General features: G+C 73.0%; 24 protein-coding genes (1 of these 24 running past the window's edge). 13 read left to right on the forward strand and 11 right to left on the reverse strand.

Annotated features, from left to right (window positions below):
• The 5 genes from ADL29_RS42915 to fabD form a co-directional block, all read right to left on the reverse strand.
• Positions 1-21,999, reverse strand: a 21,999-nt coding sequence (locus ADL29_RS42915; protein ID WP_169795266.1) for an SDR family NAD(P)-dependent oxidoreductase, incomplete at its 3' end; no start/stop codon positions are given.
• Positions 22,000-22,119: 120 nt separating this feature from the next.
• Positions 22,120-31,776: an SDR family NAD(P)-dependent oxidoreductase gene (locus ADL29_RS42920; RefSeq protein ID WP_053926262.1), complete on the reverse strand. Its 9,657-nt coding sequence runs from the start codon at positions 31,774-31,776 to the stop codon at positions 22,120-22,122.
• Between the two features lie 15 nt (positions 31,777-31,791).
• Positions 31,792-33,762, reverse strand: coding sequence for an asparagine synthase (glutamine-hydrolyzing) (gene asnB, locus ADL29_RS27410; RefSeq protein ID WP_053926263.1), 1,971 nt, complete (start codon positions 33,760-33,762; stop codon positions 31,792-31,794).
• Positions 33,763-33,766: 4 nt separating this feature from the next.
• Positions 33,767-34,018, reverse strand: coding sequence for an acyl carrier protein (locus tag ADL29_RS27415; protein WP_053926264.1), 252 nt, complete (start codon positions 34,016-34,018; stop codon positions 33,767-33,769).
• A gap of 9 nt (positions 34,019-34,027) precedes the next feature.
• Entirely contained in the window at positions 34,028-35,959 is a 1,932-nt protein-coding gene (gene fabD / locus ADL29_RS40250; RefSeq protein ID WP_078971328.1) for an ACP S-malonyltransferase, read from the reverse strand.
• A 45-nt stretch (positions 35,960-36,004) separates the two neighbouring features.
• Here fabD and ADL29_RS46115 point away from each other — a divergent pair, with 45 nt between their 5' ends.
• Positions 36,005-39,646: an ATP-binding protein gene (locus ADL29_RS46115; RefSeq protein ID WP_053926265.1), complete on the forward strand. Its 3,642-nt coding sequence runs from the start codon at positions 36,005-36,007 to the stop codon at positions 39,644-39,646.
• A gap of 44 nt (positions 39,647-39,690) precedes the next feature.
• Here the strand turns inward: ADL29_RS46115 and ADL29_RS27430 are convergent, their stop codons facing one another.
• Complete coding sequence (locus tag ADL29_RS27430) at positions 39,691-40,878, reverse strand: AAA family ATPase (RefSeq protein ID WP_053926290.1); 1,188 nt, start codon at positions 40,876-40,878, stop codon at positions 39,691-39,693.
• Between the two features lie 335 nt (positions 40,879-41,213).
• On the opposite strand from ADL29_RS27430, the gene ADL29_RS27435 reads away from it, so the two are divergent.
• Positions 41,214-42,557, forward strand: coding sequence for a cytochrome P450 (locus tag ADL29_RS27435; RefSeq protein WP_053926266.1), 1,344 nt, complete (start codon positions 41,214-41,216; stop codon positions 42,555-42,557).
• A gap of 63 nt (positions 42,558-42,620) precedes the next feature.
• Here the strand turns inward: ADL29_RS27435 and ADL29_RS27440 are convergent, their stop codons facing one another.
• The gene (locus ADL29_RS27440; protein ID WP_245689652.1) at positions 42,621-43,250 is read right to left on the reverse strand and encodes an AAA family ATPase; all 630 of its coding nucleotides are present in this window, start codon (positions 43,248-43,250) and stop codon (positions 42,621-42,623) included.
• A gap of 280 nt (positions 43,251-43,530) precedes the next feature.
• Entirely contained in the window at positions 43,531-44,328 is a 798-nt protein-coding gene (locus tag ADL29_RS27445; protein ID WP_053926268.1) for an NAD(P)H-dependent oxidoreductase, read from the reverse strand.
• A gap of 98 nt (positions 44,329-44,426) precedes the next feature.
• Here ADL29_RS27445 and ADL29_RS27450 point away from each other — a divergent pair, with 98 nt between their 5' ends.
• Positions 44,427-45,368 (forward strand): helix-turn-helix domain-containing protein, encoded by a 942-nt coding sequence (locus ADL29_RS27450; protein WP_245689653.1) that lies wholly within the window; start codon positions 44,427-44,429, stop codon positions 45,366-45,368.
• On the opposite strand, the gene ADL29_RS27455 is transcribed toward ADL29_RS27450, so the two are convergent.
• A complete protein-coding gene (locus ADL29_RS27455) occupies positions 45,365-45,697 on the reverse strand; it encodes an ArsR/SmtB family transcription factor (RefSeq protein WP_053926269.1) in 333 nt (110 codons plus the stop codon). The genes ADL29_RS27450 and ADL29_RS27455 overlap by 4 nt on opposite strands.
• Positions 45,698-45,850: 153 nt before the next feature.
• Here ADL29_RS27455 and ADL29_RS27460 point away from each other — a divergent pair, with 153 nt between their 5' ends.
• The 4 genes from ADL29_RS27460 (at position 45,851) to ADL29_RS27480 (ending at position 52,490) form a co-directional block, all read left to right on the forward strand.
• Positions 45,851-46,825 (forward strand): quinone oxidoreductase family protein, encoded by a 975-nt coding sequence (locus tag ADL29_RS27460; protein ID WP_053926270.1) that lies wholly within the window; start codon positions 45,851-45,853, stop codon positions 46,823-46,825.
• Positions 46,826-47,315: 490 nt separating this feature from the next.
• Positions 47,316-49,532 carry an RNA polymerase recycling motor ATPase HelR gene (gene helR / locus ADL29_RS27470; protein WP_053926292.1) on the forward strand — a complete coding sequence of 739 codons (2,217 nt, stop codon included), beginning with the start codon at positions 47,316-47,318 and terminating at the stop codon, positions 49,530-49,532.
• Between the two features lie 685 nt (positions 49,533-50,217).
• A complete protein-coding gene (locus ADL29_RS27475; RefSeq protein ID WP_046924137.1) occupies positions 50,218-50,931 on the forward strand; it encodes a response regulator transcription factor in 714 nt (237 codons plus the stop codon).
• A complete protein-coding gene (locus tag ADL29_RS27480; protein ID WP_053926272.1) occupies positions 50,928-52,490 on the forward strand; it encodes a sensor histidine kinase in 1,563 nt (520 codons plus the stop codon). The genes ADL29_RS27475 and ADL29_RS27480 overlap by 4 nt, the downstream gene beginning before the upstream one ends.
• Positions 52,491-52,495: 5 nt before the next feature.
• On the opposite strand, the gene ADL29_RS27485 is transcribed toward ADL29_RS27480, so the two are convergent.
• Positions 52,496-52,987: a hypothetical protein gene (locus ADL29_RS27485; RefSeq protein WP_053926273.1), complete on the reverse strand. Its 492-nt coding sequence runs from the start codon at positions 52,985-52,987 to the stop codon at positions 52,496-52,498.
• A gap of 260 nt (positions 52,988-53,247) precedes the next feature.
• Here ADL29_RS27485 and ADL29_RS27490 point away from each other — a divergent pair, with 260 nt between their 5' ends.
• From ADL29_RS27490 to ADL29_RS43700, 3 genes are read left to right on the forward strand one after another with little or no spacing between them, the layout of a single operon-like run.
• Entirely contained in the window at positions 53,248-53,691 is a 444-nt protein-coding gene (locus ADL29_RS27490) for a hypothetical protein (RefSeq protein ID WP_107095101.1), read from the forward strand.
• On the forward strand, positions 53,688-53,981 hold the full coding sequence (locus ADL29_RS27495) for a hypothetical protein (RefSeq protein ID WP_053926275.1): 294 nt from the start codon (positions 53,688-53,690) through the stop codon (positions 53,979-53,981). The genes ADL29_RS27490 and ADL29_RS27495 overlap by 4 nt, the downstream gene beginning before the upstream one ends.
• A gap of 10 nt (positions 53,982-53,991) precedes the next feature.
• Positions 53,992-55,518: a protein kinase domain-containing protein gene (locus tag ADL29_RS43700; RefSeq protein ID WP_169795267.1), complete on the forward strand. Its 1,527-nt coding sequence runs from the start codon at positions 53,992-53,994 to the stop codon at positions 55,516-55,518.
• A gap of 78 nt (positions 55,519-55,596) precedes the next feature.
• On the opposite strand, the gene ADL29_RS27505 is transcribed toward ADL29_RS43700, so the two are convergent.
• Positions 55,597-56,223, reverse strand: coding sequence for a hypothetical protein (locus ADL29_RS27505; RefSeq protein WP_157878586.1), 627 nt, complete (start codon positions 56,221-56,223; stop codon positions 55,597-55,599).
• Between the two features lie 335 nt (positions 56,224-56,558).
• Here ADL29_RS27505 and ADL29_RS27510 point away from each other — a divergent pair, with 335 nt between their 5' ends.
• From ADL29_RS27510 to ADL29_RS27520, 3 genes are all read left to right on the forward strand, one after another.
• The gene (locus ADL29_RS27510; RefSeq protein WP_053926278.1) at positions 56,559-56,885 is read left to right on the forward strand and encodes a plasmid stabilization protein; all 327 of its coding nucleotides are present in this window, start codon (positions 56,559-56,561) and stop codon (positions 56,883-56,885) included.
• 271 nt (positions 56,886-57,156) lie between these two features.
• Entirely contained in the window at positions 57,157-57,549 is a 393-nt protein-coding gene (locus tag ADL29_RS27515) for a gas vesicle protein GvpO (protein WP_046924144.1), read from the forward strand.
• A gap of 85 nt (positions 57,550-57,634) precedes the next feature.
• A protein-coding gene (locus tag ADL29_RS27520; RefSeq protein WP_053926279.1) for a gas vesicle structural protein GvpA crosses the window boundary here: on the forward strand, positions 57,635-57,671 show its 5' end (the start). 434 nt of this gene lie beyond the right edge of the window; only the first 37 of its 471 coding nucleotides appear in the window; the start codon lies at positions 57,635-57,637; its stop codon lies off the right edge, out of view.

A 57,671-nucleotide genomic window follows, 5' to 3' on the forward strand; every position in this document is an offset into this window, starting at 1 on the left:
GCCGTGCTCCTCGTACAGCTCCCGGAAGGCGGCCTTGAGCCCGTTGATCTCGACCGGGTCGCCGAGCTCGGTGCCGGTGCCGTGCGCCTCGATGTAGCCGACCGTCCGCGGGTCGATCCCGGCCTTCCCGTAGGCCTCCTTCAGGAGGGCGGCCTGGGCCTTGGGGTTGGGCGCGGTCAGGGAGCTGCCGCGGCCGCCGTGGTTCTCGGCCGTCGAGCGGATCAGGCCGTAGATGTGGTCGCCGTCGCGCTCCGCCGCCGACAGGCGCTTGAGCACCAGCATGCCCACGCCCTCACCCCGGGCATAGCCGTCGGCACGGTCGGAGAAGGTCTTGCAGCGGCCTTCGGGGCTCAGCATCCCCGCCTTGGAGATGCTGATGTGCCCGTCGACGCTGACCATGGTGTTGACGCCGCCGGCGATGGCCAGGTCCGACTGGCCGTCGCGGAGTGCCTGGACGGCCCGGTGCAGCGCGACGAGCGCGCTCGAACAGGCGGTGTCGACGGGCTCGCTCGGACCGCGCAGGTCAAGGAAGTAGCTCATCCGGTTCGGGCCCATCGAGGGGGCCGCGCCGGTGATGTCGTATCCCTCGATCACCGGGGAGTACCGGGTGACGAGGGTGCTGTAGCCGGTGCTGGTGGTGCCGGCGATGAGGGCCGTGTTGGTGCCCGCGAGGGCGCCCGCCGCGTACCCGGCGTCCTCCAGCGCCTTCCACACGTACAGCATCAGAAGCCGCTGCTGCGGGTCCATCAGCTCGGCTTCCTTGGGGGAGATGTCGAAGAACAGCGGGTCGAAGTCGCCGACGCCGTCCATGAAGCCGCCGGACGTCACATGGGAGGTGTTGGGATCCCTGACGGGGTCGCCGTAGTGGGCGCGCCAGTCCCAGCGGTCCGCGGGGACCTCGCGGGTACAGTCGCGGCCTTCGCTGAGGTTCTCCCAGAACGCGTCGAGGTCATCGGCCATCGGGAAGCGGCCGCTGATGCCGATGACGGCGATCGGCTCGTTCCCGGGCGCATCCGTGCGGGACGCGGTGGTGACGGCCGGGGCGGACTCCGGGGCGGCGGGTGGCGCCGAGCGCGGTTCCTGCTGCTCGGCCGCGGTGGTGGCGACGCGGTCGGCGTGGTGGTCGAGGAGGTGGTCGACGACCCCGTCCAGGGTGGGGTTCTCGAAGAACAGGGTCGGTGCCAGCGAGAGCCCGAACTCGGCGTTGAGCACGTTGGCGAAGCCGATGAACGAGAGGGAGTCGAAGCCGTAGCGGGTCATCTCGGCCGCGCCGGTGATCCGCTCGGCGGGCACGTCCAGCAGCGCGGACACGCGGGCGATCAGCTGTTTCAGCAGTGCCTTGTGCCGCTGCTCCCGGTCGCCCGTCGCGATGGTCGCGGCGGCGCTTCCGGGCTCGGCGGTGCTTTTGAGCTCCGCTGTGCGCTCGGGCGCGGAAGCAGGCGGGACCGTCGCGAAGCGATCGGGGTGGTTGTCGAGCAGATGGTCCACGACCTCTCCCAGGGTCAGGTGTTCGGGGAAGGGCTTGGGCACGGGCGGGAGCCCGAACTCGGCGGTGAGGCGGGCGGCGAACCCGGTGAGCGAGACCGGGTCGAACCCGTACTCGCCGAGCTCCACCGCGCCGTCGAGCTCCTCGGCCGGCACGCCCAGCACGGCGGCGGCGTGGCCGAGGGCGCGGCCGAGGACCTCGGCGTGCAGGGCGGCGCGGTCGGGTGCGGTCACCGCCGGTGCGGCGCCCGGGTCCTGCGGGGCGGCCAGGAGGGTGGCGTCGATGCGGGCGCGGTCGCCGAAGACGGCCAGGATGTGCGGGTCGCCGGTGCCGTAGGCGCGTTCCAGTGCCGCCACGCCGTGCGGGGCGCGCATCGGCACCATGCCGACGCTGTCGTGCAGGCGGCGTGCGGTGGCGGCGTCGACGGTCATGCCGCCGTCGGCCCACAGGGGCCAGCCGACGACCAGGGTGCGGCCGCGGCGCTCGCCCCTGGCCACCCGTTCGTGGCGGAGGCCGGCGTAGGCGTCCATGAAGGCGTTGGCCGCGGCGTAGTCGCCCTGGCCCTGGTTGCCGTAGGCCGACAGCGAGGAGAACCCGATGAAGCAGTCCAGGTCGAGCGCGGCGGTGGCTTCGTCGAGGTGGACGAAGCCGGCGACCTTGGCGGCCAGGACCTCCCGCAGCTCTTCGGCGCTCTTGCGGGCCAGGTAGCCGTCGCGCACCACACCGGCGGTGTGGACGACGCCGTCGAGGCGGCCGTGCTCGGCGACGACGGCGCGCACGCAGTCGGTCACGGCGTCGCGCCGGGCGACATCCAGCACCCGGTAAACGGCGGATGCTCCCAACTCCTCCAGTTCACATACGAGTTCACGATGGGCGGGGCCTTGCGGCGAGCGCCCGCAGAGTACGAGGGCGGCGCCGGGCGCCCGCCGGGCGATCTCGCGGGCGAAGAGTGCGCCGAGCCCGCCGGCTCCCCCGGTGAGGAGGTAGACGCCGCCGGCCTTCCACGGGCGGGTCGGCGCGGCGTCCTCGACGGCGGTCCACTGCGGCACTCGGCGCTGTCCGCCGGAGTACCGCACGGCCACGTCGTCGGGGCTCGCCGCGTCCCGGCGCAGACGCTCGCACAGCGTCGCGGGGTCGAGCGGCGCTTCCACCTCGACGAGCTGGGTCAGCAGCCTGGGGTGCTCCATGCGGGCCGTGCGCAGCAGACCGCCCAGGCCCGCGAGGACCCGGTGCTCGCCGTCGGCGGGCACGACCACCTGCAGCAGGACCCGGCCGTCGCGGGTGGCCGGGACGAGGTGCTGGAGGCGGGCCAGCAGCGTCTCGGCCTGGCGGGTGAAGCGCCGGGCCAGGTCGGCGTCGGCGGGCAGTGCGGTGCAGGGCACGCCGAGCCCGTCCCGGATCGCCGCGGGGTCGGTCCCTACGGGTCCGGCGAGCAGCACCTCGTGCCGCACCGGCGGAGGCGATGCGTGGGTGGGCTCGGCCGGGCGCCAGCCGGCGCGCATCAGGGTGAGCGTCGCGTCCCCGGCGTTGTCCCCGGCGTTGTCTTCGGTGTTGTCCGCGTCTGCTGGGGCGTCATCGGCGGACAGCAGGCGTGCGGTGAATCCGAGCAGGCGGATGCACACCTCGCCGTCGTCGTCGCACAGTTCGATGTCGATACGGCGCACCGCTCCGCCGCGGTCGTCGGCCGCGGGCCGCGCCACCGCCCACCCGGCGGCCGGGCTGGGCCTGAGCAGCTGCACCTCCTCCAGGACGAAGGGCAGTGCCGCCGCCACCGTGTCGGTATCGGTGTCCTCGGCCAGTGACAGGCCCAGGGTTGTCTGTACGGCGGCGTCGAGCATCGACGGGTGCAGGTCCCAGGCGGCGCCGTCCCGGGCGGCCTGCGGCAGACTCAGGCGGGCGACGGTGAGCCCGGCGCCGATGTGGATCCGCCGGATGCCCCGCATGGCCGGGCCGTAGCCGATCCCCATGCGGTCGAAGAGCCGGTAGCAGTCGTCGTGTTCCAGGGTGCGCAGGTCGCACTGGGCGCGCAGCGCGGCGATGTCCAGGCGCGCGGGTGACGGCGGCGCGCAGCGTTCGATGCGTCCCTGCCCGTGGACCACGGGCTGTCCGCCGTCGGCCACCGTGGTGATCTCGTAGGTGAAGGCGTCGTCCGCGCCGGACCGCAGCGCGATCCGGAGCGTGGTCGGCCCGGTGATCCGCGCGGGGCGCGACCAGACGACGTTGCGCAGGCGGGCGCGGGCGGGGTCGACGCCCTCGGCGCGGGCCGCCGCGTATGCCAGCTCCAGATAGGCCACGCCGGGGAGCACCGGCACGTTGCGCACCCGGTGGTCGTCGAGGAAGAACTCGCGGCCGGTCAGCTCGACGGTGAAGGACTCAGAGCCGGGATCACCGGGCAGCCGACGGCCTTCCAGCGGCGACGGGGCCGCAACGGTGACCGGGGCCGGGACCGCCGGACGTGATCCGACCCAGTAGCGCTCGCCCGCGAACGGGTAGGCCGGGAGGGACACGATACGGAAGCCGCCGTCGGCGAAGAGCGGGGCGAAGCGCAGGTCTTGCCCCTGGGCGAAGAGCGCGGCCAGCTCGGTGAGGCCGTCGTGACGGTCGGGTTCGGCCATCAGGCGGTCGGCTCGGGCGTGCACGGCGGGGTCCTGGCGGCGGTGCCCGTCGGGCGCCTCACCGGTGACCACGTCGTCGGCCCGGCCGTCGCGCAGCCAGGTCCGCAGGGCGGCGACGAACTGCTCGCGGTCGGTGGCCACGCACGCCCAGCGGTGGCTGCAGTGGCGGCGCCCGGTCGCCAGGGTGTAGGCCATGTCGCCCAGGTCCAGGTCCTCGTGGGCGACGGCATGGTCCAGCAGGCGCTCGGCCTGGGCGCGGCGGCCGGCGTCGTCCTGTGCGGACAGGACGATCAGCCAGGTCTGCCGGGGGCCGTGCCCGGCGGTGCGCACGGCGGGGGCCTGTTCGATCAGCGCGTGCGCGTTGGTGCCCGCGGCGCCGAACGAGCTGACGCCGGCGCGGCGCGGCCCGTCGGCGGGTGCGGGCCATGGGCGCAGTTCGGTGTTGACGTAGAAGGGGCTGCCCGCCAGCGTGATCGCCGGGTTGGCGCGGCGGAAGTGCAGCGACGGGGGCAGTTGCTCGTTCCTGAGTGCCAGCAGCACCTTGATGACGCCGGCCACGCCCGCGGCGAACTGGGTGTGCCCCAGGTTGGTCTTGACGGACCCCAGGGCGCAGCCGCCGTCGGGCGCGTCGCCGAACGCGGCGCGCAGGGCCTCGAACTCGATGGGGTCGCCCAGCGGGGTGCCGGTCCCGTGCGCCTCGATCAGCTGGATACCGGCGGGGTCGATGCCGGCGCGCTCGTGGACGCCGCGCAGGAGACGCTCCTGCGATCCGGCGCTGGGTGCGGTGAGCCCGTTGGTGGTGCCGTCCTGGTTCATTCCGGAGCCGCGGATCACGCCGTAGATCTGGTCGCCGTCGCGCAGCGCGTCGGCGAGCCGCTTGAGTACGACCACGCCGGCGCCCTCCCCCGGCACGAAGCCGTCGGCGCGGTCGTCGAAGGTGTGGCAGCGGCCGCGGGCGGACAGCATGTTCGCCCGCACGGCGGACCGGTAGAAGATCGGCGTGGACTGGACGAAGACTCCGCCCGCCAGTGCCATGGACGTGTTGCCCAGGCGGAGGTCCTGGCAGGCCTGGTGGATGGCCACCAGTGAACTGGAGCAGGCGGTGTCGACCGACAGTGCGGCGCCTTGCAGGTCGAGGAAGTAGGAGATCCGCGAGGCGATGACCGAGGAGATGTTGCCCCACAGGGTCTGCGGTGGCGCGTCGTCGCCGATCAGCTGCTGGTAGTCGCTGGGCGAGCCGCCGACGTAGACGCCGCACCCGCGGCCGTCGAGCCGTTCACCGGCGTAGCCCGCGTCCTCCAGGGCGTGCCAGCACTCCTCCAGGAAGATGCGCTGCTGCGGATCGGTGTAGGTGGCCTCCTTACCGGACATGCGGAAGAACCAGGCGTCGAAGCGCTCGATGTCGTCGACGAAGCTCCCGTACTGGCGCTCGGCGCCCGCGCCCAGTTCTTTGGCCATGTCCCAGCGGGTGACCTCGCCGACCAGGTCGTCGCCCGCGGCGAGGTGTGCCCACAGGGCGGCGGCGTCGGGCGACTGCGCGAAGCGGGCGGCGATGCCCACCACGGCGATGCCGTCGTCGGCCCGGTCGTCGGCCGGGTCGTCCCCAGGGGCCGCGGGGGCTTCGGCGGGGAGGGCGGGCGCTTTGGCCTTGCCTTCCGGCTCGCGCGGCACAAGCGCGCCGGAGGGCCTCAATCGGGCCCCGTAGCCGCTGACCAGATGGTCCGTCAGCCGGTCGAGCGAGCTGTGCTCGAACAGTGCGGTGCTCGGCAGATCGACGGCGAGGGCGTTGTTCACCGCTGTGACGAGCTTGACGGTGAGGATCGAGTCCACGCCGTAGTCGGAGAACGACGCCTGGGGGTCGATCTCGTCGGGTTCCATCATGAGCACGCGGGAGAGCTCGGCCAGCAGGAGTGCGCCGACTTGGTACCGCACGGTCGCCTCGTCGGTGTCGGGCGTCGGCTGGACGGGCGCGGCCTCCGGGGCCGGGTGGCGCCGGCTCGGGGCGGCGGCCGTCGGCCAGTAGCTCTTGCGCTGGAACGGGTAGGTGGGCAGCGGTGTGCGGCGTACGTCGAGACCGGAGAACAGCGGCGCGAAGTCGACCTGTTCGCCGTTCAGGTACCGGGTACGGGCGTGCTCCGGCGCGGTGTCGCCGCGCCGGTCCGCGGTGTCGTTCCGCCCGTCGGCCAGCCAGGTCTCCAGCTGGTGGACGAGCGCGTCGCGGTCGGCGGCGACGAAGGCCGCGCGATGGGTGAAGTGGTCCCGGCCGGCCGCCAGCGTGTAGCTGACGTCGCCCAGCGCGGCGTCGGGTGTGCGGCGCAGGTACGCCAGGAGGTCCTCGGCGCGGTGGCGCAGCGCCTCGGGCTGCCGGCCGGACAGGACGAACAGCAGCTCGCCCGGTGCGTGTTGACGCTCGTCACGGTCCGGGGCGTTCTCCACGACCAGGTGGCCGTTGGTGCCGCTGAAGCCGAACGCGCTCAGGGCCGCGACGCGCTTTCCCTGGACGTTGGGCTGCCACGGCCGCAGCGTGGTGTTCACGTGGAAGGGGCTTTCGGTGAGTCGGATCGCGGGGTTGGTCTCGTAGTGGTGGAGGGACGGCGGGATCTGGCGGTGACGCAGCGAGAGCACGACCTTGAGCAGGCTCGCCACGCCCGCGGCGGAGGTGGTGTGGCCGAGGTTCGTCTTGATCGAGCCGAGTGCGCAGGTGTCGCGGCCGCCGGCCGGGCCGAACGCGCCGACCAGTGCCTGGCATTCGATGGGGTCGCCGAGCTGGGTGCCGGTGCCGTGGGCCTCGACCATGCCGATCTCTGCCGGGTCGATGCCGAATTCGGTGTGCACCTGGCGGATGAGGCGCTCCTGCGACAGGGCGCTGGGGGCGGTGATGCCGTTGGTCGCCCCGTCCTGGTTGACGGCGGAGCCGCGGATCACGGCGTGGATGTGGTCGCCGTCGGCCAGGGCGTCCGACAACCGGCGGAGCACCACGACGCCCACGCCCTCGCCGGGGACGAATCCGTCGGCGGCGGCGTCGAAGGTGTGGCACTTGCCGGTGGGCGAGAGCATCCCGCCGCGGCCGGCCGCCAGGTAGGTGTCCGGGGTGGTCTGGACGCTGACGCCGCCCGCGAGGGCCATGTCGGTCTCGCCGCTCCACAGGCTCTGGCAGGCGAGGTGGACGGCGACCAGTGAGCTGGAGCAGGCCGTGTCGACCGCGATGGCGGGGCCCTGGAGGTTCAGGTGGTAGGCGATGCGCGCCGGTACGACCGAGGGTGCGTTGCCCCATGCCGCCTGGGCGGGCGGCGTGTCCTCGAACCACTGGGAGTAGTCGCCGCCGGTGCAGCCGACGTAGACGCCGCAGCGGCGGCCGTCCAGCGAGGAGCCCGCGTAGCCGGCGTCCTCGACGGCCGTCCACGCCTGTTCGAGGAACAGGCGCTGCTGGGGGTCGGTGTAGGTGGCTTCGAGGCCGGTGAGGTGGAAGAACCGGGCGTCGAAGCGGTCGATGCCGTCGAGGAAGCTGCCCGCGCGGCAGGACAGTTCGTCCTGGCCGTAGCCGGAGAGGTCCCATCGTTCGACCGGGCCGACGAGGTCGCGGCCGGCGGCGAGGTGCTGCCAGAGGGCGTCCGTGTCGTCCGACTGCGCGAAGCGGCCGCTGATCCCGACGATGGCGATGGGCTCGCGCCCTTCGGGGCGGTGCGGTGCTGCGGCGGCGTCCGGTGCGGCAGGGACGGCGAGTTGCGGCCGGTGGCTCTCGACGATGTGTGCGGCGAGCTGCGCCACGCTGCGGTGGTCGAAGATGACCGTGGTCGGCAGGTCGGTGCCCAGCTCCTCGTTGAGGCGCTGGACGAACCGGACGCCGACGATGGAGTCCAGGCCGTAGTCGGCGAACGCCCGGTCCGGGCCGATCCGGTCGGCGGGCATCCGCAGTGCGTCGGCGAGCTCGGCCAGGACCACGTCCGCGACGGTCCGGGCCGCAGAGGCGGGGGCCGGAGCCGGGGGCGCCGCCGGGGGCTGGGCCGGCGGGCCGCTCGCCTCGGGCGCTGGGGAGAGCAGGCGCGGGCTGCGGGCGAGACCGTCGCTGTGGGCCACGACGACCTGCTGCCCGAGCGCCAGGGCGTCCCGCGCCGGATGGCGGATGCCGGTGAAGCCTTCCTGCTCCAGTACGAGCTGCCAGGCCTCCGGTGACAGCGCGGGGCTGCCGGGTACGCGCAGTTCGGCGTCGTCGTGGAGCCACCAGCCGTCGAGCAGGCCGAAGGTGAGGTGGTTGACGAGGTAGAAGTTGCTGATCTCGTTGAGGGCCAGCAGGCCGTTGCCGCGCAGCAGCGCCTTGGCGTGCCGCAGGGCGGGGCGGATGGTGTCGGTGGCGTGCAGCACGTTGGCCGCGATGACGACGTCGAAGGCGCCGGTGTCGAGCCCCTGGACGTGCGGGGGCCGGGCCGCGTCGAAGATGCGGTAGGTAAGGTGGTCGCGGCCCCGCCCGAGGGTGTCCTGGGCGCTGTGCAGGAAGGCCTGGGACAGGTCGGTGAAGCAGTACTCGGCCAGGTCGAGGCCCTCGCGGGCGAGGCGGTCGAGGACGGGACCGGTGGTGCCGCCGGTGCCCGCGCCGATCTCCAGCACGCGCAGGCGGGCGCCCGGGTCGGCGTCCCGGCGCGCGCGCAGGAAGGCCGCCACATGTTCGGCGAGGACCGCGTTGAAGTGCCCGGCCACGCGGTTGTCGCGGTAGACGCCTTCGACGAGGGAGAGCGTTCCTTGGGGGAACAGCACGTCGGTGGCGCGGACCCGGCCGCACAGGATGTCGGCGAGCGCGGGCAGGGTCTGGTCCAGCAGGTGCAGCGGTGCGCGCAGATCGGGGTTGGCGGCGACCCAACGGGGCGTCTGCGCGGCCCAGTCGGCGCGGCAGGCGTCGGCGTCCTGGGCGGCCGGGCTGCTGGTGCCCCAGCGCCCCTCGTCGTCAGTCATTCCGTGCTCGGCGAGCGCGCGCAGGGTGGCCGAGAGCCAGCCGTCGAACCGTGCGTCGATGCCCTGCCGCTCCTTCCACTCGGCGAGGCCGTGGCCCGGCTCCTCCAGACCCGCGCGGCGCAGCTCGGCGGCGAGGCGGCGGAGCAGGCACGCGTCGATCTCGCCCGGGACCGGGCCGGAGTGGTAGGCGGCCAGGTCGGTGGGCAGGGCGACCGTCGTGGCGCCGTCGCCCGCCGCCGCGGCGGGGGCGTACGAGGCCAGGGTCTCTGCGGTCAGCACCCCTTCGACGGGCAGCGGCCGGCCCAGGCGCATGAAGCCGATCTGGTGGAGCGGGCCGGCCAGGAGGCGTTCCAGTGCGCCCATCGCCGTGGCCGGGTCGATCGGGGCCAGTCCCATGGACGTCACATCACGCAGCAGCTCGTCGGGGACGTTGCCCCAGTAGCCCCAGTTGACGACCTTGACCCGGCAGTCCAGCGCCGCGCGCAGGGCGTCGGCGCGCGCGTCCTCGAAGGCGCAGGCCGCCGAGTAGTGCGCCTGGTGGGAGTTGCGGATGAAGCTCACCAGCGAGGAGATCAGCAGGATGAAGTCCAGGCCCTGACCGGCGAAGACGTCGGCGAAGTGCACGCACGGGTCGACCTTGGCCCCGAGGGTGGCCTCCAGCTCGCGCTCGGTCATCCGGGCGAGCGGGGTGTGGCTGAACACCATGGCCAGGTGCACCACGCCGTCGATGCGGCCGTAGCGGCGGACGACCTCGTCCCGCATGCGGGCGAGCGCGCCGGGGTCACAGGCGTCGGCGGACAGGTAGACGGGGGTCCGCCCGCCCGCCGCTGCGGCCTGGGCCGCCCGGCCCCGGATGTCCTCGTCCTCGGCGCGGCGGCCGACCCATACGACATGTGCGGCGTGTTGCCGTATGAGGTACTCGCTGAGCAACACGCCGAGGTCGCCCGCGCCGCCGATGAGCACATAGACGCCGTCGCGGCGCAGCACGGGCTCGGCGGGCGGCTCGGTGGCGTCCACCGGCAGGAGCTGGCGGCGCAGCCACTGGCCGCCGCGGCGGGCGAGCGGGTGGGCGCGGCGGTCGGCGGGCAGGGCGAAGACCTCGTCGGCGACGAACGGTTCGCCGTCGGCAAGGTCGACCGCGCGGATGCGCCAGTGCGGTTGTTCCTTGGCGAGGCCGCCGATCAGACCGTGCAGGCTCGCCTGCGCCGGGTCGGCGGCCCGGGAGCCGCCCGGATCGAACGCGCCGCTGGTCAGGAGGGTGAGTCCGAGTCGCTGCTCGTCCCGGAGGAGGGCCAGCGCCTTGAGGACGCGGAACATGCGGCGGATGGCTGCGCGCTGCGCGCCGATCTGCGCCTCGGCTCCGTGGTCGGCGGCTGCCGTCGGGAACCGCATCACGACGTGGTCGAAGTCGCCCAGGGCGGCGAGTGCGTTCCGTACCTCTTCGGCGGATGACGCGCCGGTGTCCAGCACCACGGTCCCCGGGCGGCGGGCGGTCAGCTCGGCGAGGACGTCCGGTCCGAGGCCGATCGCCACGACGCGGGAGGCCGTGGACGGGTAGGGGCTGCCGCGCAGCAGCCGGACGGGCTCCCAGACGGGGTGCAACGTCAGGTCGCCCGCGGGGAGTTCGTAGGGCTGGGCCTGCTGCGCGGGCGGGGCGGATACGGCGGGCGCCGTCACAGGCGGGGCCTCCGCCGCGGGGCGCGGGGCGGCGGCCGGCTGTGCGGCGGGCGGCTGTGCGGCGTCGCCGGATGTGGCGGGGGTGTCTGCGAGTTCCGGCAGTCCGTCGGTGTACCAGTAGCGCTCCCGGGCGAACGGGTAGCCGGGCAGTGCGACCTTGCGCGGCTTCGGTCCCTCGTACAGGCGGGCCCAGTCGACGGCCAGGCCGCTGGTCCAGGCCTCGGCCAGCGGCGCGAGCTTCCCGCGCCGTGCCCAGCGCACCACGGTCTCCTGGAAGTCCTCGTCGGTGAGGAAGTCCCGTGCCGCACCGCCCTGTTCACCACCGGGGCTCAGGTACGCGCCCGCGGGCAGCCCACCGCCGAGCGCGCAGGCGTCCAGGGCGTCCACCAGGGCGGGAAGGGCGCTGGTGACCACGGCGAACCGTGCGGTCATCGCCTCGCGGCCGAGCTGCAGCGTGTAGGCGACACCGGGCAGGTCCGCGCTGCTCCACCGTTCCGTGCGCAGGGCGTCGCGCAGCCGGCCCGCCGACTCGCGCAGCCGCTCCTCGTCGAAGGCGGACAGCACCACGACGACGGGTTCGCCGCGGTACGAGGGCGCCTCAAGGCCCTGCCCGGCGCGCGCCGCGACGTACTCCTCGACGACGAGGTGGGCGTTGGAGCCGCCCGCGCCGAAGGAGGAGAGGCCGCCGAGGCGCGGGCGTCCCCCGGTCCTCGGCCAGGGCGCGGCTTCGCGCTGGAGGACGAAGGGGCTGTCGGCGAAGTCGATTTCGGGGTTGACGCGGTCGGCGTGCAGGGACGGTACGAGCGTGCCGTGCCGCATCTGGAGCAGGAGCTTTGCCAGGCCCGCGATGCCCGCCGCGGACTCCAGGTGGCCGATGTTCGACTTCGCCGAGCCGATCGCGCAGAAGGTGCGTGCGTCGGTGAACTCGGCGAACGCCGCGCTGAGTCCGGCGATCTCGATCGGGTCGCCCAGCGAGGTGCCGGTGCCGTGCGCCTCGATGCAGCCGATGTCCCGGGGGTCGATTCCGGCCCGGCGCCAGGCGCTGCGGATGACCGCCGCCTGCGCGAGCGGGTTCGGCACGGTGAATCCGTGGGTGTGGCCGCCGTGGTTGACGGCGGTGCCGCGGATCACGCCGAGGATGCGGTCGCCGTCGGCGACGGCGTCGGCGAGCGGGCGCAGCAGCACCGCGCCGACGCCCTCGCCGGGCACATAGCCGTCGCCGCCCTCGCCGAAGCTGCGGCAGCGCCCGTCGCTGGAGGCGAACTGACCCTCGCCGATCATCAGGTACTTGCCCGGGTGCACCGACAGGTTGACCCCGCCGGCCAGGGCGGCACCGCACTCCCCGCGCTGGAGGGCGGCGCAGGCGAGGTGGATCGCGGACAGCGCCGAGGCGCACATGGTGTCGACGGTGGCGCTGGGGCCGCTCGCGTCGAGGTAGTACGAGACGCGGTTGGCGATGGAGGCCAGGCTCCCCGGTACGACGACCGGTTCGCCGCGCACGCTGTACTCGGCGCCGTAGAGCTGGTACTCGGAGTACATCGCGCCGACGAACACCCCGATGTCACCGGCGTCCTCGGCCACCCGGGCGCGGGCGGCGGCGCGCAGGGCGTCACGGGTGTAGCCGGCGTCCTCCAGCGTGGTGTGGGCGCACTGCAGGAACAGCCGCTCCTGCGGGTCCATCATGGACGCCGCCTTCGGCGAGATGCCGAAGAACAGCGGGTCGAACTCGTCGATCCCGTCGAGGAAGCCGCCCCACTTGCTGTACGTCCTGCCGGGCACGCCGCGCCGCGGATCGTAGTAGCGGCTGTGGTCCCAGCGCCCGGCGGGGATCTCGGTGACGCTGTCCCGGCCGGCGAGCAGGTTCTCCCAGAAGGTGTCCAGGTCGGGTGCGCCGGGGTAGCGGCCCGCCATGCCGACGATCGCGATGGCCATGCCCTGCTCGCCGCGGGGCGGTTCGGCGGGCTCCGGCGCCCGGGCCGTCCGCGGGGGACCTGCGGGCATCAACTCCACTCCCTTTGATGGGAGTTGCTCATCGGTGGACGCTTCCGTGCCGCTCAGGCCGACCAGCGCCGCGAGCGCGTCGGGCTGGGTGCGCAGGAAGTGCCGGACGAGGCCGTCGACCGTCCGTACCTCGAAGAACAGCGTGCTGCCGACGTTGTCGAGACCCTTGCGGACCGCCTCCGTCAGCTGGACGACCAGGATCGAGTCGATGCCGTAGCGGTCGAAGGACACATCGGCGCGGATATCGGCGACCGGCAGCCGCAGGGTGTCCGCGACGAGGCCGCGGAAGTAGTCGCGGGCCCGGACCGCCAGGAGCGCGGCGCGGTCATCGTCGGCGGCGTCCTGGGCGACGGCCGGCTGCGGCGCGGCGGGTTCTTCCGGCGCCACGGTCCCCTTCCGGGCCTCGGGGAGGGTGCCGCGGAAGGCGGACTCCCCGTCGGGGCGAGGCTGGCGGATCGCACCGTCGCTCTCGGCGACGATCACCTGCTGGCCCAGGTCGTCGGCGCCCTGGGCGGCGACGAACGCCGCGCGGAAGCCGACCTCGCCGAGGACCCGCCGCCAGCTCTCCGGCGCCAGGCCGGGAGAACCGGGGATGCGCGGCGCCGGGTCGTCGTAGCGCCACCAGCCGTCCAGGAGGCCGAAGGTGAGGTGGCTGAAGAGGATGTTGTCGCTGAGCTCGTTGAGCAGCAGCAGGGCGTGGGGGCGCGCGGCGGCCTTGGCGTTGCGCAACGTCGCACGGATGTTGCGGGTCGCGTGCAGCACGTTGGTGGCGATCACCACGTCGTACTCGCCGGGGGCCACCTCCTGGCCGGCCAGCGGGTGCTCGGCGTTGAAGAGCCGGGCGTCCAGGTACGGGGCGAGCTCGCCGTACTCCCGCTGCGCGTGCAGCAGGAACGCCTTGGAGATGTCGGTGTAGCTGTACTTCTCGATGTGGGCGGCCCACGGCCGCAGCCTGCGGAAGACCGTGGCGCTGGTGCCGCCCGTGCCGGCGCCGATCTCCAGGATGCGCAGGCGCGCGGACGGGTCGTCCGCCAGGCGCCGTTCGAGGTAGGCGACGAGGGTGTCGGCGAGCACGTCGTTGAAGTAGTCGGCGACGGGGTTGTTCTTGTACACGCCCTCGACGAGTGCGAGCGAGGCGTTCGGGAACATCACGTCGGTGGCCGGGCGGCGTCCGGTGAGGATGCCGGTCAGGGCGCGCAGCGTCGTGTCGACGAGGATCGCCTGGGGGCGTTTGGCGTCGTCGGCCGACCACGGCTGCCGCGCCCGGTCCCAGTCGGCCCAGGCGTCGTCGAGGGTTCCGGTGCGGGTGTCGAGGGCCGCGTACCTGTCCTCGCCCTCGCGGCGCAGGCGGCCTGCGTCGGCGAGTACGGCGAGGGTGTGCTCGGTCCAGCGCTCGTAGCGGTCCTCGATGCCGCCGACGGCGCGCCACTCGGCGGCGGTGGCCGACCGGCCGTCGCGGAACAGGCCCAGGGACTGCAGCAGCGCCCAGGTGATGCGGACGAGCGCGTCCTGCATGGCTCCGGCGTGCCCGCCGGCCTGCTCGCGCAGCCGCGCGATCTCGGCGCGGCGGTCGGGGCGGTGCTCGCTCAGCGCGCCGATCAGGGACGGGGTGGTGGCGGCCGGGTGGGTGAGGGAGTCGTCGTCGTGGAGGCCGTCGATGCTGCGGGTGTCGGTGGCCTTGAGGAGTGCGAGCTGCGGGTACGGGGACGCCAGCAGGGCGTCGAAGGCGGCCATGCCCTCGTCCGGTTCGATCGAGCCCAGGCCCAGTTGTGCCATGCGCTGCCGGTAGCCGTCGGCGGTGACGACTCCGACGCCGGCCCAGTAACCCCAGTTCATGACCTTGACCGGGCAGTCGAGCCGGGTGGACAGGTCCTCGGCGTAGGCGTCGGCGAAGGTGCAGCCCGCCGCGTAGTTGGCCTGGCCGGGGGCCTTGAAGAAGGCCTGCATGGAGGAGAAGAAGGCGACGAAGTCCAGCGGCTGGCCCGCGAAGGCGTCGGCGAGGTTCACGGCGATGTCGGCCTTGGCCGCGTAGGTCGCGCGGAACCGGTCCTCGTCCATCCGGGCGAGGGTCTGGTCGCCGAGGACGATCGCGGTGTGCAGGACGCCGCGCACGGGGCCGTGCCGGCGCACGATCTCGTGGCAGGCGCGGCGCAGGGCGTCGCGGTCGGTCGCGTCGGCCTGGAGGTAGTCCGGCTTGGGGCCGTGGGCCGCCAGGGCTTCCTGCCGGGCGGCGATGGCGGCGTCCAGCGGGCGGCGGCCGATCCAGACGACCCGGGCGCCGTGACGGCGCATCATGTGCTCGGTCCACACGGTGCCGATGCCGCCGGCGCCGCCGATGGCCACGAGCACGCCGCCGGGCTCGGGCGGGGCGGCCGCGGCGCCGGGGTCGGGCGTCTCCAGCAGGCGCGGGCGGTACCACTCGCCGTGCCGGTGGGCCAGGGTCTCGCCGCGGGGGTCGGTGGGCAGGGCCAGCAGCGCCGGCCAGGGCAAGGGGGCGTCCGCCTCGATGTCGGCGACGCGGATCCGCCAGTGCGGGTACTCCTTGGCCAGGGTGCCGGCGAGGCCGTGCACACCGGCGTGGGCGGGGTTGGCGCTGGTGTCGCCCGGCAGTCGGCGCGTCTGCCGGGTGACCAGGGTCAGGCCGAGTTCACGGGCGTCGGCGCCGTCGGCCAGGAGGGCCTTGACCAGGCGGAAGACGGCGAGGGTGGCGTCGTACCGCGCGGCGTCCGGGTCGTCGGCGGGGCCGGACGGGGCGAGCCAGAAGAGGTGCTCGGCGCCGTCGGGCAGCCGCTCGGCCAGCCGGTCGGCCGGTTCTTCGGCGCGGGCGTCCAGGACGGTGGCGTCCGGGTAGTGGCGGCGGAGCCCGTCCCGTTCCTCGGCGGTGCCGCCCAGCAGCACGACGCGGGTCCGCGGGTGCGGCCACGGCGCGGCGGCCACGGCGGGCAGCGCGTCCCACACCGGTGCCAGCAGCGTCGCGCGCGGGGCCTCGCCGGCCGGGGCGGCCATCCGCCGGAACGCATAGCCGCGCAGGCTCACGCAGAGCCGCCCGCTGTCGTCGTACACATCGATGTCCGCCTTCATCACGTCCCGGTCGGCCGAGGGGGCGTAGCCCTCGGTGTGGCGCAGATGGGCCCACATGCGGTCGGTGGTGGGGGCGAGGAGGTCGGCGGCGTCCAGGGCGAAGGGCAGTGCGGGCGCGCCGCGTTGTGCGTCGAGCGTGCCGGAGGCGTCGCCGTAGAGGCCGACGACGGCCTGGACGGCGCTGTCGAGCATCGCGGGGTGCAGCGCGAACGCATCGTCGCGGGCGCCGTCGGGCAGCACGAGCCGGGCCAGGACCTCGCCGTCGCCGACGGCCAGGGTGTCGATGGCGCGCAGGCGGTCTCCGTGGCGGATGCCCACGGCGTCGAGGGCCGCCCGGACCTGGCTCCGCGACAGGGTGCGGCGGTCGCAGCGGGCCCGCAGGGCGTCCAGCGGCGCGGCCGCGGGCGAGCCGGGCATGGCGATCCGGCCCTGGGCGTGCGCGGCCGAGCCGTCGCGCAGGACGCGGAAGGCGTCGCCGTCCCGCTCGACCCGTAGTTCGGCGCCGCCGTCCCCGACGGGGAACGGCTCCGGCCAGACGACGTCGCACAGGCCGACCGGTGCGAAGGAACCGCCGGTCACGGCACGGCGGGTGACCTCCAGCGACAGCACACCGGGCAGTACGGCCCGGCCGTTGACGTGGTGGTCGGCCAGGAAGAACTCCTCGCCGCCGAGCCGCAGCCGGTACGCGGCAGCCTCGTCCTGTGTGTCGGTGGAGTCGGTGGTGTCCGTGGTGTCGGTCCAGTAGCGCTGCCGCTCGAACGGGTAGGTGGGCAACGGCACTTGACGGCGCGACGTCGGCGCGAAGCTGTCGGCGAACCGGTCGGCCTCGCCCCGTACGTACGCCGCGGCCAGCGCGGCCGGGGTCAGGGCGCGTACCTCGCCGACGGGCCGGGGGTCCGCGGCGGTCTCCCCCTGCAGCACCGTGTCACCGGCGGTGCCGGACAGCCAGGAGCGCAGGTGTGCCGCCAGGTCGGGCAGGCCGGCGGCGACGACGGCCAGCCGGTGCGCGAAGTGGCTGCGCCCCGCGGCCAGGCTGTAGGCGACGGCGTCGGCGGGCAGGCCGGGTTCGCGGTCGAGGTGGGCGAGCAGCCGCTCGGCGACAGCGCGGAGGGCGGCCGGTGTGCGGGCCGACAGCAGGAAGGCGTGTTCCCCGTCTGCGCCGGTCGGCCAGGGGGCGGGGTGCTCCTCCAGTACGACGTGTGCGTTGGTGCCGCTGGCCCCGAAGGAGCTGACGGCCGCCCGGCGCAGGCCGCGGGCGGGTGCCGTCCAGGACTGTGCGGTGGTGGTGACGGTGAACGGGCTGCCGTCGAGTACGACGGCCCGGTTGGCCTCGTGGAAGTGGAGCGACGGCGGGATCTGCCGGTGCTCCAGGGCGAGCAGCGCCTTGATGACGCCCGCGATACCGGCGGCGAACTGTGTGTGCCCGAGGTTGGTCTTGATCGATCCCAGGACGGCGCTCCCGGCCGGGGCGCCCTCGAACGCGCGGGTGAGCGCGCGGAATTCGATCGGGTCACCGAGCTGGGTGCCGGTGCCGTGCGCCTCGACGAGCTGGATGCCGCCCGGCTCGATGCCGCTGCGGGCGTGCACATCGCGCAGGAGCTGTTCCTGTGAGGCCGCGCTGGGGGCGGTGATGCCGTTGGTGGTGCCGTCCTGGTTGATGCCCGAGCCGCGGACGACACCGTAGATGTGGTCGCCGTCGCGCCGGGCGTCGGCGAGCCGTTTGAGGACGACCGCGCCCGCGCCCTCGCCCGGGACGAAGCCGTCGGCGCGGGCGTCGAAGCTGTGGCAGCGGCCGCTGGGCGAGAGCATGCCCGCGCGCGTCGCCGACTCGTACAGCCGCGGCGTGGTCTGGAGGAACACCCCGCCCGCGATCGCCATGTCGGCGTCGCCGGCGAGCAGATCGCGGCAGGCCAGGTGCAGGGCGACGAGGGAGCTGGAGCAGGAGGTGTCGGTGGTGAGGGCGGGGCCCTTGAGGTCGAGGTGGTAGGCGATCCGGGAGGCGACGACCGAGCCCATGGTGCCCCACAGGGCCTGCGCCGGCGGCCGGGCGTCCAGCTGATCGTGGTAGTCACCGGCGTAACACCCCACGTAGACACCGCAGTTGCGGTGGCTCAGGCGTTCACCGGTGTAGCCGGCGTCCTCCAGGGCGTTCCAGCACTGCTCGAGGAAGATCCGCTGCTGGGGGTCCATGGTGGCGGCCTCGACGCCGGAGATCGCGAAGAACACCGGGTCGAACCGGTCGATGCCGCGGACGAAGCTGCCGGAGCGGCAGGTCACGTCCTGGGCGAGCGGCCAGCGGGTCACCGGTTCGACGAGGTCGTGGCCGGCCATCAGGTGGTCCCACAGGGCGCGCGGGTCCTCGGCGTCGGCGTAGCGGGCGGCCATCCCGACGACGGCGACGGCGTCGTCCTCCGGCGCCGGGGCGGCGGCTGCCGGGGAGGCCGGTGCGTGCAGCGCGTCACCGTACGTACCGACGATGAACGCGTGCAGGCGCTCGACGGTGCCGTGGTCGAACAGGTCGGTGGTCTCCAGCGCGGTGCCGAGCGCCGTGTTGAGCGTGTGGACCAGGTGGACGCCGAGGATGGAGTCCAGGCCGTAGTCGGCGAAGGGGCGGCGGCGCTCGATCTCGGCGACCGGCATCTGGAGGGCCTCGGCCAGTGCGTCGAGCAGGATGCGCTCCACGTCCGCGGCACTCGCTGCCGTACGGGACGCGGCGGCCACCGGCGTCGTCGCCGGGCGCTCGCTGCCGGCCGGGCCGAACCAGAACTGCCGTCCGGCGAAGGGGTAGGGGGGCAGGTGGACGCGTGCGGGCGTGTCCGTGCCGGCGTGCAGGCGGGTCCAGTCGAGCGGCATGCCCTTGGCCCAGAAGGCGGCCAGGTCGTGCCAGTCGCCGCGGGTGATCCAGCGGGCGACGAGTTCGCGGAGTTCGTCCTTCTCCGCCAGGGCGGTCAGGGTCTCGCGGGTGGCCCTGACCCGGCCGCGGGACCACGGGCCCTCGGCCTCGGGACCGGGGTCGGGGTCGGCCTCGGCGAGGAAGGCGCCGAGCTGGTCGCGCCACTCCCCGGGGGTGCGCGCGACGAAGCACACCCGCTCGTCCATCTCCTCGCGGCCGGTCTGCAGGGTGGCGGCGATGGCGGGCAGGTCCACGGGGGCGCCGGAGCGCAGCAGGCCGGACAGCTGACGGGCCCGTGCCCGCAGGTCCTCGGCGGTCCGGGCGGACAGCGGCAGCAGCACCGGCCGTGCGGGCGGGGCAGGTGTGGTGGCGGGTGCGGCCTTGGCGCCCTGGTACTCGGCGACGATGACGTGGGCGTTGGCGCCGCCCGCGCCGAACGAGGAGATGCCGGCCCTCCGCGGACCGCCGTCCGCGGGCCGCGGCCAGGGGGCCCCGCCGGTCTGCAGGGTGAACGGGGTGGCCGCGAAGTCGATGTCGGGGTTGGTCTGCTCGGCGTGCAGGGTGGGCACGAACTCGCCGTGCTGCAGCTGCAGTACGGCCTTGGTCAGGCCCGCGATGCCCGCGGCGGCCTCCAGGTGCCCGATGTTCGACTTGACCGAGCCGAGGGCGCACCCACCGCTCCCGGCGGCGTCGGGAGCGAAGGCCTGGTTCAGGCCGTCGATCTCGACGGGGTCGCCGAGCCGGGTGCCGGTGCCGTGCGCCTCGAGGTAGCCGATGCCGGCCGCGGACACGCCGGCGCGGTCCAGCGCATCGCGGATCAGCGCGGCCTGTGCGCGCGGGTTGGGCACGGTGTAGCCGTTGGTGCGCCCGCCGTGGTTGATGGCGGAGCCGACGATCACCGCGTGGATGGGGTCGCCGTCGGCCTCCGCCGCGGACAGCGGCTTCAGCAGCACCGCGCCGACGCCCTCGCCGGGCAGGAACCCGTCGCCGCCCGCGCCGAAGCTGCGGCAGTGCCCGTCGGTGGCGAGCATCCGGGAGCGGCAGAGCTCGACGTACGAGGAGGGGTGCAGATAGAGGTTGACGCCCCCGGCGATGGCCAGTTCGCACGCGCCGTGGCGCAGGTGCTCGCAGGCCTCGTGGATCGCGGTCAGCGACGACGAGCACATGGTGTCGATCGGCATGCTCGGGCCGCGCAGGTCCAGCAGGTACGACACCCGGTTGGCCAGCGATCCGAAGGACGTGCGCGGCGCGGGCGGCAGTCCGTCACCGGCCGGCGGGCGGTGGCGGTCGAAGCCGGTCTTGGTGATCCCGGCGAAGACGCCGACCGACGAACCGTGGCGCTCGGCGAGGCGCTGCCGCGTGTAGCCCGCGTCCTCCAGCACCGACCATGCGCTCTCGACGAACAGCCGTTCCTGCGGGTCCATGTCGGCGGCGTCGCGCGGCGCGATCCCGAAGAACGCGGCGTCGAAGCGGGCGAAGTCGTCGAGGAAGGCGCCCCACTTGCTGTAGCTGGCGCCCTGCTGCACGGCCCGCTGCGGGTCCGGTTCGTAGAAGCCGTCCAGCGACCAGCGTTCGGCGGGGATCTCGCGGACGCTGTCGCGGCCAGCGCGCAGGTTCTCCCAGAACGCCTCCAGGGTCGGGGCGTCCGGGTAGCGCCCGCTCAGGCCGATGATGGCGATCGGCTCGTCCGCGCCGGCCGGACGCGGGGGCTTCGCCGCGCGGGCTCGGGGGCGTACGGGTGCGGCGGCCCTGACGGCAGGCGCCGCCTCCGTCGTGGCCGGGGCCGCCGCGTCGTCCAGCCAGCGGCGGCAGCCGTCCGCATGCTGCTCCGCCAGGTGACCGGCCAGGTCGTTCAGCGTCGGGTACTGGTAGAGCACCGTCTTGGGCAGGGCACCGAACCACTGCGCGAAGCGGCGGTTGAGCCGGGTGACGGCCAGCGAGTCGATGCCGAAGCCGTCGAGCGGCGCGGCGGCGTCCAGCCGGGCGGGGTCCAGCCGCACCGTCCCGGCGATCAGCTCCTTCAGCAGGGGCAGCACGCGTGCCCGCAGTTCCGCGGGCCCCGTCTGCTGCGGACCTTCTTCCTCCACGCCGCTCTCCTCGTCCATGACCAGTAGGTGTGGTGCGCCCAGCGCCAGTGCGCCGTGCAGGGCCCGCAGCGCCGTGTCCGTTCCCAGGGGGCGCCCGAAGCGTGCGGTGAGCGCGGGCACTTCTTCGGCCGGGACGCTCATCCCGCCGTCCTGCCACAGCGGCCAGCCGATCGAGACGCCGGCGCCGTGGCGTTCGCCCGCGGCGGTCAGGGCGGCGCGGTGGGCCAGGTAGGCGTCGAGGAATCCGTTCGCGGCGGCGTAGTCGGCCTGCCCGGGGTTGCCCAGCGTCCCGGCGCCGGACGAGAACGCCGCGAAGAAGTCCAGCGGCAGGCTGCGGGTGGCCTCGTCGAGGTTCACCAGCCCGGCAGCCTTCGGCGCCAGGACCCGCTGGGCGTCCTGGTGGGACTTGCGGATCATGTAGTCGTCGCTGATCAGGCCCGCCGCGTGCACCACGCCGTCGAGCCCGCCGTACGTCCGTACAAGGGAGTCGACGAGCTCCGCCACGGCGGCGGCATCGGTGACGTCCACCTGGCGGTACTCGGTCCCCGGCTGCTCGGGCACCAGGCCCGCCGGCGAGCGCCCGCACAGGACGGCCCGGGCGCCGGGTGCGTGGCGGGCGATGTCGGCGGCGACCAGCCGGCCGACGCCGCCCGCTCCCCCGCTGATCAGGTAGACGCCGTCGGCCTTCCACACCGGCTCGGGCGCCGCCGTGCGCGGGGCCGCTGCCCAGGCACGGACCTGGCGGCGGCCGTCGGTGTAGCGCACGTGGTCGTCCGCCTCCCCGGACTCCGCCCGCAGCACATCGGCGAGTTCCTCGCCCGGCGGCCACTGCGTGAACTCGATCAGCCGGCCGTGCAGCGCCGGGTCCTCCTGCGCGGCGGTGCGCAGCATGCCGATCAGACCGGCGTAGCCGTACGGAGTCCCCTCCCGGCACACGACCTGCACGGAACGGGGGCCGCCGGACGGCGGGTTCAGCAGCCGCTGGAGCTCGCCGAGCAGCCGGGTCGCCGCGTGCTCGTAGGCGGCGGCGGGCCCGTCGGCACGGCCTTCCACGAGGGCGAAGGACACGCCGGGCAGCTGCCGGCGCAGGACGGTCAGGTCCGCGTCGGGCAGGTCGCACAGCACGACCAGCCGCCGGGTTCCGGGGGCCGCGGTGCGTCCTCGGGCCGGTTCGTCGCGCCAGGCCGGCACACGAAGGATGTTTCTGCTCACGTTCATTCCGTTCCGGGTCACTGGGCGGCCGGGCCGCCCAGTTCAGGGAGGAGGCAGGAAGAGTCGGGGGAGTCAGCGGCAGGGAGAGTCAGGGGAAAGCGTCAGGTCCTGCTCAGAGCGTCAGATCCTGCTCAGGGCGTCCGGGTCGGCTCGGCCGTCGAGCACCGCGTCGAGCAGCGCCGCACGGGCATCGGTCTCGAACGCGGGCCCGTCCGTGGGGGGTTGGACGGGTGCCGTGGGCGGCGGTACGGGGGTGGGGCCGCCCGCGGGTACCCAGTAGCGGTCGCGGGCGAAGGGGTACGCGGGCAGGTGCACGGTGCGGCGCTCGCCCGCGGGGTGCATCGCCTGCCAGTCGACCGGGGCTCCGTCGCACCACAGGGCCGTCACCCGGTCGAGCCGTCCGTCGTGGAGGGCCCTGGTGACCTCGGGCGCCTGTTCCGGCTCGCGCCGCACTCCGGCGCCGCGCGACCGCCTGATGCCGCCGGTGTGCCAGCCGGCGGGCTCGTCGCCCGCGAGGAAGCGGTCCAGCGTGCGGAGCACGTCGTCGATGCTTCCGGCGACGAAGCCCAGGCGCTGTTCCATGGCCTCGCGGCCGGTCTGGAGGGTGAACGCCAGGTCCGCCAGGTCCGGTGCGCGTCCGTCGCGGCGCGCCCGGTCGAGGAAGTCCCGCAGCCGTCCGGCCGTGGCACGCAGCCGGTCGCCGTCGCGGGCGGACAGCACGAGGGCCTGGGGGGCGGTCGTGCGGACTGGCTGCGCGTGTGCAGACGGTACGGGTGGTGCTTCGAGGACGACGTGGGCGTTGGCGCCGCCGAAGCCGAAGCTGCTCACGCCGGCCCGCAGGGGCCACGGCCGCCCGGTGGCGTCGGTGCACGGCTCCCAGCGGCGCGGTCCGCGTACCACCTCGAATCCGCCGTCGGCGGGCGGCAGGTGTGGGTTGAGCCGGTCGCAGTGCAGGGTCGGCGGCAGCTCGCGGTGGTGCATGGCGAGCAGCACCTTCAGCACTCCGGCCAGGCCTGCGGCGGACTCCGCGTGGCCGATGTTGGTCTTCACCGAGCCGAGGGCGCACGGCCGGGCCGCGTGCGGCGGTCTGCCCTGGGCGGTTCGCAGGGCACGGTAGGCGCTGTCGAGGGCGTTGACCTCGACCGGGTCGCCCAGGGCGGTGCCCGTACCGTGCGCCTCGACATACCCGATGCTGTCCGGGTCGATGCCGCGCATGGCGTCCTGGATCAGCGCGGCCTGCGCCTTGCCGTTGGGGGCGGTCAGGGAACCTGCGCGGCCGCCGTGGTTCTCGGCGCTGCCGCGGACCACGCCCCAGATGGCGTCGCCGTCCCGTTGCGCCTGCGCGAGCGGCTTGAGCAGCACTGCGGCGACGCCCTCGGCGCGGACGTAGCCGTCCGCGTCGGCGGAGAAGGTCTTGCAGCGGCCGTCGGGGCTGAGCATGCCCGCCATGTGTGTCGCGGCGAAGGTGTCCACGCTCAGCAGCAGATTGACGCCGCCCGCGAGGGCCATGTCGCAGCGGCCCGACCGGATGCTCTCGACGGCGCGGTGCAGGGCTACGAGCGAGCTGGAGCAGGCCGTGTCGACGGGTTCGCTCGGCCCGTGCACGTCCAGGACGTAGGAGACCCGGTTGGCGAGCATCGAGTGGGCGTTGCCGGTGGCGGTGAAGCCGTCGGGTGCCACGCCGCTGGCATTGAGCAGGTGGTGGTAGTCGCTGCCGGAGACGCCGAAGTAGACCCCGGTGTTCGCGGGGAGGCGCGCCGGGGCGTAGCCGCCGTTCTCCAGCGCGGCCCACACGGTCTCCAGTGCAAGGCGGTGCTGCGGGTCCATCAGCTCCGCCTCGAGCCGCGACAGGTGGAAGAAGTCCGCGTCGAAGCGGTCCACGCCCTCGACCAGACCGGCGAACTTCGGGAAGTCCGCCCGCGCCACGACGTCCGCGTAGGGGCCGTCGAAGCGGTCGCCGGGGTAGTCGGCGATCAGGTCCACGCCCGCGCGGAGCCGCTGCCAGAAGGTGTCCAGGTCGTCCGCGCCGGGGAATCGTCCGGCGGCGCCGACGATGGCCACCGCTGCGTCGTCCGGCGCGGGTGCCGGCATCGGCTCCGGGGACGGCCGGGTGGCGGCGGGCGGCGCGGGTGCGTCGGCGGCCGTGGGGAGGGTCAGTTCGGGGCCGTAGCGGTCGAGCAGGTGCGCGGCGAGGCTGCGGATGTCGGGGCACTCGAAGAAGACGGCGGGGGTGAGGTCCGTGCCGAGCGTGCCGTTGAGTTCCGAGGCCAGTCGGGCCAGCGCGATGGACTCGAAGCCGTACGCGTGGAAGTGCGTGTCGAGGTCGATGTCGGCCAGGTCGAACTTGAGCAGGTCGGCGACGGTCTCGCGCAGCGACGCCACGAGCGCCGGCTGCCCGTCCGCGACCGCCGGGCCGGTCACGGACGGCTCGGCCTCCGGCTGCCGCCGCTCCCCCGTACCGGACCATGTCTGCGGCACCGGACGCGACGCCTGCGGCAGCGCCACCGGTGCCCCTCCGGTCTCGCCGGGAAGCGCCGGCCGGAGATCGCCGACGGTGAACTCGGCGTCCTCGACCCGGCCCAGCACCCGGCCGTGCTCGTCGAGGAATGCCGCGAAGAACACGGCGTCGGACGTCCGCGCGAGGACGATCGCCCGGGTGCGCTCCCATTGTTCGCCCTGTACGGATCCGGCCCGCACCACGGTGGCGTCGGCCCGGCCCAGCGTGTGCTGAACGCCCTGGACCAGCCCGGCGAGCACCCAGGCCGGGAGGTGCACCTGCTGTTTGTGCGGGTCCTGGCACATGGCCGGTTCGGCGACCCGTACGAGCAGCCGGTGGTCGTCGAGTTCCGTGACCCCTTCGACGCTGCGCGCGTACGGCCGGGCGTCGAGGCCCGCGGTGCCGAGCGCGGCGTAGAAGCCGTCCCGGTCGAGGGCCGCGGGCGCGGTGAGCACCTGCGGCATCGACGCTTCCTCGGCGGGCCCGGACGGTACGGCCTCGACGGCGAACCGGAGCGTGGCCTCGTCGGTGTGCCACAGCTCGACGCGGTGCACGCCGTCGCCGGACGTGCCGAGCAGCCAGGTGAAGGTCTGGGGGGCGTCCGCGGGCGACGGAAGTGCGGCCCACTGCGCGTTCCGCAGCCGCAGCGGTCCGTCCAGCCCGGCGAGCCGCGCGAACGCCAGTGCCGCGTCCAGCAGCGCCACGGTGGCGTAACGGCGTGTGCGTCCCGCCGTGTAGACGTAGTCGAGGAGTTCGTCCCCGCGCAGCCGGAGGGTGTAGCGCACGCCGTTGAGGTCCGAGGCGTTGACGCCTACCCAGGGGTGTGCGCGTCGGGTGAAGGCGAGCGGCCGCAGCACGCTGGGTGCGTCGTCGTCCTCGGGGTACCAGCAGCGGACCTTGGCGAAGGGGTAGGCGGGCAGCGACAGCTTGGCCGGGCGGCCGTTTGTCGGCCACAGCCGGTCCCAGTCGACGCTTGCGCCGTCCGCCCAGTGCCGCGCCAGCTCCGCCTGCCTCCCGTCGCGCAGGGCCTGTTCGACGGTCGCGGCGTCGGCGGTGCGCCGGCGCCGCAGCGTGCTCGCCGTGTAGTGCACGCCTGCGGGCACTTCGGGTGGCTCCGCCGTCCAGTCCACGGCGGACAGCCGGGCCAGGCGGGCCTGCGCATCGGCGGTGTCGTCCGCGACGAAGGCCAGTCGGCACGGCAGTTCGTTCTTGCCGGTCTGCAGGGTGTACGCGAGCGCGTCCAGGCCCGGTGCGGTCGCGCGGAGGTGCTCGTGCATGTCGCGCAGCACCGTCTGCAGGGCCTGGGGCGTCATGGCGGAGAACACCAGCAGCCGTGGGCGGCCGCTGTCCGGTGCGGCGGCGACCTGCCCGTCGTACTCCTCGACGACGATGTGGACGTTGATGCCGCCCGCGCCGATGGACATGACGCCCGCCCGGCGCGGGACCTCCTCGCCGCCGACCACGGGGCGCCGCCAGGTGTCGCGGTGGCGCTGCACCACGAACGGCGTGTTGGCGAAGTCGATCGCCGAGCTGAGTGTTTCGGCGTGCAGCGAGGGCGCGAGAGTGCGGTGCCTGAGCTGGAGCAGCACCTTGGTCAGGCCTGCCATGCCGGATCCGGACAGCAGGTGCGCCACGTTGGACTTGACCGAGCCCAGCGCGCAGAACCCCAGGTCCTGGGTGTCGCGGCCGAACGCGAGGGCGGCGCCCTTGATCTCGATGGGGTCGCCGAGGGAGGTAGCCGAGCCGTGGCCCTCCAGGTAGCTGATGGTGCGCGCGTCCACGGCGGCGTCGTCGAGGGCCTTCTCGATGGCACGGGCCTGCTGCTGGGGGCTGGGCACCGTGAAGCCGTTGCGGACCCCGGCGTTGGTCATGCCGCTGCCCTTGATCACGCCGTAGACGTGGTCGCCGTCGGCGACGGCGTCGGCCAGCGGCTTGAGCACGAGCGTGCCCACGCCCTCGCCCAGGATCGTGCCGTCCGCGCCGAGACCGTAACTGCGCACGACGTCGGCCGACTTGGTGGTGAAGTGTGCCTGCGAGGTCGCGATGAGGTCGAACGGGTGCAGCATCAGGTTGATGCCGCCGACGACGGCCATACGGCACTCACCGCCGCGCAGCATGCGCACCGCCTGGTGCACGCACGCCGACGCCGAGGAGCACATGGTGTCGAGGAACACCGAAGGGCCGGTGAAGCCGTAGTGGTACGACAGCATGTTCGCCATCACGCCGAGTTCGCTGCCGCTGGTCGCGGTGCCGCGCATCAGCATGTTCTGGAAGCCGTAGAGCGAGTAGCTGTTGTTCATCGAGCCGACGAGCACGCCGACGTCGCCGTCGTAGCGGCGCCGGAGTGTCTCGCGTGAGTAGCCCGCGTCCTCGAGGGCCGTCACGCCCGCCTGCAGGAAGAGCCGGACCTCCGGGGAGAGGAGTTCGGCGTCGCGTTGGGAGATGGTGAAGTAGCGCGGATCGAAGGCCTCGACGTCCCGCAGGAAGGTGCCGGTCTTGACGACGGTCTTGCCGTCCACGTCCCGCTCGTCGAAGTAGATGTCGCTGTGCCGCCACCGCGATTCCGGGACGGGTTCGAAGCTGTGCCGGCCCTCGCTGAGCAGTTCCCAGAACTCCTCCAGCGTGTCGGCGCCTGGGTACCGGCCCGCCATGCCGATCACCGCGATGTCGTGGCGATCCGGTTCGGCGCGGGCCCCGGGGGCGGGCCGGGCGGCGGCCACGGGCGGCTCCGCGACGGCAGGCGCCTGCGGGGCGGGCTCCTCGGCCACGGGGGCTTCGGGGGCTTGGGAGGCTTCGGGGGCTTGGGAGGCTTCGGGGGCTTGGGAGGCTTCGGGGGCTTCCATGACTTCAGGGAATTCAGGGACTTCAGGGGCATCGGGGGCGAAGAGTTCGAGGAGCCGGTCGCGGTGCTCGGCCACGAAGTAGCCGGCCACACCCTGCAGATCGACGTACTCGAAGAACAGCGTCTTGGGCAGCGACCCGAAGGTGTCCTCCAGCCTGCTGGTCAGATCGACGATGGAGAGCGACTCGATGCCGTAGGTCTCCAGCTTCTCCTCGACCAGGATGTGCTCCGGGTCCTGCAGGGTCACCTCGGCGAACAGATTCCGCAGCAAGTCCTGTGTACGGGCGACGAGTTCGCTCTCGCTCAGGACGGCCGCGGCGGCCGTGTTCCGCCGGACTCCTGACGTACGCGGCTCCGGCTTCGCGGCGCGGTCCAGGCCCGCGTATCCGCGCAGCTTGGCGCGCTCCCCGAAGAGCACCACGCGGCGGACCGGCGCGTCGGAGCGCAGTGCGCGCTCCAGTGCGTCCAGGCCGGTCGCGCTCGGCAGTGGCACGGTGCCGGTGCGCTTGCGCAGGTAGGCGAGGCTGGCGTCGTCGATGCGCATGCCGCCGTCGGCCCACAGCGGCCAGTCGACGGAGCGGGTCACGCGGCCGGTGGCCTGCCGTCGTGCGGCGAACGCGTCGAGGAAGGCGTTGGCGGCGGCGTAGTCGGCCTGCGCGGCGTTGCCGAAGGCGCCCGCCACGGAGCCGAACAGCATGAGGAAGTCCAGGCCGTGGGCGCGCGTCGCGTCGTCGATGTACGTGGCGCCGTCCACCTTGGGCGCGAGTACGGCGGCGGTGCCCGCGAGGGGCTTGCTCGCGAGGTAGCCGTCGTCGAGGACGCCGGCCGCGTGGAACACGCCGTCGAGCCGTCCGTACTGCGCGCGGATGTCCGCGACCGCGTCGCGCACGGCGTCCGCATCCGTGACGTCCGTGCGGCGGTACGCCACCTTGCCGTGGGGCACGCGGGCCCGCAGTGCCTCGACGGCCGGGCTGTCCGCCGAGCGGCCGCCGACGACGACCGTGGCGCGGTGGTGCTCACAGAGCCGCTCGGCGAGCAGCAGGCCGAGTCCGCCGGCGCCCCCGGTGATCCAGTAGACGCCGCCGTCGCGCAGCAGGCTCTCCCCCGCCTCGCCCGGGGGAAGTTCCACGAATCCGTGGCGCAGTCGGCGGTCCTGGGCGTCGTAGGCGACTTCGGTGTCGTCTCCGGCGCCTGCCTCCGCGCGGACGACGCGCTCGAAGCGGCCGGCGTCGCGGGGGTCGTGGGCGTCGAGGAGGACCAGCCTGCCCCTGAAGGAAGGGTGTTCCTGCTGTGCGGTCTTCAGCAGCGCGGCCAGCGGGGCGTAGACCGGCGAATCCGGGGCGCCAGGCGCGACCACGAGCACCTGCCCTCCCTGACCGAGCAGTTGCCGGACCTGCGGGTAGCAGGCCTCGAACGCCGCCTTCATGGCGACGGCATCGGTGGCACCGGTGGCATCGGTGGCTTCCGTGGGAATCGCCAACTGCCGGATGTCCATGCCCAGACGCGCGGCGCTCGCCGCGACAAGGCTGTCGTCCAGTGCGGCGTTGAGCACCGTCACCGAACCGACCGGGGTGGACTGCCCGTCCGCGCGGGCCGGGGCGGGGGCCTCCTCCCAGACACCGGTGACCTCCAGGAGCTCCCCCTCCGGTGCCTGGACGGCGGCCGGTCGTGCGGTGGGCAGTTCCCTCGACGTGCAGCCGGTGAAGCGCACACACAGGCGGCCGTTCCGGTCGTACAGATCGATGTCGGCGCCGGTCATGCCGCTTGCCGTGCCGTTGCCGGCCGGCCGCAGCCACGCCCACATCGTCGGGGTCGTCGCGGCATGCACGGTGAGGCGGTCGAGTGCGAACGGCACCGCGGGGGCGGCGGGTCTGCGCCAGCCGCCGTCGGCCGGGCCGAGGGCCAGGGCCGCGAGGAGGGCGCTGTCGAGGATCGCGGGCTGCAGCGCCATGCCGTCCGGGGCATCTGCGGGGAGCCGGAGCTCGGCCAGTACGCCGTCCGGACCGCGGTGCAGGGCGTGGAGGCCGCGCAGGGCGGGGCCGTGCTCGATGCCGCTGGACCGCAGCGCGGCGTACCCTTCGGCGACGTCGAGGGGCTGGGGGAACCGCTCGCGCAACGCGTCCGGGTCCGTCGTCTCGGCCGCGGGGGCCTCGCCGTACTCGACCCGGCCGCCGGTGTACTGCGTGCCGTCGTCGTCGGTGATCGCGTAGTCGTAGCCGTCGGCGGCGGGGGTCAGCCGGAGCTGCGGGGAGAGCCCGCTGTCGCCGACGAGCAGCGGGCGGATCCACACCGCGTTGCGGATGCGGGGCGTCAGCCCGGCCCGGGGGCCTGCGACGGCGGCCCGTCCGGCTGCCGCGGTGACGAGTTCCAGGGCCACCACGCCCGGGACGATCCGTGCGCCGTTGACGAGGTGGTCGCGGACGAATCCCTGTGTGGCGTCGAAGTGGAGGGGGAAGGTCCAGCCGCCGCCGTCCGGCCTGCCGTCACCGAGCGGGGCGGGAGCGGTATCCGGGGTGGGAGCAGCATCGGGGGCGGGAGCGGTGTCCGTCGTGCCGCGCTGCGGCCTTCCGGCCGTCTTGTTCCCGGCCGTCTTGTTCCCGGCCGTCTTGTTCCCGGCCGTCTGGAACCAGTGCGGCGTACGGGCGAACGCGTAGCCGGGCAGGTGCACCCGGCGGCCGCGCTCGGGCCACTGTGCCCAGTCCACGGGCAGGCCCTGTGCCCAGGCGGCCGCGAACTTGTCCCACCGGCCCTGCTCCAGCCAGCGCTCGCCCAGAGCCGTCAGATCGTCCGCGTCCAGGCCGTCGGGGGCCTCGGTTCCGGCCCGGCCGCGCGGGCAGTCGGCGGGCGGCTCGTCCCCCGCGGCGACGCTCTCCAGCTGTGCCGCCCACTCCTCGATGCCGCTCGCGCGGAACACCACGCGCTCGCGCAGGGGCACCCGGCCTTCGCGCAGCGTACGGGCGACATCGGTCAGGGACGGGGGGTCGTCCTGCCCGATGCGGGTCCGCACCCAGCGCGCGAGCCCGGCGCAGGTCTCGCGGAGCCGGTCCTCGTCCTTCGCGGACACCGGCAGCCACTGTTCGCCGGTGTCCTCGGTGGCGGCCGCCGGGTCCGCGGCCTCCAGCAGGACATGGGCGTTGGTCCCGCCGAACCCGAAGGAGCTGACGCCCGCGCGCAGCGGCGCGGTCCCTTCGGCGTTCCAGTCGGTGAGGCGGTCGAGGACGTACAGGGGGCTGCCGTCCAGTTTGATGAGGGGGTTGAGCTCGCGGAAGTTGACCGTCGCGGGCAGCTTGCGGTGGCGCATGGCGAGGATGACCTTGAGCATGCCCGCGATGCCGGCGGCCCCTTCCAGGTGGCCGATGTTGGTCTTCACGGAGCCGATGCCGCACCGGTGGGCCGGGGCCTCCCCGGGCCGGTCCGTGCCCAGGTCGGCGAAGGCCTGCTTGAGGCCGCGGATCTCGATGGGGTCCCCGACCGGGGTGCCGGGGCCGTGGGTCTCCACGTAGGTGACGGTCTCGGGTGCGATACCGGCCTTGCGGTAGACGCCGGCGATCAGTTCGGCCTGTGCGGCGGGGTTGGTGACGGTCAGCGAGCTGGTGCGCCCGCCGTGGTTGCTGCCGATGCCCTTGATCACGGCGTGCACGGCGTCGCCGTCGCGGCGGGCGTCCGCGGCCCGCTTGAGCAGGACGATGCCGCCGCCCTCGCCGCGCACATAGCCGTTGGCGTCGACGTCGAACGTCCGGCACAGGCCGTCGGGCGAGAGCATGCCCGCCTTGGCGAAGGCGATGAAGTGCCGCGGCGACCAGGTCAGATTGACGCCGCCGGCGAGCGCGAGGTCGCAGTCGCCGGTCTGGAGGGCCTGTACCGCCTGCTGTACGGCCACGAGCGAGCTGGCGCAGGCCGTGTCGTTGACGACGCTCGGGCCGCGGAGGTCGAAGTGGTGGGAGACCCGGTTGGCGATGATCGCGTACGCGGCGCCGGTCGGGTAGTAGGCGTCGATCTCCTCGACTTCCTGCTCGATCAGCTCGGCGTAGTCCCAGTGGCAGACGCCCATGAAGACGCCGGTGCGGGAGCCCGCGACGCGGTCGGCCCGGTATCCGGCGTCCTCCAGGGCGTGCCAGCTCAGTTCCATGGCCATCCGCTGCTGCGGGTCCATGGACTGCGCCTCGCGCGGGGAGATCTGGAAGAAGTCGGCGTCGAAGCAGTCGGCGTCGTCGACGAAGCCGCCCCAGACGCTGTTGGTCTTGTTGAACTCGCGGCGCGGGTGGCCGAGGTGGTCCTCCTTGCGCCAGCGGCGCTCCGGGACCTCGCTGATCAGCGAGCGGCCTTCGGCCAGGTGGCTCCAGAACTCCTCGGGCGTGCGCGAGCCGGGCAACCGCAGGGACAGGCCGATGACGGCGATGTCCCGGTCGTCGGCGAGGACGCCGTTCTCCTTGTGCATGGCGCGTTCTCCGTCCTAGGCCGACTGGGCGCCGCTGCGCCGGTCGACGACGTACAGGGGGACCCCGAGCGGGGCCCGGCGGCGGGCGTTGCCGCGCACGTACCAGTGGTGCAGCCAGACCGTCGACGCCAGGCAGACGAAGGCCTGGTTCTCCTTCGTGCCGGTCTCCTCGGGCGGGCCGGCGAAGACGCGGTCGGTGAAGCGCTTCACGAAGCGCGCGTCGAGGACGCCGATCTCCTCGAGGGTGGCGGGGTCGGTCAGCAGCTCGCGGTAGTCCGGGCGGGAGCGGACGAACGCGGCGCTGTCCGGGGCGCGGTAGGGGAACTTCCCCTTCTTGACGATCCGTTCCGGCAGCGCGTCGGCGTAGGCGCGCTTGAGCAGGTACTTCTCGTCGTACGGGTCGCCGAACCGCAGATTGACCGAGGCGGCGCGGCGGACCACGGCGGGATCGAGGAAGGGACATCGGTTCTCCACGCCGTGGGCCAGGGCCATGCGCTCGCCCTGGGTCGAGAGCAGATAGCCGCTCAGCAGCGTGCGGAACTCCAGCCACTGGGCCTTCTGCACGGGGGTGAGCTGTGCGTAGCCGGGCTCACCGGCCACGAGTTCCGTGAGGGCCGCGAAGGGGTCGCCCGCGTTCTTCAGCAGGCGGGCGGCGAAGCGGCCGTTCTGGAACCGCATCTGGTGGGAGAAGAGACCGGGCAGGGTCTCCTCGGTGAACTGCCGGTAGAGCCCGAGCATCCGGCGGTGGCCGTCCTCGCCGCTGAAGTGGCGCAGGTACGGGTAGAGCCGGCTCATGCGGCGCAGGCGGGTGTCGTCGTCCAGCTCGTGCCAGGTCGAGAGCAGCAGCGTGTCCTTGAAGATGCCGTAGCCGAGGAAGGCCTCGTCGGCGCCCTCGCCGCTGAGCACGACCTTGATCCCTTCGCTCCGGACGTGGCCGGCCAGCAGGTACATGGGGACGAAGGCGGTGCGGAAGACGGGCACCTCGGCATGCCGGACGGCTTCGGGGAAGGCGTCGACGACGTCCTCGTCCGTGACGCGCACGGTGGAGTGGCGGGTGCCCAGGTGTGCGGCCAGCTCGGCCTGTTCGGCCGATTCGTCGAACTCCGCGTCCTCGAACTCGATGGAGAACGTCCGCAGCGGGCGGCCCGTTCGCTGCGCGGCGAGGTACGCGATGATCGAGGAGTCCAGGCCGCCGGAGGCATAGACGCCGACTTCGACGTCGCTGCGCAGACGCACGTCGACCGCGGCTTCGAGGTCCGCGCGGACGAGCTCGACGGCCTCCTGCTCGCTCGTGGGGGCCGGGCCCTGGGCCAGGTCGAGCGTGGCCCAGCGGCCGCGCCGGACCTCGTCGCCGCGCACGGACAGGTACTCGCCCATGGGGATCTGCTCGATCCCGCGGTATCCGCTCTGGCCGGGCAGCGGGGTCCAGGTGGCGAAGACCGACGCCAGCTGTGCCTCGTCGAAGGCGAAGCGGAAGTCCGGGTAGGCCAGGAACGCCTTCATCTCGGAGGCGAACAGCCAGGCGCCGCGGTGCCGCGCCACGTACAGGGGCCGCTTGCCGAACCGGTCGCGCACCAGGTGCAGTTCGCCGGTGACGCTGTCGTAGAGGGCGAACGCGAAGGCGCCGTTGAAGCGGGGCAGGCAGTCCGGGCCCCAGGCGACCCAGGCGTTGAGCACGACCTCGGTGTCGGACTCGGTGCGGAAGGCGAGGCCGCGGGCGGTCAGCTGATCGCGCAGCTCCCGGTAGTTGTAGAGCTCGCCGTTGTAGCAGAGCCAGTAGCGGCCGTCGGTGCTGCCGACCGGCTGCGAGCCGGTGGACAGGTCGATGATGCTCAGCCGTACCGTGCCCATGGCCAGCCGGTCGTCGAGGAGGCAGCCCGCCTCGTCCGGTCCGCGGTGCTCGATCTGGGCGAGCATGTCGTGGATCACGGTCTCGTAATCCTGCGGTGGCAGGGGACTTCCGTAGAAGCCGGCGATGCCGCACATCGGGTCACCGGCTCCCGGCGGCGCGCGAGCGGGCGGCGTCGACGAGCCCGACGATGCCGTTCAGCGAGACCATGACGTTGCCGAGGATCTCGTCGCCGAGCGGCACGCCGTACTCCCCCTCGATGTGCGCCATCAGGGAGATGTAGCCGAACGAGTCGAGGATGCCCGCCTTGAACAGGTCGGTGTCCTCGGTGATGTCCGAGTCGAACTCGAACATGAACCGCTCTTCCATGTGCTTCTTGAGTTCCTGCTTCATGGCTGTCCGTCACCCTCGAGACGATCGGTTCGGTTGATGGGGGAACCCGGCGGCGAAGATCCGGGCCAGCGCGGGCCACTGGGCCCGGATGAAGAAGTGGTCACCGGGGAACCGGTGGGTGGTCAGGGGCCGGGCGCTCTCCCGTTGCCAGGCCTCCAGATCGGCCCGGGTGAACCACTCGTCCTCACCGGCCATGGCGGTCACCGGTACGTCCAGGGGCGGGGCGTCCTCGTGCCGGTAGGCGCCCAGCGCGGCGAAGTCGGCCCGCAGGACGGGCTCGTAGAACGCCATCAGGTCGGGGTGTTCCCACAGTTCCGCCGGGATGCCGCCGAGCTCTTTGAGGTGGTCCCAGAAGGCGTCGGCCGGCAGCTCCCAGGTGTGGCGTTCCCGGCTCGGGATCGACGGTCCGCTCTCCCCGGAGACGAACAGATGGGCCGGTGCGGGCAGTCGCTCGGCGCGCAGCCGGCGGCAGAGCAGGAACGCCAGCCGGGCTCCGAGGCTGTGGCCGTAGAGCGCGTACGGGGCGTCGAGCCGGTCCCGCAGCTGCCGGAGCAGATCGTCGACGATCGCGGCGGGTTCCCGCAGCAGCGGCTCGGCGGCGCGCCGGCCGCGGCCGGGGCGTTCGAGCGGCACGACGTCGACGTCCGGGCAGTGGTCGGCGAGTCCTGCGTAGGCGCGCTCGTCACCGCCCGCGTAGGCGATGCAGAACAGGCGTGGCCGTGGCCGTGGCTGCGCGTGCGAGTGTGGCGGTGACTGCGGCGTGGTCTCCCGGCGGGCGGGAGCGGTGTCGATCTGCCGGACCATGCGGGTCAGGACTCCTCCCCCGCCCACCTCGCGGCAGTGGTCTGCGGTCGTGTGCTGCAACAGGTAGCGGACGCTGTCCAGCCACTGCACCGATCCGGAGATCTGCCGGCTCAGCGTCGCGGCGACGTCCCGGTCCGGGTACGGCTGCGCGGTGAGGTTGGCGATCACCGTGGCGCGCAGGGGTGCGAACCGGAAGCCCTTGAGGAACGCGGCGAACTCGTCGCGGGCGGAGTCCATGAACCGCGAGTGGAAGGCGGCCGAGACCTTCAGCCGGGCGACCCGGGTCCCCCGCGCGTCGAGCGTCTTGTGCGCGCGCTCGATCTCGTCCCGGGCCCCGGACAGCACGGTCTGGACGGGGGTGTTGATGTTGGCGACGTCGAGTCGCGAGAGGCCCTCCTCGGCGAGGAAGGCCCGCACCTCGTCCGCGTCCGGCCCCACGACGGCGAGCATGGCCCCGTCCGAGGCCCGGGCCATCAGCTCGCCCCGCTTGAGGACGAGCTTCAGGCCGGTCTCGAAGTCGAAGGCCCCGGCGGCGTGCAGGGCGTTGTACTCCCCCAGGCTGTGGCCCAGCAGGTACCCGCCCTCGGGTTCGCCACGCTCCAGCGAGTCCCGGTAGGAGAGCGCGTTGACGACGTAGAGCGCGGGCTGGGTGCAGCGCGTGTCGTCGAGCCGCCCGTCGGGGTTCTCCAGGCACAGCTTCGGGAGGTCGTATCCGAGGACGTCGCAGGCCAGCGCGGTCGGTTCAGGAAACCGGTCGAAGAGACCGGCTCCCATGCCGCGGGTCTGGGACCCCTGGCCGGGGAAGAGCACGGCGGGCGTTCCCGCTGCTGAAGCCCTCACGTGGGGCCCGCGGCGGCGTGTTCTCGGGTGATGGCAGGGCAGTCGTCCGGCGGGTGCATGTCCTCCCCGTTCGGCGGTGGATTCCGATGACGGGCAGCCTGCAACACCCCCCTTGCCGCAGCCTGGTCGGGACCCTGGCGAATTCTTGCCGTCTGCTGCGACGGTTTTCCGCCATCCTTGCCGAACCCCCCACCGACGCCTTGCCGTTCGCTTGCCGACGCCCCAATTTGATCTTGGAATGCCCCGTTCTCTATGCCAAGATCCGGTTTGGAAGGGCACCGGCCGCCTCGGCGGCATTCGCCCGTCAGCACGATCGCGCGTGCGAGAACGATTGGGACCGATATGCCTTCATCCCCCACGCCGGACCCGGCCCCGACCACCCCGCCCCTCACGGCCGGGCCCCACGACACCCCCCTCCTGCTGAGCGTTCTTGGCCCCATGTCGGCCCGCCACGACGGCCGCGACCTCCCCCTCGGCCCACCACGCCGCAGGGCCCTGCTCACCCTGCTCCTCATACGCCTGGGACGCGTCGTGCCCACGGAACTGCTCATCGAGGAGCTGTGGGGCGAGGAGCCCCCGCGCCAGGCCGTCGCCACGCTCCAGAGCCATGTATCCCACCTGCGCCGCGCACTGCAGCCGGCGTCCGGGCCCGGCAGTCCCACCGTGCTGCGCCACCGCGCGCCCGGCTACGTCCTGGAACTCGCCCCCGAACAGATCGACGTCTGCCGTTTCGAGCGCCTGGTCGCCGACGGGCGGCGGCGGCTGGAAGGACGCGATCCGCGCGCCGCGCGGGACCACTTCACCTCGGCCCTGGCGCTGTGGCGGGGCGCACCCTACGCGGAGTTCGACAGCCATCCCCCGCTCAGCGACGAGAGTGCACGGCTCGAACACGTCCGGCTCACCGCCGTGGAGTCCTGCGCGGAGGCCCGGCTCGCCCTCGGAGCGGCCCAGGAGGTCGCCGCGGACCTCGACCGCGAGGCACGCCGCCACCCGGCGCGGGAACGCCTGGTCGGCCATCTGATGACGGCGCTGTCCCGGCTCGGGCGGCAGGCCGAGGCGCTCGAAGTGTACGAACGGACCCGCGTCCACCTGGACGAGGAGTTCGGCGTGGGCACGGCCGCCGAACTCCGCCGGGTCAGGACCGCGATCCTGCGCCAGGAACCGGGCGCGTGCGGGCCCACCACGGGACCGCGCCCCGGTCACCCCGAATCCGGCGGGCCCGCGCAGGGGGCTCCGGTGATCGGGGTCGCGAAGGCCGTCGCCGACGAGAGGGCACAAAGGGCCGAGGCACGCCCACCCGCCCGCGCGGCGCAGGAGACCAGGAGGCTCGCAGAGCCCGAGGCGCCCGGTGGAGCGAGCGCAGCAGGAGCGGATCCAGGCGGCCCTGCGGCGGCCGGCCGGAACGACGGTCTCCAGGACCGCGCCACGTCCGCGGAAGGCGGCGGAGCGGCACGCCCTGCCGCAGGCTGCACGGGAGCCCCGCGCGGCACCGCCGGGCCGGGACACACATGCCGGTCGACGACAGCCGCCGCCACCTCCCGGTCGGCCACCGCGGATTCACGCAAGAGCGCCCGTCCCGCACGGAACGCCACTGCCCCGAAGAACGACACGGGCCATGAGGCCGTACGGCCGGTGCCCGGCGGGCCGGGCACCCAGTCGCTGTTCACCGGCCGCAGCGAGGAGTTGCAGCGCCTGACGGCCGTGGCGGCGAGCGCGCTCGCCGGTCAGGGGCATGTGGCGGGCGTCCTCGGCCCCGCCGGCGTCGGCAAGACCCGTCTGCTCCTCGAACTCGCCCCCCGGCTGGAGGCCACCTGCGCCGGTCAGGAGTGCACCGGCCTGGAGGTGATCTGGAGCCACTGCTTCCTGGGTGAGGGCGTACCGCCCTACTGGCTGTGGACCCAGATCCTCAGGCGGCTGTCCACGACCCGCCCGGACGCCTTCCGTGAAGCGGCGAAACCGTTCGGCGCCCTGCTCGCCCCGCTGATGCCCGAGCGCGCGGCCGGATCCGGCGGACCGGTCCTCGAATCCGACTGGGGCCAGGCCCGCTTCCTCACCCACGACGCGGTCTGCGAAGTCCTGCTCACCCTCGCCGCCCAGCGGCCGCTCGTCCTGCTCATGGAGGACCTGCACTGGGCCGACACCGCGTCCCTGGACCTCCTCAGACTGCTGAGCACCCGCAGCCAGGGCCACCCGCTCGGCATCGTCCTGACCGCCCGCGAGCACGAGGTCGAGTCCGACCCGACGCTGCGCCGGATGCTCTCCGAGGCGCTGCGCGGCCCCAGGACCGAGACCCTGCGGCTCGGCGGCCTGTCCCGGCACGCCGTCGCCGCCCTCGTCGTCGCCCAGGCCGGACCCGGCGTCGATGCGGAGGTCGTCGAGGTGCTGCACCGGCGCAGCGAGGGCAACCCGTACTTCGTCATGCAGCTCGTCTCCCTCCTGGGTGACGCGCACAGCCTGCGCCGGCCCGATGCGGTGGACGTCCTCCTGACCCGTATTCCGACGGGCGTCCGCGAGGCGCTGCACCAGCGGTTCGCGGCGCTGCCCGAGGAGGTGCTGCGCGTGCTGCGGCTGTGCGCCGTCATCGGCACCGAGGTCGACACCGATCTGCTGAACCGCACCGCCGGCGAGGACGAACCGGTCGCCGCGGCACTGGAGTCGGCGATGCGCGCCGGACTGCTCGGCGAGGACCCCCTCCACCCCGAACGGCTCCACTTCACCCATGCCCTGGTCCAGGAGACGCTCATCGACGAGCTCACCCGCGAGGACCGGCAGCGGCTGCACGCGAGGGTCGCCGAGGGGTTGTCCGCCCGCAGGCTCTGGCAGGTGGCGGACGCGGAGATCGAGCGGGTCGCCCACCATGCCTGGCACGCGAAGAGCGCCCTGCCGACTGCCGAAACACTTCCCCTGCTGCTGCGCGCCGCCGAACAGGCCGAGCAGCAACTCGCCTACGAACAGGTGGAGACCTGGCTGCGCCGCGCGGTGCACCTGGTCGGCCTGCTGCCGCCCGAAGACCCCTCGGCCGCGCCCCTGGACCAGCGGCTGCACGTCCAGCTCGGCCAGGTGCTGGCCACCACCCGGGGCTACGGCCACGCCGAGGCCGAGACGGCACTCGCCCGCGGACGGGCCCTCGGCAAGGCCACCCATTCCCCCGAGGACCCGTCGGTGCTCTGGGCCCTGTGCGCGTCGTACCTGGTCACCGGCCGCTACGACGCCTCACGCCGGTTCTCCGGCCTGCTCCGGAACCTCGCCGACCGGGACGGCCAGCCCGTGGCAGTGCTCGGCGCGGCCTACGGCGAGGGCATCGTCCTGCACATCCGCGGCCAGTTGCGGCAGGCACTCGCCGAGCTGGAGCGCGGCGTCACCATGGCGGACGGCTACGCCCGCGAGGGCCACTCCCTGGCTCGCACCTTCCAGCACGACCCGCGCGTCTCCTGCCGCTCCTACGACACCTTCACCCGCTGGCTCATGGGCGACCGGAAGGGCGCCACGGCACGCCGCCGCGAACTGCTGCGCCTGACCGAGTACGACAGCAGGCCCTCCGACCGCTCCTTCGCCCTCTACGTGGACGCGGTCGTGGCGGCCTGGGAAGGCGACGCCCGCACGGCCCGCTCCTCCGGCGCCGAGGGCGTCCGGGTGGCGGAAGAACACGGCCTGCTGTACTGGAAGGCCATGCTCGGCATGCTGGAGGGCTGGGGCCTGACCCACTCCGGACAGGAGGACGACGGTCTCACCCTGATGCACTCCTCCCTCGCCGAACTCCGCGACTCCAGAACCCACCTGCGCCGCCCCCTCCACCTGGGCCTCCTCGGCCAGGCCCAGCACCGGGCCGGACGTACGGAGGACGCGAAGACCACCTTCCACGCCCTCCTCGCAGCCGTCGGCCAGCGCGGCGAACACGTCTACCTCCACCCGGAACTCCCCGCCACCAGCCTCCTCCACGACCTCCTGGGCCGGGGGGCGGCGGAGGCGGTAGCGGCCGGGTGAGGGGCAGGCGCCGCCTGGTTGCCCGATGGCTGCGGGTGGAGGAATCACGAGGTACTCAGCCCCGGCAGGGCGGCTTCGGCGACGATCGCATCGGCCACCTGCCCGACGGTCCGTCCGTCGGTGTCGATGCGCAGATCGCCGATCCCGGCAGCGTCCAGGGCAGCGGCCGACGCCGCCGCCTGCTGGGCGATCCGGAGCAGCTGCGGGGCGGACCGCCCTCGCAACGGGTCGCCCGGCTGGGCCCAGCTGCCGCCCTCGCCACGGAGCAGGACGCGCTGGGCCAGTTGCTGCCGTCCGGCGTGCAGCCGGCACAGCGTGAGCCCCGCCGCAGGGAGCGCATCGGCGTACGCCTTGACCGTGGACCGGTCCTCGACCGGGCCGGCCATGATCAGGCACTGGGCCCCGGTCGCACGGTAGGTCCGCCACACGGCGGCCAGGTTGCGGACCTTGACCCGCTGATTGCCGGGATCGTCGTCCGGAACCGGGCGGCAGAAGCCGAGTTGGTCGAGGTCGAGATAGGCGGCGGTGGCTCCGGCGCGCAGGACCCTCTGGTAGATCTCGAAGCCGACCGCCGACTTGCCGACGCCGGTCGCGCCGCACAGCCACAGAACCGGTCCCGCAACGCCCGGCGCCGCCTGCGCCGAGGGGCGGCTACGGTCCGGGGCGGCGACCGCGGTCGGCGCGAGTGTGTCGTCCCCCGACCGGCCCGGAGCCGGGCAGGGCCATCCGCCGGTCCGCTCCCTGACGAGCCGCGCCACTTCGTTCACCCGCAGACCGCTGGTGTCGACGCAGGCATGTGCGAAGGCGCTCGCGTCCAGGGAACCGGCTTCACGCAGCACCTCGTCGATCAGCTCGACAGGCCCTCCGCGGCGGGTGAACCGCTGCCGGAGCACGTCCCGGTCGGCACGCAGGCGGCACACCGTCACCGCGGCCCGCGGAATCCGGTCGACGTGCACTCCGCGGACGGGATCGACGACACCGGAAACGATGAGACACCGTGCGCCGGCCGCCCGGAAACCGGCCACCACCGCATCGAGATTGCGTGCCTTCATCCGATGCCGACCGGGATCGGACGCGGGCTCGGGGTAGCAGATGCCCAACTGGTCGATGTCGACGAAGGCGGTCTCGATCCCGGCCCGTGTGAGGTGGGAGGACAACTCCCAGGCCACCGTGGTCTTGCCGACTCCCGGCGGGCCGCAGAGCCACAGCACGGGGAGCAACGCACCGCTCACCGGCTGGCCGCCGGACCCGGGCACCAGGTGGTGAGCCCGAAGAAGAACGTTTCGCTCACAGGCTCGCTCACAGACATGGCCCGGATTCTCGCGATCGCGTACGTCCCTGTCGACGGATTTAGCGCTGCGGAGGGCCTCGATACCCCTGACAGGATGCCGGTCCACTACTCCAACTGCCGCACACCGCATCGCCACACCGTCAGCCCCGGCTCCGACCAGGTCACGCCCGCTCTCGCGGCAGCCACCAGCTGTCACCAACCGTGACTGTTCTCGTACAGTACGTGCTGCCCGCCCTCCGCCAGGAGCCCAGCCCAGAAGCTGACCAGGAGACAACTGTGGCCACCGAAGCCAGCCTCGACCCCGTCCCCGACGTTCCCGGAGCGGGGCGGCCGGTCCCCGAAGCCGGGCCCGAGCTCGTGGAGCGATGGCGTTCCGGCGGGGGTGAGCTGGTCGATCTGCTGACCCAGGTGCGCGAACGGACCGGCGGCATCGCCGCGTTTCGCCTCGGGCCGCGCCCCACCGTCCTCGTCACCGACCCGCGGGCGGTCCACCACGTACTCGCCCGGCAGCCCGAGCGCTACGTCAAGCGCTCGCACCGCGCCCGGCTGCTGATCGGCGATGGCGTCGTGGCGGCCACCGGCAGCGCGTGGAAGCAGCAACGCCGCCTCCTGCAGTCCCAGTTCACCGGTACCGGGATGCGCCGTTACGAGCAGCGGATCACCGAAGCCGCCCGGACCACCGCCGGGCGCTGGTCACAGTACGCACGCACCGGGCAGACCTTCGATCTGGGGCGGGAGATGCACCGCTTCGCCCTGGACACGATCTGGCGCTCCCTCACCGGGCACCCCCTCGATGACAAGACCGAGCGCGAACTGGCCTCCGTGGCGGCGGTGGTGGCCGCCCTTCCCACGCTGCCGACCGATGCCTCCGAAGCCCAGGAGGTCGTCGCCGCCGACCTCGCCCGGATCGACGCCGTCGCCCGGTACGCCATCGAGACCGCCCGCAGCGGAGCCACCGGTCCCCACGGACCGGGGCTGCTGCATGTCCTCGTCGACGCCGCCACCGACCGTGCCGAGTACACCGACCAGCTGATCCGCGACGAGCTGATCACCCTGCTGGTGGCCGGGCACGAGACCACCGCCACCACCCTGACCTGGCTCTATCTGCTCCTCAACGACAACCCCAGCGCCCGCGAACACGCTCTCGCCGCCGGTGGCGAGGGATCGGCGGAACGCCGCCAGGCCCTCCAGGCCCTGATCCACGAAACGCTCCGGCTCTATCCGTCCGCCTGGATCATGCCCCGCCACGCCGCCGAGGACGACACCCTCGCCGGTTACGCCGTCCCGGCGGGCACCGACATCCTGCTCTGCCCGTATCTCACGCACCGCGATCCCCATCTGTGGCCGGACCCGGAGCGCTTCGCCCCGCAGCGCTTCACCACCCCGAACGGCCGCCCCACCCACCAAGGCTCCTATTTCCCCTTCGGCATCGGCCCCCGCGCCTGTCTCGGTCTGCAATTCGCGCTCCGCGAAGCGACCGTGCTGCTGGAACATCTGCTGCCGGCCCACAGCGTGAGGTTCCACTCCACCCCCACGAAGGCGACATACGGCATTGTGGTCCGCCCCGAGGGCCCCACCCCCGCATGCCTGGAACCGCCACTGCGCCGAAGCAGGCCGTAGGGCCTGCCTCCGTGCAGGACGCCGGACTCCCGGCACCGGCTCGGCCCCCTCGAGGGGGGCGGGTCAAGCCGCCTCTGCAGAAGGCCCCCTCACATGCGTCCGCGAGGGGGCCGACGCGGGGACGAACTCCACCGATGCGACACGTTCTCGCGAACCGCGGTCGAGCAGGACCACCGAGGCCGCCTCCGACACCCCGTCAGGCGTGGGAATCCCAACCCTCGCATCCACCACAGCGCCGTGCCTGGACACCCCCCGCAGCAGGCGGTCAAGACCTCTGTGATGACGGGCAAAGGCACGCCGCGGGGCCCGCCGGCCTCGCGCTTCCTGGCCGGCCAGCGCCTCGGTCACTCCCACGTCGAGCACGACCAGATGCAGTTCCCGTCCCTGGCGTCCGGCGCTCCTGGCCAGCCAACGACGCATCCACGGCCGGCCGCCGCAGTCGTGGACCAGCACCGGCCCGCCGCCCCGCGCCGCCTTGCGCAGCCACCGGAAGTGCGCCCACCGCACCCAGGGCCGGTACACCGCGTACGGCAGACAGGCGGGCATCACCGCCTCGTAGGCGACATGGAGAACCCGCGGATCGACGACCGACGCAGCCCGGGACCAACGCCGCAGCAGGGTGCTCTTGCCGCTCCCCGGCAGCCCGGAGACCACCACCACGGCACCTGCGGGATACGACAGCGTGGCCGGCACGTCACCCGACCCCCGCAGATCCACCAGCCCACGAGGCCGCAATGCCACCCCGCCGTGCGCACCGGCACACCCGTCCGCCACACCAGACCAGCCGCCCGTAACGCCCACTACCTGCCCCTTGACCACACTCGGCGCCGCGCACCCGCGCGGCCAACCGACCTTCGCACATGGCGGCAGGCTGAGTCCCCGTAGGCTACGAGTACCGCAACCACCAGGCTCTACAGCAGACCCGAACGGACCGCCGCCGGCCTCGCCCACGCACGAAAAGGGCACCGGCCACTCATTCATGCGGGTGTAGGTGCATCTCCAGTCCGCTCGTCCCCGGCGCCTCCACCCCCGGCCGCAGCCGCATCTCACGGTCGTAGTCGCCACTGACGAGCGACCGGAACGGGACCGGCTCATCCGTGAAGAGTCCGTCGAGCCGTCGGCCGTACTCCCGCTCGACCGCCGCGAACCGCTCTTGCGGCAGGTCGATCGTGCTGTACACGGCAAACGGATCGAGCGGCGCCATCCCGGTGAACCAGAACACCCCGTGCTGCAAGGGGTGGAGGACCTCCGCGAGGCTTCCGTGGATACCCCGGTCGGAGAACGCCGACTCCCGGGCTCCGATCGTCGTCGACAGCAGTGCCCGCCGCCCTCCCAGGGCTCCCTCGCTGTAGGGCGGGGGGACTGCCGGGCCGTGTGCGAACCCGTTGGTGAACACCCGGTCGATCCAGCCCTTGAGGATCGCGGGCACGGAGAACCACCACATCGGGAACTGCAGAATCACCGCGTCCGACCAGCGCACCTTCTCCTGCTCGGCCGCGATGTCGGGCGACAGCCTGCCCTCCAGTGTGGCCCGCTCATGGGCGGCCAGCACATCAAGGCGCTGGTCCGCGGCGTGGTCGGGGAAGTCGTCGGCGTCCACCGGCGCCTTCCACTTCATCGCGTGGAGGTCGGACACCTTCACCTCGTGCCCTGCCGCACGCAAGTGCCCAACCGCGAAGTCGGCCAGAGCAGCGTTGAGGGAACGGGGCTCCGGGTGGGCGCTGACGACAAGGATCTTCTTCTGCCGCTGCTGCGGCGTGGCATCGGTCATGCCGCCACGTTCCCGCAGGCCGGGAGGGGTAGCCAGCACCCTGTGCGACCGGCGGACCCGCATTCCTGGTACTCCGGGGGCCACCCATACTTGAGCGCATGGACGGCACGGACGGCATGGATGGCACGGACGGCATGGATGGCACGGACGGCATGGACCAAGCCAGGCACACGGACGGCACAACCCACCGGATCGACGGGATCGGCGACACCCGGCGGGCACTCGGCGGCTTTCTGCGGGCCCGCCGGGGGCGCGTCGCGCCCGAGCGCGTCGGGCTCGCCGGCGGCGGCCGTCGGCGAGTGCGGGGGCTGCGCCGCGAGGAGCTGGCCCAGCTCGCGGGGATCAGCGTGGACTACTACGTACGCCTCGAACAGGGCCGGGCAACCCAGCCGTCCCACGAGGTGCTCGACGCGCTTGCCAGGGCGCTGGGGCTGGACGCGGCGGAGCGCAGGCACCTTGCGACCCTGGCCGGCGCCCAGCGCGACCACGCTCCCGAGGCGCGGGTCAGCCCCCTGCTCCAGCGGGTGCTGGACGCCATGGCCGACTTCCCGGTCTTCGCCACCAACCACCGCCTTGACGTGGTGGCCTGGAACAGCCTGGGCGCCGAAGTGATCGGCGGCCTGGCCGACCCGGTCCGCCGCGACCGGAACAACGCCAGATACCTCTTCCTCGACCCCGCCTCCCGGCTTGTCCACCCCGAGTGGGAGGACAGGGCGGCCGAGGCCGTGGGCCAACTGCGGGTCTCCGCAGGGCGTTACCCCGACGACGTGGAACTGGCCGCGCTCATCACCGAACTGTCCGAGCACAGCGCCGAGTTTCGGAACATCTGGGCCACCGGCGAGGTCGTCATGTGCGCGGCGGGTCGCAAGCGGCTGCGGCACCCGGAGGCCGGACTGCTCACCCTGGACTTCGAGACGCTCCACGTTCCGGCCGCGCCCGGCGAAACGGGCCTGGTAGTGCACGTGTTCAGCGCCGAGCCGGGCAGCCGGGACGCCGCCGCCCTCACCGGACTCGCCCGTCTCGCCGGGGACACGCGCTAGTCACACCGGTCCGGACGCAGCACCAGTTCGAGCAGCCCCGGGAAGCGGGCGTCGAACTCCGCCCGACGGAGCCGGTTGACGCGCTTGGGGCCCTGGTCGCGCTGCTCGACGAGGCCCGCTCCGCGCAGCACGGCGAAGTGATGGCTGAGGGCCGCCTTCCCGACGGGCACATCGAAGCTGCCGCAGGCCCGCGACCACTCGGGGGAGCTCGCCAACTCCCGGACGAGAGTGAGTCGTACGGGATCGGCGAGGGCCGCGAGCGCGGTGAGGACGGGGACGGCGTCGGGGTGGGTGTGCTCGGGGGCGGTCCGATGACTGGCGGCGGTCACGTTGTCCTCCTTCGTGGATTCGCGCTTGCCGAGTGTTCGATGAAAACCATACACTCCCGAGTGTTCGCTTTTCATTGAACACTTCTCCTTGAACACTTCTCGTTGACCACTCCTCGTCGGACAGTCGAGGAACAGTCGAGCTGGAGGCATGGCATGCGCGCGATCGAGCTTGCGGAGTACGGCGGCCCCGAGGTCCTGAAGGTGGTGCAGGCGGACGTCCCCGAACCCGGCCCGGGGCAGGTGAGCATCGACGTCGCATACGCAGGGGTGAACTTCGCGGACCTGAAGGCGCGCGCCGAGGGCTACCGGGTGCCGGCGCTCCCCTTCCGGCCCGGCCTGGAGGTCTCCGGGCGGGTGCGGGCGGTCGGCGCGGGCGTGACCGGGCTGTCCGTCGGCCAGGAGGTGACCGCCCTGACGGACGGCGGCGCCTACGCCGAGGTGGCCGTGGCGGAGGCGGCGACCGTCTTCCCGCTGCCGCAGGGCGTCGACCTGCGTACGGCCGCGACCCTCCCGACGGTGCTGCCCACGGCGTACGCACTGCTGCATGCGGTGGGCCGGCTGCAGCCCGGCGAAACCGTCCTGGTCCAGGGCGCAGCCGGCGGAATCGGCACGGCCGTGGGCCAGTTGGCGAAGGCGGCGGGTGCGGGAGCGGTGTACGGCGTGGTGTCGTCGGCCGCCAAGGCCGAGTACGCCCGCGCGTACGGCTACGACGAGGTGTTCGTCGGCGACTTCCAGAAGGCCGTCCGGACCGCGACCGGCGAGCGCGGGGTCGACCTGGCCCTGGACCCGGTCGGCGGTGAGACGCTGCGGGCCTCGCTGACCTCCCTTGCAGCCTTCGGCCGCCTGGTCTCCTTCGGCAACGCGAGCTCGGCCGAGCCATGGAGCGTCGGGCAGCCGGACCTGTACCCCACGGGGGTCTCAGTCGGCGGCTTCTCCATCCTCATGCTGGCCAGGACCGCCCCCGCCGCCCTGCGGGTACTGGCCGAGCGGGCGTTCGCGGAGGTCGCCGACGGGACGGTCGCCCTGCCGGTCACCGCCGAGTTCGCACTGTCGGAGGCGGCGGAGGCGCATCGGCTGATGGGATCGCGGACGAGTACCGGGAAGCTGCTGCTCAAGGTCGCCGACTAGCCTTCCCGGTCTCCAAAAACAAAGGCAAGGAGGTATGCACCCACTCCTTGCCACTCTCAACTTATAGCGCATGGGGGGCCTTGCGGCAAGGCCCCCGTCGTGCCGCAGAATCTCCGGCCGAAGCCGGAAATCGAGGAAACGGGGGCAGCGAAGTGCGTGTGGTGTTGTCGACGTACGGGTCGCGCGGGGACGTCGAACCGCCGGCAGGTCTCGCGGTGCGGTTGCGGGGACTCGGCGCGGAGGTGGAATCCGAGACCCGCGCACGGGCGACCACCGTGGCCGGAACGAACCGCGCCGGCGGAGCAACGGCGTCGGCGAAGCTGCTGCTCGACGCGATCGGCCAAGAGAGGCCGCCGATGCCCGCGTGAGCCACGCGGGATCGCCGAGCCGGAGCCCAGACCCCAGACCCCAGACCCCAGACGCCTCCCTGCGCGCGCCATGGTCGCCAGCGAGCGACCTCAGATCGGAGCCGATGCCCATGCCCATGCCCGTGGACCCGCTGACCACCAGCGTGTTCGACCTTCCTGACCGCCTCTCCCCCAAGGCCGACCCGACGCTGATCGCCGGCGACGAAGAGCACTTCGCGGCCCTCGCGGAGAGCCTTGAGCAGGCGATAGCCGAACTGTCCGACCGCCTCGACACCGAGCGCAGGGCGCCCGGCGGCATGGGCCGGCAGGCGATGGACCGGGACGCGGAGATCCACCGGCTGACCGCTCGCCTGCGGGCGCTGCGTCGCTTCGGACTGGACCTGTGCCTCGGGCACATGGTCAGCGCGGACCGCCCCGAGCCGGTGTACATCGGACGACTTGGCCTCACCGACAGCGCGGGGCGTCGGCTGCTGCTCGACTGGCGCTCCCCCGCGGCCGAGCCGTTCTTCGGAGCCACCCACGCCAACCCGATGGGTCTGGCAAGCCGCCGCCGGTACCGCTGGACCCGCGGCCGGATCAGCGACTACTGGGACGAGGTGTTCGCCTCGGACGGTCTTGTCGGAGACGAGCTGATCGGGCGCTGCGCCGGGCACGCCGCGCTCGACGACCAGTCCGCCTTCCTCGCCAGCCTGGGCAGCAACAGGTCGGCGCGGATGCGCGATGTGCTCGGCACCATCCAGGCCGACCAGGACGCCATCATCCGCGCGGGGTCCCGGGGCGCCCTCGTCGTCGACGGCGGTCCGGGTACGGGGAAGACCGTCGTCGCGCTGCACCGCTCCGCCTACCTCCTCTACTCCGACCCTCGCCTCGGTCACCGTCGGGGCGGTGTGCTGTTCGTCGGTCCGCACCGGCCGTACCTGGCATACGTCTCGGACGTCCTCCCCAGTCTCGGAGAGGAGGGCGTGCAGACCTGCACTCTGCGGGACCTCGTCGCCGAGGGAGCCGGCGCAGCGGTCGAGGCCGACCCGGACGTGGCCCGCCTCAAGTCCACCGCGAACATGGTGAAGGCGGTCGAGACGGCCGTCAGGTTCTACGAGGAGCCGCCCGCCGAGGGGATGACGGTCTCGACCGACTGGTCCGACATCTGGCTGAGCGCCGACGACTGGGCCGAGGCGTTCGAAGCCGTGGAACCAGGCACTCCGCACAACGAGGCGCGCGAGCAGATCTGGGAGGAGCTGGTCGCGATCCTGAGGGACCGGCACGGCGACGACAACGTCTCGCCGGACCAGTTCGGCAGGTCGCTGCTGCACGACGAAGAGCTGGTCACGACGCTCCATCGCGCGTGGCCGCTGCTCGAAGCGGCCGACCTCGTCGGAGACCTGTGGTCGGTACCCGCCTATCTGCGGATGTGTGCTCCCTGGCTCAGCCCCGACGAGGTGCGCACGCTCCAGCGCAAGGAGGCCCCCCAGGCCTGGACAGTGTCCGACCTGCCGCTCCTGGACGCGGCACGGCAGCGGCTCGGCGACCCGGAGGCGGCCCGGCGGAAGCGTCGGCATGAGGCCGTCCTCGCCGCCCAGCGCGAGCGCATGGCGCAGGTCGTCGACAACCTGATCGACGCCGCGGCCGACTCCGGCGCCGACGGCGACAACGGCGAGGGCCTGGTGAGGATGCTGCGCGGCCAGGACGCCCAGGTCAGCCTGGTCGACGAGTCCGAACTGCCCACCGCCGAACCGGACCTGCTCGCCGGCCCGTTCGCGCACATCGTCGTGGACGAGGCGCAGGAACTGACCGACGCGGAGTGGCAGATGCTGCTGCTCCGCTGCCCGTCCCGGAGCTTCACCATCGTCGGGGACCGTGCCCAGGCCCGGCACGGGTTCACGGAGTCGTGGCAGGAACGGCTCGAGCGGATCGGACTCGACCGGATCAACCTGGCCTCTCTGAGCATCAACTACCGGACGCCGGAAGAGGTCATGGCGGAAGCCGAGCCGGTCATCCGGGCCGCGCTCCCGGACGCCAACGTGCCGACCTCCATCCGCAGCAGCGGCATCCCCGTGGTCCACGGATCCGCTGCGGACCTGCCCTCGGTCCTCGACGACTGGCTCGCCGCACACGCCGACGGGATCGCCTGCGTCATCGGCGCCGGTGACATCGGAGGTGGCCCATTCCGTACGACGTCCCGCGTCCGCTCCCTGACCCCGGAGCTGTCGAAGGGCCTCGAGTTCGACCTGGTCGTCCTCGTCGACCCGGAGGATTTCGGCGAGGGCATCGAAGGAGCGGTCGACCGCTATGTCGCAATGACCCGAGCGACCCGGCAACTCGTCATCCTCACGAGCTCGTGACGCATCGGTCGCGATGGCGAGAAGCACCCCCCCGCCCGCACCATCTGGGTCCGCACCGTCGATCCCGACGACATCGACGACAGCGTCTCGGCCTGCCCGCACCTGTTCCAGGCCTGCGTCCCCAAAATCGCGGACATCAGACTGGCCGCCGTCGGCGATCAGCTCTTCGCCACCCGTATCGACATCGACGGCGACCACCTCGACTGGCGCCAGGACTACGACTCCCTCGCCTACTCCCCTGCCGACACACCCCTTGCCGTCCGTACCGCGGTACACGCCTACCTCGAGGCATTCGGGCTCCTCTTCGGAGCATTCGACTTCGCCCTGCGGGCCGACGGCCGCTGGATCTGGCTGGAGACCAACCCCAACGGCCAGTGGGCGTTCGTCGACGCACCCACCCGCCGAGCGATCGCCACCGCCCTCGCCGACCGCCTCCAGGGGTGAGCCGGGCCGCTGGGGACGGGGCCAACGCGTCACAGCAATCCCACAAGATTGCCTTCTACCGTCGGGGCGCGGCTACCCTCACCTGGGCTGCCGTCATGGAGCGGACCGCGAACCCGAACGGCACCGAAGGTGAACTGCACCCGATGCGGCGGCTTTGTGATCCAAGGGCCCGACGGCCGGTGGTCCTGCAACAACTGCGGGGCGAGCGGATGAGCCCGATGAGACCAGAGCGGAGTCCTGCATGTGCGCGGCGAAGCGCATCGAACGCGTCCTCGTCGTCGATGACGACGCGGTGATCCTGCGTTCCCTCGGACGCGGCCTGCGCCTGAACGGCTTCGCCGTCGCGCTCGCCGAGGACGGCCCGGCCGCGCTGGCCGAACTGGCGGCCACACCTCCCGACGTGATCGTGCTCGACGTCTCCCTGCCGGGGATCAGCGGCATCGACCTCTGCCGCACGCTGCGTGCCGGCGGGGACGAGGTGCCGGTGCTGATGCTGTCCGCACTGGACGAGTTGGACGACCGGGTCGCGGGCCTGCAGGCCGGGGCCGACGACTACCTCGTCAAACCGTTCGCACTCAAGGAGCTGGTGCTCCGGTTGCAGGCCCTGCTGCGCCGCCGCCCGCCCGGCGCGACGGACGCGGTACGGGTCGGTGACCTGGTCGTGGACGCCGCCGCACGGGAGGTGACGTACGGGGGCGCGGAGGTGCGGCTCACCCGGCGCGAGTTCGAGCTGCTGGAGGTACTCGTCCGCAACGCGGGGGTCGTCCTCACCCGCGACCAGCTCCTCGATCGTGTGTGGGGCTACGACTTCGAGGTGCGCACCGACGCCGTCGACACCTTCGTCAGCTACCTCCGGCGAAAGCTGGAAGCCGGGGGCCGGCCGCGGATCGTGCACACCGTCCGCGGGGTGGGCTTCGTGCTGCGGGCGGCGTGCGGACCGGAGGCCGCTCGATGAGGCTCTCGACGCGGATCGCCCTGGCGATGGGCGTCGCGGTTCCCCTGCTGGTCCTGGGCTCGGGGGCGCTGTTGCTGCGGCTGGTCACCCATGATGTGCACGCAGAACAGGACGCCCGTCTGCGGGAGCGGGCCACGGTACTGCTGCCGCTGGCCCGCGGTCTGCTGCGGACCGAGGGCAGCGGGCGGCCCAGGAAGGCGGCCAACCAGGAGCGGCGGCTGCTCGATGCGGGCCTCGACGTCGGAGTACGGCTCACCGCGGCCGCCAACGGGCCCGCAGCCACGGACCGGCAGGCTGCTACTGGCGGGCAGGCGCCGGGCCGGGTGGTCGCCCAGGCCGGTCCGCAGCCCGCCGACGCGGTGCCGCTGCCTCCCGCGGCGCTCGAACCGGTGACGGTACGGTCCCGGGGGCACTCCTGGCGGGCACTGTCGGTACAGGTCGGCGGCGCGAACGTACAGGCCGGACGGCACGGCACGCTGTGGGTGTTCTCCCCCGGATCGGCCGGAAGCGCCGAGATCGACACCGTACAGAAGCGCATTTTCCTGGTCGCGTTGATCGCCGCGCCCCTGGCCGGGCTGGTCTCCCTCGCCATCGCCGAACGCGCCACGCTGCCGCTGCGGCGGCTTCAGCGTCAGGCCGGCGGCCTGGACCCCGGTACCAGTACGGCCCGTCTGGAGCACACCCGGTCGCGGATCACCGAAGTCGACGACCTGGCCGGCACCCTGCAGACCGTCCTGGCCCGCTACGACGAGCAGGCGACGCGGACCCAGGAGGCGCTGGCCACCGCCCGCGCCTTCTCCGCCACGGCCTCCCACGAGCTGCGTACGCCGCTGATGGGCATGCAGACCAACCTGGACGTCCTCACCGACCACCCGGATCTCGACCCGGCCGACCGCGCCGAGATCCTGGAGGACCTGCACTCCGGGCATCAGCGGCTGATGGGCCTGCTGGTCGCGCTCCGGGCACTGGCCCGGGGAGACCTGGTGGAAGCCGACGCATTCACCCTCGTGGACCTCTCCGAACTCGTCGCGGCGGCGGTGGCCGATCTGGCACGGCACCACCCCGAAGCGGTGCTGACCACCCACGTCGCCCCCGGAATGCGGCTGAACGCCTGGGAGCCGGGGCTGCGGATGGCGGTCGACAACCTGCTCCGCAACGCGGTGGCCCACGGCAGCCGGCCGGGCGCACCGGCGCGGGTCCACGTGACGCTGCGGCCGGGCGACCGGACGGCGGACCCGGTGGCCGTGCTCACCGTGGACGACGACGGTCCGGGCATCGCGCCCGGCGAGCGGGCACAGGTCTTCCAGCGGTTCCGTCGGCGCCCGGACAGCCCGGGTTCGGGACTGGGGCTGACCCTGGTGGCCCAGCAGACCGCCCTGCACCGCGGCACGGTGGAGATCACGGAACGTCCGCAGGGGCCCGGCGCCCGTGTCGAGGTGCGGCTGCCCCGGGCCGGTGACACGGTCAGCGACACCCGAACCCTCGAACTCCCCCTGCACCGCGACTGGTTGAGTGCGTTCCCGGCGCACGGGCTCCCCCGGCACCCGGCCGAGGACTGAGCCGGTCACCTCGACCGGGGCCGGGGCTCCCTGACCACCCGCGCCGTGACGAGGGTGGTGCCCGCCGAGCACGTCACCGAGCGGAACCGGTCGCCGACCTCGGCCACCCAGAACGCATCGGCAACCGTGAGCGCCTGGACGCTCAGGCCGTGCCGCCACCCGCGGAAGGTGGCCTCGACGACGTCGGCGCCGGGCGGCAGCTGCCCCCACGCCACCGACCAGCGGGTCGCGGAGCGGCCGCTGTGCCGGCCGCCCCGCAGCGGGGAAACGCTGAGCGTGGTCATGACGGACACATCGATCAGCCCGGCCCCGCTGTGCACCTCCAGGGCGGGTCGGCCCGCGGAGCCCCGCGCGATGCGCAGCAGCCAGCCGCTGCGGGGCAGGCGGAGTTCACCGGGTTCGGTGCGTGTGAGGGTGGTGAGGGTGGTGAGGGGGGCGAGGGTGGTGAGGCCCGTGACCGGGCGCTCGTCCGGTTTGAGGAAACCACCGCATTCCACTGTGCCTCCTGGGGTCAATGCCGCTGTACTCCCGTACCGCTGGACTTGCGTACCGCTGGCGTCCGATACCTCCGGAGCCTAGGAGCGTTCCTTGTGGTTTCCCTGTGCCGCTCCGTTCCCGCGCCGGCCCCGTGCACTGCGGCGCTCCGGCTCACAAGGTCTCCACAAAGAACGCTCCTACGTTCTGCGGCAGACGGCCCGTCCGCACCCGGTGCGGAGGCAGCGGCCGTGTCCAACCGCCCCTGGAAAGGAGCATGACCATGCAGCGTCCCAAAACCACAGTGGCCACAGCCCTCGCCGGACTCGCGCTCACCGGTTCCCTGCTGAGCGCGGCGGCGCCCGCGAACGCAGCGGAATCCGCCAGCGGCCCGGCCGCCTCGCACGCCAAGGTCCACCCGGACCGGCAGCGGCACACCGAGGGCAAGGGCATCTGCACCCGGGTGCCCAGGCTGGAGAAGCGCATCGACCGGGCGCTCGCCCGGCTCAACGGCGGTGTGCACACCCGTGGCTCCATCGCACGGATGGCGCAGCGGGTGAAGAACGCCCGCGCCAAGAACCACGACGCGGTCGCCACGTTCCTCCAGGACCGGCTCACCCGCCGCAAGCAGCTGAAGCCGACCCTCACCCGGGAGCGCGTCGACCTCAAGGCCGTCGCGGCCTGGTGCTCGACGAGGGACAACGCCAAGGAAGGCGACGGCTCATGAAGCGGGCCCGGCGTACCGCACTGCTGCTGACGGCGGCGGTCGCGGTGCCGGTCCTGGCGGCCACCGGCTGCTCGGGGTCCTCCGGCGGACAGCGGTCGGCCGGGAGCTCCGCGCCCCACGGAGCCTCCTCACCCCCGGACACCCACTCGTCGTCGTCCTCGTCATCCTCATCGCCCACCTCGTCGCCCGCTTCCTCGTCCGACCGGGAAGAGCAGATGACGAAGACGGTCGAGGAAGCCGAAAGGGCGGCGGACGCGGCCGACTCCGACGCGGCCGACGACCCGCAGTAAGGAGCCGATGATGGAGGCGGGGGCATCTACGGGCTTCCTCGCGGGCCCGCACCCCGGCGGGGTACGCCGCCTGGGAAACCGGTACGAGCTGGGCGAGCTACTGGGCCGGGGCGGTACCGCCGAGGTCCATGCCGCGCATGATCTGCGGCTCGACCGCGGCGTTGCGGTGAAGACCCTGCGGTCCGATCTGGCCGGGGACGCGCCGTCGGCGGCGCGCTTCCGGCGCGAGGCGCTGTCGGCCGCGTCGCTCAACCACCCCTCGATCGTCGCCGTCTACGACACGGGGGAAGACCTCGTGGGAGGGGTGCACGTTCCCTACATCGTGATGGAGCGTGTCGACGGACCGACTTTTGCGGACCTTCTGCACGGCGGAGGCAGGCTCTCGCCGACGAGGGCCCTGGAGTTGACCACCGGGGTGCTGGAGGCGCTGGCCTACGCGCATCGCAGCGGCGTCGTCCACAGCGACATCAAACCGGCCAATGTGATGCTCTCCCACGACGGAGTCGTCAAGGTGACGGACTTCGGTACCGCGCGACGGGTGGATGTGCAGGGCGCACCCCTGACCCAGCGCACCGCGGTCATCGGTACGCCCAGGTACCTCTCCCCCGAGCAGGCCCAGGGGAAGGCCGTGGGTGCCCCCGCCGATCTCTATTCCACCGGCTGTCTGTTGTACGAACTGCTGACGGCCCGGCCGCCGTTCCTCGGTGACGGCGTCGTCAGCCTGATCCTCCAGCACGTGGAGGCCGAACCGCCGCCTCCGTCGTCGCTTGTACGGGGGCTGCCGCCCGGCTGCGACCCTCTGGTCCTGCGGGCCCTGAACAAGGCGCCCGGGGACCGTCACCCCGATGCCGAGGAAATGCGCCGCGACATCGAACGGGTCCTGGCCGGCCTTCCCTCCGGCGCCGCGGACCCGTATGCGGGACCGGGCCGCCCGGCGTCCGTGGCCCTCACCCCCCGCGCGCCGGCCGTCTCTCTGCACACGGAGCCGACGCTGGTGTTCCCCGCTCCGGGGCCGTCCGCCGTTGCCCCGGAACAGGATGCGGAAGAGCCGGAGGGGCGGGCAGGCGCCGGCCGTCCGGCTCGGCGCCGCATCCGGGGTGCGGTGTACCTGATCGGCGCGCTGATGGCCGTATCGGCCGGTCTGTACGCCATCGCCGCCCCGGACGCCGCGCGGCCGGCCGCCGGGGAGCCGGACGCCGGGCGTCCCACCGCCCGAGCACCGCAACGGCCCGGAAGCACCGCCGTCCAGACAACAACGCGCGTGCCCGACCTCATCGGCAGAACCCTTGCACAGGCGCGCACCCTCGCGGAGAACGCGGGGCTGCGGCTGGTCCCGTCCGGACGGGCGCGCAAGGGCAGACACTGCCGGGGGCCGGTCGAGGCGGGCACAGTGTGCGATGCCTCGCCGGAACCAGGCACCGACGTCGCCCCAGGATCCGAGATCCGGGTCAGGGTCAAGGCCCCTTCAGGCGCGCGTCGACCACTCGCGTTCTCTCCGGCTCGTCACATCAACCACCCCCGAAACGGACACAGTTGATGCCCCATCAGGATCTCTGGACCTCCGGACCTCCGGACCTCCGGATCTCCGGTTGTTGCCCTCACCCGGCGACCGCCGTCACTCGGCGCTTCCCGGACGAGGCCACCTGTCCGCCACCCGCAACGTGCCGTTGCGGTATCGGAGGACGGGGGCACCGGTCCGCGGGTCGACGAAGCACTTGGCCCCCCATGGCTTCGCGCCCAGGTCGATGAGCTCGAACGCCGCCATCCGCGCACAGGGCTCCAGGCCACTGGCCCACCTGGCCGTCTGCTCCTGTCCCGGGGCGATGGTCTCCCAGCCGCCGAAGGGGAAGTCTCCGCTGCCGACATAGGTACGCACCTCACGGACGCATCTGCGCGCAAGCCGGTCACTGCGGCCCATGATCTCCAGCCAGCCGTCCCACCGCATACCGGCATCGACCTCTGGGGGACGGGGTCCCGTCCTGGGCCCACCCGCCCACTCGCGGCGGGCCACCAGTTCCGTCAGCACGCGATGCGCCGGTGTCCCCTCCTCGTACTCACGCGCAAGGCGCCGCAACGACCGCACCCCGGAGGCCGACACATTGCCCGGACCCCACAGAGTGCGCCAGTCCGGTCGGCGCACCATCGCATCCGAGCGGCGATTGGGGCGCAGCACGACACGCACGAGCACGACGATGGCCCCGCATACGACCAGAAAACCGAAACCCAGCAGTACCAGGTCCACGCCGGACTCCCCTTTCACCAGCCTCCTCCCAAACGACCGTTACCGCTCCCCCACGGCGATCAGACCGGCCGGAACGAGTGCCGGCCGGAACGAGTACCGCGAGAACCCACGTAAGCATGTACCGCCCCTGTCCGTCGTGCACTCATCTCTCCACACGGTATGCGGCCCCGCACGAGGCGCCGGGCGCGGCCCGTCGCCGACTCACCGGGTTATGTCTGGCTGCATGTCGGCGCGTTGACCTGGCATCCGGCGCGTATCTGGCGTGGACTGGTACCGGAGCCGACCGCAAGCAGCACGCGGGCGGCTGGTCCAGCACGATCGCAGAGAAGGACGTCATGCCTGCAGGAGCCAGCAAGAAGCGTGAGCGGCAGTACGAGCACATCAAGCAGAACGCGCTGCAGCACGGCGTCTCCGAGAAACGTGCCGAAGAGATCGCCGCGAGGGTGGTCAACAAAGAGCGCGCCCGCGCCGGCGAGACCAGGGCCGGCGGCGAGACCTCCACGAAGGACGCCAAGTCCGCACCGCAGCGGGGCGGCGAACGCTCCGCTCGCGGCCTGCAAGGGCCGACCAAGGAACAGCTCTACGAAGAAGCCAAGAAGAGGAACATCGAAGGCCGCTCCACCATGAACAAGGATGAGTTGCGCAAGGCCCTGGGCCACTGAGGACGGGAGTATCGGACGCGACCGCGCGCCTGTCGGACCCGCGAAGCGGACAGACAGGCGCCGCCCTTCGGCCGCCGACCGCACTCATCCTGATCATCCGACGCCACCATCGCCCTGGCCCTGGCTCACCCACCGCGACGCCCGGAAAACCCTGGGCAACCCCAGGCAAGCCCTCTCCCTGATCCTTCGCGACGGCCGCATATATCATGGCTGAAGGCGTCTCTTTCGAGAGACGCGGGCAGCATGTCGTCTCCGATGTCGGAGAGGGAACATGGCCGCAGACGAAGAAGACGGGGCAGCACACGTCCAGCGCCCGTCCAACCGAAAATCCGGCGCCAAGACCGCCAGGAAGTCCCGTGACGGCGGCAGCCGGACGGGCAAGGACGCGCAGCGCCCAGCCCACCGTGCCTCGGCGGCGCGGATCATGCGGAACGCCGCTGAGCAGCTCCAGGAGCTGCTGGGCCGGGCACCCGAGTCCGTCTCCGCGGTGAAACCGACGGAGGACGGCTGGCAGGCGGACGTGGAAGTCCTGGAACTGGAGCGCATCCCCGCAACCACCAGTGTGATGGCGAGCTACCGGGTCACGCTGGACGAGGAGGGCGAACTGGTGGCGTACGAGCGCACCCGCCGCTACACCCGAGGGCAGATCGACCCCCGCACGTAGGGGCCGGAGCCCGCTGCGCGGCGTTCGCAGGGTGACAGACGCGGCCACTCCACGAACCGGGGGTGAGCCGGTGAAGGGAGGCACCATGACCGTGGTGCCGCAAGGACAAGAAGCCATTGCCA

This window comes from Streptomyces chattanoogensis (assembly GCF_001294335.1).
Classification (GTDB): Bacteria; Actinomycetota; Actinomycetes; order Streptomycetales; family Streptomycetaceae; genus Streptomyces; species Streptomyces chattanoogensis.

What these genes read in the sequence shown, in the direction of transcription:
- ADL29_RS42920 (WP_053926262.1), bottom strand. Translation starts at nt 31,776, where the DNA reads ATGCACAAGGAGAACGGCGTCCTCGCCGACGACCGGGACATCGCCGTC.
- asnB (WP_053926263.1), bottom strand. Translation starts at nt 33,762, where the DNA reads ATGTGCGGCATCGCCGGCTTCTACGGAAGTCCCCTGCCACCGCAGGAT.
- ADL29_RS27415 (WP_053926264.1), bottom strand. Translation starts at nt 34,018, where the DNA reads ATGAAGCAGGAACTCAAGAAGCACATGGAAGAGCGGTTCATGTTCGAG.
- fabD (WP_078971328.1), bottom strand. Translation starts at nt 35,959, where the DNA reads ATGCCGCCGAGGCGGCCGGTGCCCTTCCAAACCGGATCTTGGCATAGA.
- ADL29_RS46115 (WP_053926265.1), top strand. Translation starts at nt 36,005, where the DNA reads ATGCCTTCATCCCCCACGCCGGACCCGGCCCCGACCACCCCGCCCCTC.
- ADL29_RS27445 (WP_053926268.1), bottom strand. Translation starts at nt 44,328, where the DNA reads ATGACCGATGCCACGCCGCAGCAGCGGCAGAAGAAGATCCTTGTCGTC.
- ADL29_RS27450 (WP_245689653.1), top strand. Translation starts at nt 44,427, where the DNA reads ATGGACGGCACGGACGGCATGGATGGCACGGACGGCATGGATGGCACG.
- ADL29_RS27460 (WP_053926270.1), top strand. Translation starts at nt 45,851, where the DNA reads ATGCGCGCGATCGAGCTTGCGGAGTACGGCGGCCCCGAGGTCCTGAAG.
- ADL29_RS27475 (WP_046924137.1), top strand. Translation starts at nt 50,218, where the DNA reads ATGTGCGCGGCGAAGCGCATCGAACGCGTCCTCGTCGTCGATGACGAC.
- ADL29_RS27480 (WP_053926272.1), top strand. Translation starts at nt 50,928, where the DNA reads ATGAGGCTCTCGACGCGGATCGCCCTGGCGATGGGCGTCGCGGTTCCC.
- ADL29_RS27490 (WP_107095101.1), top strand. Translation starts at nt 53,248, where the DNA reads ATGCAGCGTCCCAAAACCACAGTGGCCACAGCCCTCGCCGGACTCGCG.
- ADL29_RS27495 (WP_053926275.1), top strand. Translation starts at nt 53,688, where the DNA reads ATGAAGCGGGCCCGGCGTACCGCACTGCTGCTGACGGCGGCGGTCGCG.
- ADL29_RS43700 (WP_169795267.1), top strand. Translation starts at nt 53,992, where the DNA reads ATGGAGGCGGGGGCATCTACGGGCTTCCTCGCGGGCCCGCACCCCGGC.
- ADL29_RS27510 (WP_053926278.1), top strand. Translation starts at nt 56,559, where the DNA reads ATGCCTGCAGGAGCCAGCAAGAAGCGTGAGCGGCAGTACGAGCACATC.
- ADL29_RS27515 (WP_046924144.1), top strand. Translation starts at nt 57,157, where the DNA reads ATGGCCGCAGACGAAGAAGACGGGGCAGCACACGTCCAGCGCCCGTCC.